This is a genomic window from Crystallibacter permensis (assembly GCF_025960875.1).
Classification (GTDB): Bacteria; Actinomycetota; Actinomycetes; order Actinomycetales; family Micrococcaceae; genus Crystallibacter; species Crystallibacter permensis.
Window position 1 is genome coordinate 1 of record NZ_JAODLR010000023.1, and the last position, 57,167, is coordinate 57,167.

At 64.3% G+C, this 57,167-nt stretch carries 53 protein-coding genes and 3 riboswitches (1 of these 56 running past the window's edge); of the genes, 22 read left to right on the forward strand and 31 right to left on the reverse strand.

What is annotated here, in order from left to right; translation table 11 throughout:
• Positions 1-162: 162 nt before the first annotated feature.
• From B0G38_RS19425 to B0G38_RS19470, 10 genes are all read right to left on the reverse strand, one after another.
• Positions 163-2,550, reverse strand: coding sequence for an FdhF/YdeP family oxidoreductase (locus B0G38_RS19425; protein ID WP_264670968.1), 2,388 nt, complete (start codon positions 2,548-2,550; stop codon positions 163-165).
• A 19-nt stretch (positions 2,551-2,569) separates the two neighbouring features.
• Positions 2,570-3,478, reverse strand: coding sequence for a formate dehydrogenase accessory sulfurtransferase FdhD (fdhD, locus tag B0G38_RS19430; protein WP_264670969.1), 909 nt, complete (start codon positions 3,476-3,478; stop codon positions 2,570-2,572).
• 33 nt (positions 3,479-3,511) lie between these two features.
• Complete coding sequence (locus B0G38_RS19435; RefSeq protein ID WP_264670970.1) at positions 3,512-4,672, reverse strand: molybdopterin molybdotransferase MoeA; 1,161 nt, start codon at positions 4,670-4,672, stop codon at positions 3,512-3,514.
• 17 nt (positions 4,673-4,689) lie between these two features.
• Entirely contained in the window at positions 4,690-5,043 is a 354-nt protein-coding gene (locus tag B0G38_RS19440; RefSeq protein WP_264670971.1) for a DUF6457 domain-containing protein, read from the reverse strand.
• Positions 5,044-5,119: 76 nt separating this feature from the next.
• The gene (mobA, locus tag B0G38_RS19445) at positions 5,120-5,782 is read right to left on the reverse strand and encodes a molybdenum cofactor guanylyltransferase (RefSeq protein ID WP_264670972.1); all 663 of its coding nucleotides are present in this window, start codon (positions 5,780-5,782) and stop codon (positions 5,120-5,122) included.
• Positions 5,782-6,282 (reverse strand): HNH endonuclease, encoded by a 501-nt coding sequence (locus B0G38_RS19450; protein ID WP_264670973.1) that lies wholly within the window; start codon positions 6,280-6,282, stop codon positions 5,782-5,784. Before B0G38_RS19450 ends, mobA begins: the two co-directional genes overlap by 1 nt.
• A gap of 439 nt (positions 6,283-6,721) precedes the next feature.
• Positions 6,722-7,504, reverse strand: coding sequence for a C40 family peptidase (locus tag B0G38_RS19455; protein WP_264670974.1), 783 nt, complete (start codon positions 7,502-7,504; stop codon positions 6,722-6,724).
• 5 nt (positions 7,505-7,509) lie between these two features.
• A riboswitch (cyclic di-AMP (ydaO/yuaA leader) is annotated at positions 7,510-7,678 on the reverse strand.
• Between the two features lie 410 nt (positions 7,679-8,088).
• The gene (locus tag B0G38_RS19460; RefSeq protein WP_264670974.1) at positions 8,089-8,871 is read right to left on the reverse strand and encodes a C40 family peptidase; all 783 of its coding nucleotides are present in this window, start codon (positions 8,869-8,871) and stop codon (positions 8,089-8,091) included.
• Positions 8,872-8,876: 5 nt separating this feature from the next.
• A riboswitch (cyclic di-AMP (ydaO/yuaA leader) is annotated at positions 8,877-9,045 on the reverse strand.
• A gap of 132 nt (positions 9,046-9,177) precedes the next feature.
• Positions 9,178-9,822 (reverse strand): M23 family metallopeptidase, encoded by a 645-nt coding sequence (locus tag B0G38_RS19465; protein ID WP_264670975.1) that lies wholly within the window; start codon positions 9,820-9,822, stop codon positions 9,178-9,180.
• Between the two features lie 157 nt (positions 9,823-9,979).
• Positions 9,980-10,192, reverse strand: a riboswitch (cyclic di-AMP (ydaO/yuaA leader).
• Between the two features lie 88 nt (positions 10,193-10,280).
• Complete coding sequence (locus tag B0G38_RS19470; protein ID WP_264670976.1) at positions 10,281-10,997, reverse strand: metal-dependent transcriptional regulator; 717 nt, start codon at positions 10,995-10,997, stop codon at positions 10,281-10,283.
• Positions 10,998-11,278: 281 nt separating this feature from the next.
• Here B0G38_RS19470 and serC point away from each other — a divergent pair, with 281 nt between their 5' ends.
• Entirely contained in the window at positions 11,279-12,412 is a 1,134-nt protein-coding gene (gene serC / locus B0G38_RS19475) for a phosphoserine transaminase (protein WP_264670977.1), read from the forward strand.
• 117 nt (positions 12,413-12,529) lie between these two features.
• Here the strand turns inward: serC and B0G38_RS19480 are convergent, their stop codons facing one another.
• From B0G38_RS19480 to B0G38_RS19490, 3 genes are read right to left on the reverse strand one after another with little or no spacing between them, the layout of a single operon-like run.
• Positions 12,530-13,789, reverse strand: coding sequence for an MFS transporter (locus tag B0G38_RS19480; RefSeq protein ID WP_169997120.1), 1,260 nt, complete (start codon positions 13,787-13,789; stop codon positions 12,530-12,532).
• 48 nt (positions 13,790-13,837) lie between these two features.
• Positions 13,838-14,473: a DUF3027 domain-containing protein gene (locus B0G38_RS19485; protein ID WP_264670978.1), complete on the reverse strand. Its 636-nt coding sequence runs from the start codon at positions 14,471-14,473 to the stop codon at positions 13,838-13,840.
• A gap of 50 nt (positions 14,474-14,523) precedes the next feature.
• Complete coding sequence (locus B0G38_RS19490) at positions 14,524-14,907, reverse strand: cold-shock protein (RefSeq protein WP_264670979.1); 384 nt, start codon at positions 14,905-14,907, stop codon at positions 14,524-14,526.
• 199 nt (positions 14,908-15,106) lie between these two features.
• On the opposite strand from B0G38_RS19490, the gene B0G38_RS19495 reads away from it, so the two are divergent.
• From B0G38_RS19495 to B0G38_RS19525, 7 genes are all read left to right on the forward strand, one after another.
• The gene (locus tag B0G38_RS19495) at positions 15,107-15,361 is read left to right on the forward strand and encodes a hypothetical protein (RefSeq protein ID WP_264670980.1); all 255 of its coding nucleotides are present in this window, start codon (positions 15,107-15,109) and stop codon (positions 15,359-15,361) included.
• A gap of 92 nt (positions 15,362-15,453) precedes the next feature.
• Positions 15,454-18,153, forward strand: a complete 2,700-nt coding sequence (locus tag B0G38_RS19500; RefSeq protein ID WP_264670981.1) for a helicase-associated domain-containing protein — start codon at positions 15,454-15,456, stop codon at positions 18,151-18,153.
• On the forward strand, positions 18,146-19,795 hold the full coding sequence (locus B0G38_RS19505) for a DNA repair helicase XPB (RefSeq protein WP_264670982.1): 1,650 nt from the start codon (positions 18,146-18,148) through the stop codon (positions 19,793-19,795). The genes B0G38_RS19500 and B0G38_RS19505 overlap by 8 nt, the downstream gene beginning before the upstream one ends.
• Before the next feature lie 62 nt (positions 19,796-19,857).
• On the forward strand, positions 19,858-20,691 hold the full coding sequence (locus B0G38_RS19510) for a class I SAM-dependent methyltransferase (protein WP_264670983.1): 834 nt from the start codon (positions 19,858-19,860) through the stop codon (positions 20,689-20,691).
• A gap of 140 nt (positions 20,692-20,831) precedes the next feature.
• Complete coding sequence (locus B0G38_RS19515; RefSeq protein ID WP_264671023.1) at positions 20,832-21,542, forward strand: response regulator transcription factor; 711 nt, start codon at positions 20,832-20,834, stop codon at positions 21,540-21,542.
• A 65-nt stretch (positions 21,543-21,607) separates the two neighbouring features.
• Positions 21,608-23,008: a sensor histidine kinase gene (locus B0G38_RS19520; RefSeq protein ID WP_264670984.1), complete on the forward strand. Its 1,401-nt coding sequence runs from the start codon at positions 21,608-21,610 to the stop codon at positions 23,006-23,008.
• Between the two features lie 182 nt (positions 23,009-23,190).
• Entirely contained in the window at positions 23,191-23,481 is a 291-nt protein-coding gene (locus B0G38_RS19525; RefSeq protein WP_074699746.1) for a WXG100 family type VII secretion target, read from the forward strand.
• 58 nt (positions 23,482-23,539) lie between these two features.
• On the opposite strand, the gene B0G38_RS19530 is transcribed toward B0G38_RS19525, so the two are convergent.
• On the reverse strand, positions 23,540-24,502 hold the full coding sequence (locus B0G38_RS19530; protein WP_264670985.1) for a ribonuclease HI family protein: 963 nt from the start codon (positions 24,500-24,502) through the stop codon (positions 23,540-23,542).
• 51 nt (positions 24,503-24,553) lie between these two features.
• Between B0G38_RS19530 and B0G38_RS19535 the strand changes: the two genes are divergently transcribed.
• Positions 24,554-25,441: a DUF4031 domain-containing protein gene (locus tag B0G38_RS19535; RefSeq protein WP_264670986.1), complete on the forward strand. Its 888-nt coding sequence runs from the start codon at positions 24,554-24,556 to the stop codon at positions 25,439-25,441.
• Positions 25,442-25,533: 92 nt separating this feature from the next.
• Here the strand turns inward: B0G38_RS19535 and groL are convergent, their stop codons facing one another.
• Positions 25,534-27,171 carry a chaperonin GroEL gene (groL, locus tag B0G38_RS19540; protein WP_264670987.1) on the reverse strand — a complete coding sequence of 546 codons (1,638 nt, stop codon included), beginning with the start codon at positions 27,169-27,171 and terminating at the stop codon, positions 25,534-25,536.
• Between the two features lie 395 nt (positions 27,172-27,566).
• Between groL and B0G38_RS19545 the strand changes: the two genes are divergently transcribed.
• Positions 27,567-28,157, forward strand: a complete 591-nt coding sequence (locus B0G38_RS19545) for a TM2 domain-containing protein (RefSeq protein WP_264670988.1) — start codon at positions 27,567-27,569, stop codon at positions 28,155-28,157.
• Positions 28,158-28,264: 107 nt separating this feature from the next.
• Here B0G38_RS19545 and B0G38_RS19550 read toward each other — a convergent pair whose 3' ends face one another.
• The 3 genes from B0G38_RS19550 to B0G38_RS19560 all read right to left on the reverse strand — a co-directional run bounded on the left by B0G38_RS19550 (position 28,265) and on the right by B0G38_RS19560 (position 29,710).
• Complete coding sequence (locus B0G38_RS19550) at positions 28,265-28,471, reverse strand: cold-shock protein (RefSeq protein WP_264670989.1); 207 nt, start codon at positions 28,469-28,471, stop codon at positions 28,265-28,267.
• 168 nt (positions 28,472-28,639) lie between these two features.
• Positions 28,640-29,338 carry a LytR C-terminal domain-containing protein gene (locus B0G38_RS19555; RefSeq protein WP_264670990.1) on the reverse strand — a complete coding sequence of 233 codons (699 nt, stop codon included), beginning with the start codon at positions 29,336-29,338 and terminating at the stop codon, positions 28,640-28,642.
• A 63-nt stretch (positions 29,339-29,401) separates the two neighbouring features.
• A complete protein-coding gene (locus B0G38_RS19560; protein WP_074699753.1) occupies positions 29,402-29,710 on the reverse strand; it encodes a DUF3263 domain-containing protein in 309 nt (102 codons plus the stop codon).
• Between the two features lie 158 nt (positions 29,711-29,868).
• Here B0G38_RS19560 and B0G38_RS19565 point away from each other — a divergent pair, with 158 nt between their 5' ends.
• Both B0G38_RS19565 and B0G38_RS19570 read left to right on the forward strand, forming a co-directional pair.
• Positions 29,869-30,627 carry a uracil-DNA glycosylase gene (locus B0G38_RS19565; RefSeq protein ID WP_264670991.1) on the forward strand — a complete coding sequence of 253 codons (759 nt, stop codon included), beginning with the start codon at positions 29,869-29,871 and terminating at the stop codon, positions 30,625-30,627.
• 93 nt (positions 30,628-30,720) lie between these two features.
• Positions 30,721-31,581 carry a siderophore-interacting protein gene (locus tag B0G38_RS19570; protein ID WP_264670992.1) on the forward strand — a complete coding sequence of 287 codons (861 nt, stop codon included), beginning with the start codon at positions 30,721-30,723 and terminating at the stop codon, positions 31,579-31,581.
• A gap of 34 nt (positions 31,582-31,615) precedes the next feature.
• On the opposite strand, the gene B0G38_RS19575 is transcribed toward B0G38_RS19570, so the two are convergent.
• Positions 31,616-33,337 carry a threonine/serine exporter family protein gene (locus tag B0G38_RS19575; RefSeq protein ID WP_413542096.1) on the reverse strand — a complete coding sequence of 574 codons (1,722 nt, stop codon included), beginning with the start codon at positions 33,335-33,337 and terminating at the stop codon, positions 31,616-31,618.
• Between the two features lie 139 nt (positions 33,338-33,476).
• The gene (locus tag B0G38_RS19580) at positions 33,477-34,016 is read right to left on the reverse strand and encodes a methyltransferase family protein (protein ID WP_264670993.1); all 540 of its coding nucleotides are present in this window, start codon (positions 34,014-34,016) and stop codon (positions 33,477-33,479) included.
• Positions 34,017-34,108: 92 nt separating this feature from the next.
• On the opposite strand from B0G38_RS19580, the gene B0G38_RS19585 reads away from it, so the two are divergent.
• Both B0G38_RS19585 and B0G38_RS19590 read left to right on the forward strand, forming a co-directional pair.
• Complete coding sequence (locus B0G38_RS19585) at positions 34,109-35,533, forward strand: lipase maturation factor family protein (protein WP_264670994.1); 1,425 nt, start codon at positions 34,109-34,111, stop codon at positions 35,531-35,533.
• An 85-nt stretch (positions 35,534-35,618) separates the two neighbouring features.
• Positions 35,619-36,659: an LLM class flavin-dependent oxidoreductase gene (locus tag B0G38_RS19590; protein WP_264670995.1), complete on the forward strand. Its 1,041-nt coding sequence runs from the start codon at positions 35,619-35,621 to the stop codon at positions 36,657-36,659.
• 148 nt (positions 36,660-36,807) lie between these two features.
• On the opposite strand, the gene B0G38_RS19595 is transcribed toward B0G38_RS19590, so the two are convergent.
• The 4 genes from B0G38_RS19595 to B0G38_RS19610 all read right to left on the reverse strand — a co-directional run bounded on the left by B0G38_RS19595 (position 36,808) and on the right by B0G38_RS19610 (position 41,538).
• Positions 36,808-38,139 (reverse strand): MFS transporter, encoded by a 1,332-nt coding sequence (locus B0G38_RS19595; RefSeq protein ID WP_264670996.1) that lies wholly within the window; start codon positions 38,137-38,139, stop codon positions 36,808-36,810.
• 256 nt (positions 38,140-38,395) lie between these two features.
• Positions 38,396-39,925: a tripartite tricarboxylate transporter permease gene (locus B0G38_RS19600; RefSeq protein WP_264670997.1), complete on the reverse strand. Its 1,530-nt coding sequence runs from the start codon at positions 39,923-39,925 to the stop codon at positions 38,396-38,398.
• Positions 39,922-40,503: a tripartite tricarboxylate transporter TctB family protein gene (locus tag B0G38_RS19605; RefSeq protein WP_264670998.1), complete on the reverse strand. Its 582-nt coding sequence runs from the start codon at positions 40,501-40,503 to the stop codon at positions 39,922-39,924. The genes B0G38_RS19600 and B0G38_RS19605 overlap by 4 nt, the downstream gene beginning before the upstream one ends.
• Positions 40,504-40,569: 66 nt before the next feature.
• Positions 40,570-41,538, reverse strand: coding sequence for a Bug family tripartite tricarboxylate transporter substrate binding protein (locus B0G38_RS19610; protein WP_264670999.1), 969 nt, complete (start codon positions 41,536-41,538; stop codon positions 40,570-40,572).
• Between the two features lie 279 nt (positions 41,539-41,817).
• Between B0G38_RS19610 and B0G38_RS19615 the strand changes: the two genes are divergently transcribed.
• Genes B0G38_RS19615 through B0G38_RS19625 form a run of 3 tightly spaced genes read left to right on the forward strand, consistent with a single transcriptional unit; the run spans position 41,818 to position 45,414 of the window.
• A complete protein-coding gene (locus B0G38_RS19615) occupies positions 41,818-42,690 on the forward strand; it encodes a shikimate dehydrogenase (protein WP_264671000.1) in 873 nt (290 codons plus the stop codon).
• 31 nt (positions 42,691-42,721) lie between these two features.
• Entirely contained in the window at positions 42,722-44,578 is a 1,857-nt protein-coding gene (locus B0G38_RS19620) for a bifunctional sugar phosphate isomerase/epimerase/4-hydroxyphenylpyruvate dioxygenase family protein (protein WP_264671001.1), read from the forward strand.
• Positions 44,579-44,613: 35 nt separating this feature from the next.
• On the forward strand, positions 44,614-45,414 hold the full coding sequence (locus tag B0G38_RS19625; RefSeq protein ID WP_264671002.1) for an IclR family transcriptional regulator domain-containing protein: 801 nt from the start codon (positions 44,614-44,616) through the stop codon (positions 45,412-45,414).
• 63 nt (positions 45,415-45,477) lie between these two features.
• Here the strand turns inward: B0G38_RS19625 and B0G38_RS19630 are convergent, their stop codons facing one another.
• The 3 genes from B0G38_RS19630 to B0G38_RS19640 are packed head-to-tail and all read right to left on the reverse strand — an operon-like array spanning position 45,478 to position 49,219.
• Positions 45,478-47,250, reverse strand: coding sequence for an FAD-dependent oxidoreductase (locus B0G38_RS19630; RefSeq protein WP_264671003.1), 1,773 nt, complete (start codon positions 47,248-47,250; stop codon positions 45,478-45,480).
• Entirely contained in the window at positions 47,250-48,119 is an 870-nt protein-coding gene (locus B0G38_RS19635; RefSeq protein ID WP_264671004.1) for a sugar phosphate isomerase/epimerase family protein, read from the reverse strand. The genes B0G38_RS19630 and B0G38_RS19635 overlap by 1 nt, the downstream gene beginning before the upstream one ends.
• On the reverse strand, positions 48,116-49,219 hold the full coding sequence (locus B0G38_RS19640; protein WP_264671005.1) for a Gfo/Idh/MocA family protein: 1,104 nt from the start codon (positions 49,217-49,219) through the stop codon (positions 48,116-48,118). The genes B0G38_RS19635 and B0G38_RS19640 overlap by 4 nt, the downstream gene beginning before the upstream one ends.
• Before the next feature lie 124 nt (positions 49,220-49,343).
• Here B0G38_RS19640 and B0G38_RS19645 point away from each other — a divergent pair, with 124 nt between their 5' ends.
• Both B0G38_RS19645 and shiA read left to right on the forward strand, forming a co-directional pair.
• Positions 49,344-50,429 carry a LacI family DNA-binding transcriptional regulator gene (locus B0G38_RS19645; RefSeq protein ID WP_264671006.1) on the forward strand — a complete coding sequence of 362 codons (1,086 nt, stop codon included), beginning with the start codon at positions 49,344-49,346 and terminating at the stop codon, positions 50,427-50,429.
• A gap of 187 nt (positions 50,430-50,616) precedes the next feature.
• Positions 50,617-51,984, forward strand: coding sequence for a shikimate transporter (gene shiA, locus B0G38_RS19650; protein ID WP_264671007.1), 1,368 nt, complete (start codon positions 50,617-50,619; stop codon positions 51,982-51,984).
• Between the two features lie 56 nt (positions 51,985-52,040).
• Here shiA and B0G38_RS19655 read toward each other — a convergent pair whose 3' ends face one another.
• Both B0G38_RS19655 and B0G38_RS19660 read right to left on the reverse strand, forming a co-directional pair.
• On the reverse strand, positions 52,041-53,060 hold the full coding sequence (locus tag B0G38_RS19655; RefSeq protein WP_264671008.1) for an LLM class flavin-dependent oxidoreductase: 1,020 nt from the start codon (positions 53,058-53,060) through the stop codon (positions 52,041-52,043).
• Between the two features lie 89 nt (positions 53,061-53,149).
• Positions 53,150-54,307 (reverse strand): S1C family serine protease, encoded by a 1,158-nt coding sequence (locus B0G38_RS19660; protein WP_264671009.1) that lies wholly within the window; start codon positions 54,305-54,307, stop codon positions 53,150-53,152.
• A 203-nt stretch (positions 54,308-54,510) separates the two neighbouring features.
• Between B0G38_RS19660 and B0G38_RS19665 the strand changes: the two genes are divergently transcribed.
• The 3 genes from B0G38_RS19665 to B0G38_RS19675 all read left to right on the forward strand — a co-directional run bounded on the left by B0G38_RS19665 (position 54,511) and on the right by B0G38_RS19675 (position 56,195).
• Positions 54,511-55,218 (forward strand): ion transporter, encoded by a 708-nt coding sequence (locus tag B0G38_RS19665; protein WP_264671010.1) that lies wholly within the window; start codon positions 54,511-54,513, stop codon positions 55,216-55,218.
• A gap of 77 nt (positions 55,219-55,295) precedes the next feature.
• Positions 55,296-55,796 carry a flavin reductase family protein gene (locus tag B0G38_RS19670; protein WP_264671011.1) on the forward strand — a complete coding sequence of 167 codons (501 nt, stop codon included), beginning with the start codon at positions 55,296-55,298 and terminating at the stop codon, positions 55,794-55,796.
• A gap of 69 nt (positions 55,797-55,865) precedes the next feature.
• Positions 55,866-56,195: a hypothetical protein gene (locus tag B0G38_RS19675; RefSeq protein ID WP_264671012.1), complete on the forward strand. Its 330-nt coding sequence runs from the start codon at positions 55,866-55,868 to the stop codon at positions 56,193-56,195.
• A 68-nt stretch (positions 56,196-56,263) separates the two neighbouring features.
• Here the strand turns inward: B0G38_RS19675 and B0G38_RS19680 are convergent, their stop codons facing one another.
• Complete coding sequence (locus tag B0G38_RS19680) at positions 56,264-56,407, reverse strand: hypothetical protein (RefSeq protein ID WP_205834628.1); 144 nt, start codon at positions 56,405-56,407, stop codon at positions 56,264-56,266.
• 93 nt (positions 56,408-56,500) lie between these two features.
• Positions 56,501-57,167, reverse strand: the 3' portion of a protein-coding gene (locus tag B0G38_RS19685) for a CAP domain-containing protein (RefSeq protein ID WP_264671013.1). 614 nt of this gene lie beyond the right edge of the window; only the last 667 of its 1,281 coding nucleotides appear in the window; the start codon falls outside the window, past its right edge; its stop codon occupies positions 56,501-56,503.

Consider the following 57,167-nt stretch of genomic DNA (forward strand, 5'->3'; position numbering starts at 1 on the left):
ACCACCAAACCCGGCGACACCGGCGCCGGACCACCCACCTTCACCGACCGGATCCTCGACGCCCTGCCCGAAAACTTCCGCAAACGCCTCAAACCCAAAAAACCACCACCACCGGAACCCGAAAAAGAACCACCATTCTGACCGTTGGTGAAGCGGCCCCGCTTAGCTCGGCATCATCTCGCTAACACTGTCCGTCTGCTCAGTCTGCCCAGCGTGATCTGACTGACCGGCAGCCGCAACAAGCTCGTTTTCGCTTTCCTTCACCGGGACGAACCGGACGGTGATCGCTTTGAACCCGGGAGTGTTGGATTCACGTGCTACCAACTCCCGATGGACCAGGACGTTTGCCTCGGGGAAGTAAGCAGCCGCGCAACCACGTGCCGTCGGATAGGAAACAAGCCGGAAGCTGTCCGCTCGGCGTTCCGTGCCTTGGAACGTGCTGATGACATCCACCAACTCGCGGTCCTCGAAACCCAACTCCTTCAGATCGTCAGGATGCACGAGGATGACCCGGCGGCCGTTGGAGATACCACGGTACCTGTCGTCCAAACCGTAGAACGTGGTGTTGTACTGATCGTGGCTGCGCATGGTCTGCAGGATCAGGTGCCCTTCCGGAGCCGACAGGTATTCCAACGGGCTCACGGTGAACCTGGCGCGGCCGATGTCCGTGGCGAAGGAGCGCGAATCCCGTGGCGGATTGGGCAGCACAAAACCGTTCTTGGTGCGGATTCGCTGGTTGAAGTCTTCAAAGCCCGGCAGCACACGCGAAATGTGGTCGCGGATGATGTCGTAGTCCTCTGCCATGGCCCGCCAGTCCACAACATGGTCGTCGCCTAGGACAGCCTGTGCCATGCGGGCGATGATTACCGGCTCTGCCAAGAGATGCTCCGAGACGGGGGTAAGGCGTCCACGCGTGGAGTGGACAACAGACATCGAGTCTTCCACGGACAGGAACTGCGGCCCCTTCGGGTGCTTATCATCCGTATCGGTCCGCCCCAAGGTGGGCAGGATAAGAGAGGTCTTGCCATGGACAACGTGCGACCGGTTGGGCTTGGTGGAAATATGGACGGTCAGCCCGGCCCGCTTCATGCCTGCCTCGAGCGCCGCGGTATCCGAGTTGGCTAGCGCGAAGTTTCCACCTAGGGACACGAAAACATCAACGTCGCCCAGCTCGAAGGCATGCAAGGCTTCCGTTGAGTCGAAGCCGTGTTCACGTGGCGACTCAATGCCGAATTCCTTGTCGAGAGCTTCGAGGAGCCATTCCTTGGGCTTCTCCCAGATACCCATGGTCCGGTCGCCCTGGACGTTGGAGTGCCCACGGACCGGGCAAGCGCCCGCTCCGGGCTTGCCGAAGTTGCCCTGCAGCAGGAGCAGGTTGATGATTTCCTTCAGCGTGTCCACCGAGTGAGGCTGCTGGGTCAGGCCCAGCGCCCAGCAGATGATGGTTGCCTTGGACTTGGCCAGCAGGTCGGCGATCTTGGCGATTTCCATCCGTGAAAGCCCCGTTGCCTTCTCGGTTTCATCCCAGTCGATCGATTTGCGTGCCTCGCGGTAGGCTTCAAACCCTTCGGTCTGCTGCTCGATGAAGGCCTTGTCCACGACTGAGCCGGGAACGCGCTCTTCCTCTTCCAGCAACAAATGGCCGAATGCTTGGAACAGTGCCAGGTCCCCGCCGACCTTGATCTGCAGGAATTCATCGGAAATCTGGCTGCCGCCCTGGACCAGCCCCTCAACGCTCTGCGGGTCCTTGAACTTCATCAGTCCGGCTTCGGGCAGCGGATTGACGGACACGACCTTTCCGCCGTTGTCCCTGCATTCCCTGAGCGCGGAGAGCATGCGCGGATGGTTGGTGCCCGGGTTTTGTCCGACGACGAAAATCAGCTCGGCCTCGTGCAGGTCTTCCAGCGAAACGGTGCCCTTACCGATACCGATCGTGGGGTTCATCGCCGAGCCTGAGGACTCATGGCACATGTTGGAGCAGTCAGGCAGGTTATTGGTGCCCAGTGACCGTGCAAACAGCTGGTACATGAACGCTGTCTCGTTGGCAGTACGTCCCGAGGTATAAAAAACGCACTGGTCCGGCGTCGTCGCCCGGACGTGTTCGCCAATGAGGGCGAATGCTTCAGCCCAGCTGATCGGCGAATAGTGAGTTTCGCCTTCCCGGATGACGACCGGCTGGGTAATCCGTCCCTGGTTGCCGAGCCAATACTCGGTCTTCTCCTCCAGGTCCTTAATGGAATGCTCGGCCCAGAACTCCGGGCCCACGGTCCGGAGGGTGTTTTCCTCGGCAATGGCCTTGGCACCGTTCTCACAGAATTCGGCTGGCTTGCGCTTGCCGGTGATCGATTCGGGCCAAGCGCAGCCTGGGCAGTCGAAGCCGCCATGCTGGTTGACCCGGAGCATCGAACGGACGGTTCGGCTTACGCCGGCTTGGGCCAGTCCTCGTTCCATGGAGACCATGACCGCTTTGACGCCGGCAGCGGCTGTCTTCGGATCCTGGACTTCCAGAGCGTCTTCATTTATGTCATTTATAGGTGCACGGCGAGCCATGACCCCAATGTATCCCGTATCACAGGGGGATCTCGACCTTGACTCCGATAATTCGTCCAGGATGAGCATAAATATTCACAGTGTTACCTCGGCTGAATCCTGCCAACGTCAGTCCCGACTCCTCCGCGAGTTCGACGGCGAGTGATGACGGCGCACTGACGGCGGCCAACACGGGGATTCCGGCGAGGTAGGCCTTCTGCACGAGCTCAAAGGAAGCACGGCCCGAAACCTGCAGGACAGTGTCGTTCAGCGGCAGCCGGCCTTCCCGCAACGCCCAGCCCACCACCTTATCGACGGCGTTGTGCCGGCCGACGTCTTCCCGCAGGCAGAGCAGCTCGCCATCGAAGCTGAATAGCCCGGCAGCGTGTACACCGCCCGTCCGGTCGAAAACCTGCTGGCGTTCACGCAGCTTATCGGGCAAGGAGAGCAGCGTCTCCAACGGCAAATGCCGGGACGCGCTGCCAGCCAGCCCGCCGTCGTCGTTCTCTGTGTCCTCATCCGCGCCGGCCGTATCTGCCCCCAGGATCGGAAAATGCGAGCTTTTGGTGACCGCGTCGATGGACGCCGTTCCGCAGATCCCGCACGAACTCGAGGTGTAGACGTGGCGCTCCAGCGAGATATCCGGAAGTGCGACGCCGGGAGCCAGCTGAGCCTCGATAACGTTATATGTCTGGCGGCCCTGTTCGTCTTCGCCGGCGCAGAAGCGCATGGCGCCAAGCTGCGCAGCCTCCCAAACCACGCCTTCCGAAACGAGGAAGCCGGCGACCAGATCGAAGTCATCCCCGGGGGTGCGCATGGTGATGCTGAAGGCTTTGCCGCCGAGCCTGATTTCCAGCGGCTCCTCCGCGGCCAGGGTATCCACCCGGCGGTTGGTTTGGCCGTCGAGGCTGAGTCTGAGCACCTTGCGGCGCTGGGTTACGCGTCCCATAATAATCTCCTTGCTGACTACTGCCAGCTTAATTCACCAAGGCAGCGGCAGGGTACGCAGTTCCTGCCCGACAGCGGCACCTTCCGGAGGAACCACGATGACACCGTCCGCATTGGCCAGCCCGCGCATCATGGCGGACCCGACGTGGCCAGCGGGCACAGCGCCCACCTCCCTCATCGCATACGGAATCAACCGGTCCCTGCCATCCAGCGGGGCGAACCGGGTTCCGGCCGCAACACGGCCCATGTCCGGCACCTGCCTTCCGGTCATGCCGGCGAGCAGGGGGCCGCCGAGGGTCAGCAGCGCCATCATGGCGGCGAGCGGATTTCCGGGCAGCCCTATCAGCGTCCTCCCGTCGGCGAGGCGGGCCATCAGGGCGGGATGGCCGGGGCGCATCCGGATGGAGGGTGCCAGGACCTCGGCCCGCAGTTCGGCCAAGACCCGGCGCAGGTGGTCCGCCCGTGAATGACCGGTTCCGCCGGTGGTGACCACAACGTCCCCGCCACACTCAAGGATTGCTCGGCGTGTGGCCTCAAAGTCGTCCGGCAACCGGCGGGAACTGGAAGCTTCACCCCCAAGGACATGGATGATCGCGGGAAGGGTCGGACCGAAAGTATCCCGGACCTGCCCGGGCGCGGGGACGCCGGACGTAACAACTTCGTCCCCGGTCAGCAAGAGCGCAGCCGACGGCCTCGGGTAAACCGGGAGCTGGTCATGGCCGCAGACTGCGGCAATGGCAATGTGCGCGGGGGTGAGCTTGGTTCCGGCCGCGATGATCCGCTCCCCCGCAGCAGCTTCTTCGCCGGCCGGGCGAATGTGCCGCCCGGGCGGGGGTTCGGTAGCCGGAATATCCCGGAGGCGGTGGAGCATGGTTTGCGCCGCAGCGCTTTCCGCTGCACCGTATTCGCTCCGGAGTACGGCTTCGGCACCGGCTGGTATCAGCCCACCGGTAACCACGGAGGCTGCCTCACCAGGCAAGAGCGCCGTGCCGGGCAGTACCAGCTCCCACGGAGGCGCACCAGCAACAGCCCATCCGTCCATGGCAGAGGAAGCATAATGCGGCACGGCAAACTCCGCCGCGACGTCCTGCGCCAACGTCAGCCCGGTGCAATGCGCCAAGTCAACGGACGCGGGGCGGGCGCGGTTGTCCTGCCCGGTTTTATAGGCCAGTTCCCGCGCCGCGTCCCAGCTCACGGAGGGCTCTTCGTGCCTCACGCCTGTCCGGACTCGCCAGTTCCGTTTCCGGCGCTTCCGTTTCCTGCCTCTCCGGTTGCTCCGGTTGCTTCGGGTGCTTCTTCGGTAGCGTGACGACGGGCAACTTCATCCGCCACACGGCTGGCGGCACGCATGGCCACGGCCGGCGCTGCCTGTCCGGTTGCGGCAGCCAGTCCCGCGGCATAGCCGACAATAAACGTGGTCACAGGCGCCGCCGGGCGGATCACGCTGTGGGCCGCGACTCCGGCCAGCCCCAGGACTGCCTCAAGGTCCACCGGGGTGTCCTCAATCTCCAGGGCTGCGAGCAGCTCTGCGACGAAAGGTTCAAGCATTTCTTCGGCTCCGGCCACCTGGTCCTCCGATGTTTCTTTCCGCCCTGCGCCACGCACAAAGCGGGTGCAGGAACAGCTCAATAATGAGTTCAGGCTACGGTGCCGGCGGTGCTATGCCAAAGCGTTGCGCGTCATCCCAGGTATCCACGTCGGCGGTCGCCGTCGACGCGAGCGGGAGCTGCAGTGATTTCAGCCCCTCGAATAACTTCCGTACCGGCATTCCGACCAGCCCGTCTGGGCGATATCCCGCCGCTGCTGCATCCAATGCCGCGCTGTTGACGCAAGACGCCAAGGGTTGGGTACGGCCATCGGCGTCCACCGGCAGCACCAGCTGAACAGTTGGATTCCGTTCAGCCGCGTCAAGAAGCTGCTGCGGCAGCGTGCCCAGCGCGGGCATGTCGCACGCGAAGATCAAGGTCAGGGGCGCTCTCAAGGCGGCGCCGCCGTCGTCGTCGTTGGCAAAGCCTTCGCGCAGTGCGTTGACTGCCGCGCCGATTCCTGCCGCCGGGCCGGAAAATGGAGGATCCTCACGCGTCAGGACCACTGTGGTTTCCGGCTCGGCGTCAATGAAGGCTTCCAGTTCCGCGCGAAGCTCATCGGGACCAACGACGGCGATGCGCCGGGCCGCTCGAACATTATCCAAGGTGCGGCGCAGCAGCGATTGGCCGTTGTAGCGGAGCAGGGCTTTGGGCTCGCCGCCCAGCCGCGATGAACGGCCGCCGGCCAGGATGACGGCGTCGAATCCGGACAGGCTCATCAAGCCGCCGGGTTGGAGTCGAGGAACTCGCCCCACGCCGGTGCCGGGCGCTCCAGTTCACGGATCCGCCAGTGGCTGCCGCGGGGAGCGCGCGGGGTAATGCGCAAATGCCATCCCATCTGCTTCAGTGTCCGGTCCCCCTTGGCGTTGTTGCAGCGCAGGCAGCAGGCAACGAGATTCTCCCAGCTGTCGATTCCCCCGCGCGAACGCGGTTTCACATGGTCAACGGTATTGGCCGTCTTCCCGCAGTACGCGCACTCGTAATTGTCCCGGCGCAGCACGCCCCGACGTGTCACCGTCATGTCCTGCGGGTAGGGAATCTTGATGTAGCGGTTTAGCAGGATGACCGATGGCCTGCCGAATATATCGTTGGGCCCGACGACGGGTTCGCCGTCCTCAGCGATGATGCTCGCCTTTCCGGTGAGCACAAGTAGCAGCGCCCGGCGGAAGGTCACTACCGCCAGCGGTTCGTATCCAGCGTTCAGAACGAGTGTGCGCATGCACGTTCCTGTCCGTCCGGCCACGCCCGGGACTGCGGGACCGACTGCATCCCGGCCATGGTGATTCGACACTGACAAGAGTTAGAGTAAGCGGAATCACGCCCGCGGCGCTAATTATTCGCCCTTCGAGATTGAGCAGGAGTGTAGGCAGCGTCGATGAAACGTTGCGTCCGGCCTTCGCCAGATGGCGACGCCGCCAACTAAGAGCGCGCGGTGTACCTACTCGTTAAACCACTTCAGGGTCGTCCTCGTCGGAGGACGACCCTGAAGGTAAAGACGCTAATCCAGATCTGATCCAGCTCCGCCATGGGCGGACCGGCGTTTGCAACTGGGGCCTCCGGGAGATGCCGGCAGGCCTCCGTACGGCGGAACGCCCGGGACGCGGTACTGCTCGGACCGTGGAAACGTGTTCGGGTAGCGCGCTGCCCTGTTGAAGCTCTTAGCCGTTGGGGCGGATGAAGACCGGGCCCGAACCGATGTAAGCATCGGCCAGCGCCGTCGTGTAACCGGTCCAGCCACCATGGATGGCCTGGCCGTTGCCCACGTAGATCGCGATGTGCGGCACACCGGCACCAGCATCGTCGTAATAGATCATGTCGCCCGGCTGCGGCGTCGAAACCTGGGTACCGTACGCCATGAACTGCGCCGGAGCCAGATCGCCCACGGAGATACCGGCCGAACGCAGCGCGTTCTCGACCATCGCGGTACAGTCCTGCGACACACCGATCTGGCCGTAAGCCGACGCCACCAACGCGGCACCAATACCGCTGGCAGCAACATCAGCCTTCGCCTCCGGCTTCGGGGCCTCCTCGGCCTTCTCAACCGGAGCGACAGCCTTCTCAGCGGCTTCCTCAACCACCGGAGCAACTTCCTCGGCCACAGCCTCAACCACGGGCTCCGGCTCTTCAACCACCGGAGCAGCCGTCGAGGTCACACCCGAACGCTCAAGATCCAGCTCAACAGCAGCAGAAGCCTGCACAGCCTCAACCTGCACCCGCGATGGAGCCGCAGCAGCAGCCTGGACCGAAGCTTCACGCTCAATATTGGTCGCCTGCGCCGGAACGCCGACAGAAAGAACCAGACCGGACGCGGCAGCAATCACAGCAGCCTGGCGGCCCACGGAACCGGCATTCGAAGAAACAGCCTTGGAAATACTCTCCAACGGGCTAGTACGGACGGGCGCAGCACGGTGGCGGCCCAAAGCAGCAGTGTTCTTAGACACGAGTGATTACCTCTCCCAATGCCTGCGAGGTGAGCTGTCGGGTTCGGATGGGAGTCATCCGGCCATGGAAGCCCCGGCCTCAGCCAAGAACAACCACGACTTAACCCCAAGGGCCTCCTAAGAAGCCCGGAAGTTGGTTCCCCCGCCTCTGCCATGCGAAATCGTTGCGAACGGACCCCGGGAAGTGGCAGAGCTAGGCAATCCACCCGGAGGTACCAAACCATGTTCCGATTTGGCACGAACAAGACGGTATAAGATTTCCAGGGCTAAGTCACATTCCGATCACGGGCAATTCGCCCTTAATCGGCCAGGCAGCGTCTGCCCAGCTCGTATCGTTTCATCAAGGCCCGGAAATTCACGGTTTTCTTTCACTGCAGCGTGATTTAATTCACATTTTCGCGCCGTTACCTGAACGTGACGGGAAGCGGGGGAAATACGGCCCCAATACAGCACGCGGCAGAAATTGCGGGCGCGGAAAACCGAGATAAATAATCAAACGGACAGGTCCGCACCCCCTTAAGGATGCGGACCTGTCCGTGTGTGGACATGCGGGCTGGATCAGCCGGGTATTTGCAAGTTGCGTCTTAGCCGTTGGGGCGGATGAAGACCGGGCCCGAACCGATGTAAGCATCGGCCAGCGCCGTCGTGTAACCGGTCCAGCCACCATGGATGGCCTGGCCGTTGCCCACGTAGATCGCGATGTGCGGCACACCGGCACCAGCATCGTCGTAATAGATCATGTCGCCCGGCTGCGGCGTCGAAACCTGGGTACCGTACGCCATGAACTGCGCCGGAGCCAGATCGCCCACGGAGATACCGGCCGAACGCAGCGCGTTCTCGACCATCGCGGTGCAGTCCTGCGACACACCGATCTGGCCGTAAGCCGACGCCACCAACGCGGCACCAATACCGCTGGCAGCAACATCAGCCTTCGCCTCCGGCTTCGGGGCCTCCTCGGCCTTCTCAACCGGAGCGACAGCCTTCTCAGCGGCTTCCTCAACCACCGGAGCAACTTCCTCGGCCACAGCCTCAACCACGGGCTCCGGCTCTTCAACCACCGGAGCAGCCGTCGAGGTCACACCCGAACGCTCAAGATCCAGCTCAACAGCAGCAGAAGCCTGCACAGCCTCAACCTGCACCCGCGATGGAGCCGCAGCAGCAGCCTGGACCGAAGCTTCACGCTCAATATTGGTCGCCTGCGCCGGAACGCCGACAGAAAGAACCAGACCGGACGCGGCAGCAATCACAGCAGCCTGGCGGCCCACGGAACCGGCATTCGAAGAAACAGCCTTGGAAATACTCTCCAACGGGCTAGTACGGACGGGCGCAGCACGGTGGCGGCCCAAAGCAGCAGTGTTCTTAGACACGAGTGATTACCTCTCCCAATGCCTGCGAGGTGAGCTGTCGGGTTCGGATGGGAGTCATCCGGCCATGGAAGCCCCGGCCTCAGCCAAGAACAACCACGACTTAACCCCAAGGGCCTCCTAAGAAGCCCGGAAGTTGGTTCCCCCGCCTCTGCCATGCGAAATCGTTGCGAACGGACCCCGGGAAGTGGCAGAGCTAGGCAATCCACCCGGAGGTACCAAACCATGTTCCGGTTTTCGGCACGGGTTCGACACTATAACGTTTCATCATCCAAGTCACATTCCGATCACGGAATGGTGTGCCTTTGGTTACAGCCAGCCCTTGGGGTCGACCATGTCGCCATTGACAACTACCTCAAAGTGGAGGTGACAGCCGGTGGAATTACCGGTCGTACCGCTTTGGGCCAACAGATCCCCACGGCTGACAGTGTCGCCGATCTTGGCGCTGATGCTTGTCAGGTGGTTGTAGGTGGTCTCCAGGCCGTTGCCGTGGTCCACTACTACGCGGTTGCCGTAGCCGCCGAACCAGCCGGCTTCCTTAACCGTGCCGCCGGCGGCCGAGTAGACCGGCGAGCCACAGGCTGCGCCGTAGTCCTGGCCGGTATGCATTTCACCCGCATATCCGGTCACGGGATTAACCCGCATACCGAACGGTGAGGTCATCTTCATGCTCTCCATGTCCATCGGCTGGGACAGGGTGCCCTCACTGCTGACGGCCTTGGCATCGCTGCCGGATGCCACCATGACCTGTTCGAGCTTAGTGTCCGGATCGAAATTGCTTGTCAGGCCGGCACGCTGGAAGTGCAGATCAACTTCCGCTGCCGCGGTTACGGGCGCTGCAGCCACGGCAGCGACCTCGGCCGCTGCAGTATCAACGGCCGGTTCGCCGGACGCTGAGGCACCTGCAGTGGTGGGCAGCAGGACAGTAAGTGCCATGCCGGATGCGGTTGCCACAATGGCGGCCTTGTGGCCTGCACCGCGGACCACTGCAGCAGCGGGCGATGGAGCAGCTTCGGCGCGTCGACGGCCGGTGCTTCCTGAACGCGGCCGCGACCTACCTGCCGGGGCGGCCGAACGACGCCGTCCCGTGGCTCTTTGTTCTGACAAAAGTCTTCCCTCTCCTATAAGCCTGCGAAGTTAGCTGTCGGATTCGAGTAAGAGATAACTCGGCCACAAGACGTGCGGCATCAGCGCAATAAGCAGCTGGTACCGACATCAAGCGTGGCTTCACCCCTAGGCAGCTGGGTGGGCTGCCGATGGTGGGTCCTCCGCCCCTGTCAATGCGGGTCCCTGATCCGCTGACAGGGTTCGGCTACGGATCAGGTGACGCCAATGCATCGGCGTCAAGCAACAACTATAAAGGGAAACCCTTCAGAGTGATAATTCGGTTATCCACCCTGTGGACAACCCGGTTAAGCGTTTCCAGCTGGGGCGGAATCGAACGCCACAAAGATGTGGCCAGCCACCTCCGGCGGCAGCTCGAGGGCGCCTTCGATGCCTGGGACACGTACTGAAATGTATTCGCCAACGGTCTCCAGCTGCAGCTTGGCCCCGGGTTTCAGGCCTCCCTCATCAAGCTGCAGAAGCAGCTCCGGCTCCACCTGGATCGGCTCGGCCAGCCGGACAATGGTCACGGTGTCCGACGGCTGGTACGTCCGCATCGCTTCTGTGAGGTTAACAACGCCGTTGATGAACTGCTCGGCCGGCTTTCCACCGAGGGCCTCGAGTCCCGGGATGGGATTCCCGTAAGGCGACACAGTAGGTTTGCCCAGCAGGTCATAGAGGCGCTGCTCCACACGCTCGCTCATCACATGCTCCCACCGGCACGCTTCGTCGTGGACATAAGCCCAGTCCAGGCCGATGACGTCCGCCAGGAGGCGTTCGGCCAGCCGGTGCTTGCGCATCACCTCGGTGGCGCGTCGCCGGCCATTCTCTGTAAGTTCCAGGTGCCGGTCGCCGGAGACAACAACCAGACCGTCACGCTCCATCCGTCCCACGGTCTGGGAAACGGTAGGTCCGGAATGGCGCAGGCGCTCCGCAATGCGGGCCCGCAGGGCAACGATGTTCTCTTCTTCCAGCTCGAGAATGGTCCGAAGGTACATCTCGGTTGTGTCGATGAGATCAGTCACTGGAATTCTTGCTCCTCAGCGCAGGTGGCGGGATAGATCCGAAAGCCGACGCACCGGCGTCGTGGTCCCCCAACAAGGTTATCTTGTTTGCCGCAGGGCCCGATAATTCCCGTGTTTGCACCAGACACACGACAGATTACGGAACGCGCAGCGTCCCACGTCCATTATGCGAAATATGCGCGTCTCAACTATCGGACAGCCGGATGCCTGCGACAGAATGTGTGGAGGTTCAATGGCGAACTGTCTAAAGATCACCGTAAGCCCGCCAGGAAGAAGCCCTTATGAGCGACAACCAGTCAATAAGCATTCCCGCAGACCTGCTCCCCCAGGACGGTCGCTTCGGTGCCGGACCGTCCAAGATCCGCTCCGAACAGATCGACGCCGTTGTGGCGGCCGGCCGGGATCTGCTGGGCACCTCCCACCGCCAGGCACCAGTCAAGAACCTTGTGGGCAGCGTGCGCGAGGGCCTTCGGACGTTCTTCCAGGCCCCCGAGGGCTACGAAGTCATCCTCGGCCTCGGCGGGGCCACTGCTTTCTGGGACGTCGCAACTTTCGGCCTGGTCGAGAACAAGGCCCAGCACCTCTCCTTCGGTGAATTCAGCTCCAAGTTTGCCGCGGCCACGAACAAAGCCCCCTTCCTGGCCGAATCCTCCATCATTACGGCCGAGACCGGTTCCCTGCACAGCCCGAAGGCGGAAGCCGGGGTCGATGTCTACGCCTGGGCGCAGAACGAAACCTCCACGGGCGTTGCCGCTCCGGTCAAGCGTGTGGCCGGAGCGGACGAAGGGTCTTTGGTCCTCGTCGACGCCACCTCCGCCGCGGGCGGGCTGCATGTTGACGTCTCCGAGAGCGACGTCTACTACTTCTCCCCGCAGAAAAACTTCGCATCCGACGGCGGTATCTGGTTGGGCATGTTCTCCCCTGCAGCGCTGGAGCGGGCCGAAAAGATCGGCGCCACCGACCGCTGGATCCCGGACTTCCTGGACCTGCAGACGGCGATCGATAACTCGCTGAAGAACCAGACCTACAACACGCCGGCCCTGACCACCCTGGTGACACTGAACAACCAGATCGAGTGGCTCAACAGCAACGGCGGCCTGAAGTTCGCCGCCAAGCGCACCGCCGATTCCGCCGGCCGCGTCTACAGCTGGGCCGAGGCATCCGCCGTCGCCACGCCCTATGTGGTTAATCCCGACCACCGTTCAAACGTCATTGCCACGGTGGACTTCGATGATTCGATCGACGCCGCCGCCGTCGCCAAGGTCCTGCGGGCCAACGGTGTGGTGGATGTTGAGCCGTACCGCAAGCTTGGCCGCAACCAACTGCGCATCGCCACCTTCGTCGCGATCGAGCCGGAAGACGTCAGCGCCCTGCTCAACTGCGTGGACTACGTGATCGAGCAGCTGAACGGCTGACTCCCCAACTGCACCAACGAGGCACCCTGGTTTTCCAGGGTGCCTCGTTGTTTGTGCGGTGCGGCATGCTCCGGGCCGGGTAGACTCTCCCACGGCCCGCGCCACGGCTCTGGCAGTCTACGGCCGTTGCTGCAGATAAGTGATGCGCAGCTTCCGTTTGGCAGTGCGGTCGTATTGGAAACGCATCTGCTTGGCGCGCCATGCCCAGATGAAGCCAACCAGCGCCGCGGCCAGCCCGGCAAGCGCGCCCACGCCCAGGCCCCACCGTGGTCCGAATGCGTCGGTCACGGCGCCGACAATGGGCGCACCGATCGGGGTTCCGCCCATGAAGATAGCCATATACAGGGCCATCACGCGTCCACGCATCACTTGGTCCGTATTGGTCTGCACGTAGGCGTTCGCACTGGTCATGATGGTCAGCGCCGAGACCCCGATGGGCACGAGAGCCAGGCCGAACAACCAGGTGTTGGGCGCCAGGGCTGCTGCTGTGCAGGAGACCGCGAAGGCTGCCGCGGCCCCGAAAATGAACCGCAGCCGGGGCCGGTCACGGCGTGCGGCGAGCAGCGATCCCATGACCGAGCCGATGGCCATGACGGACGACAGCAAGCCAAAATCGCCGGCGTGCCCGCCGAATTCGGTCCGGGCCATGGCCGCAATATAGATGGCGAAGTTCAGCCCGAAGGTTCCGATGATGAAGATCGCCGTCATGACAATCATCAGGTCCGGCCGGCGGCGCACATAGCGGAACCCCTCGCGGATTCTGCCCTTGCCCTTGCCTGCCTTGGGCAGCGGGCGCAATTCGCTGCCGCGGATCACCAGCAGAGCTGCGATCATCGCCCCGAACGTGGCCGCGTTGATGAGGAAAACCCAGCCAGGTCCGACGGCGACCGTGAGCACGCCCGAGACGGCCGGTCCCACCATGCGGGCCAGGTTGAAGGAAGTGCTGTTCAGCGCGACGGCGTTGGGCAGGAATTCATCGCGCACGAGCTCCGAGACAAAGGTCTGCCGGGCCGGGGCATCCACTGAGGACACCATGCCCAAGGCCAGGGCAAAGGCGTAGACGTGCCAGAGCTCCACCACGCCCGTGATCACCATGAGACCCAGCCCGAGGCCCAGCAGCGCCATGGAAACCTGGGTGATCATGAGCAGATGGCGCCGGTTGAAGCTGTCCGCGATCAGTCCCGACCACGGTGCCATGAGCAGCTGCGGGCCAAGCTGGAGCGCCATGACGATGCCCATGGCTGCAGCGTCCTGCTTGGTCAGGATGTCGTAAACCAGCCAGTCCTGAGCGGTCCGCTGCATCCAGGTGCCGATGTTGGAGACGATCGCCCCCACAAACCAGATGCGGTAGTTGAAGAACTGCAGCGAACGGAACATCTATACAGGCGCTCCTTTCTGCCGCAGATTCATGTGGGCGCGGGTGGGTTAGGCGGATGCCTCCGCGTTAGCCTCAGCTGGGCCGGCTTGCGAGGTAGGTTCCTCAGCCCAGGGAGCAGGGTCGGCCGCGGCCTGGTCAGCGGCCTCGACCATCGCCGGAGCGGCAGCTTCGTCTGGCTGCCCAGCTTCGGTAGCGCCATCGACGTCGTCCGCGGCTTCGTCCGAGGTCTGGCCCGCGCCGTCGTTGTTTTCGCCGTCGTTGTTTTCTTCTGCCCTGTTTTCGTCCGCGAGGCTCTCCGCTTCCGCGGCGGCCTCTTCCGGACGGACCCGCTCCGCCCACGGAACCCAGTCCGGTGACAGCAACGACTTCTCCGAGGGCAGCAGTCCGATTTCGCAGACCGTGATCTCTTTACTCCGCGGTGCGCGCGCCAGCGAGGCGAACCACTGCCAGCCGATGTAGCCGGGGAGTTTGGATTCGAACCGGTGGACTACCAGGCGCTCGGCCTCAGCCACCACGCCCACGTGGTCGCCGACCTGTTCTGCCGGAGCCATTTCAAGCACGCCCTGACGGGCACGGTCCACGGCAGCGGCCAGCAGTGCATCCAGTTTGGCTGGCCGCTTGGCAGCGGGCCGGCGTCGTGCCGGAGCAGTGCTTTCCGCGGCGGTGTCTACTGTCGGTTCCACTGCAGATTCCGTTTCTGTCTCAGCGCTGCTCATGTATGGACTCCGCCGGCTCAGACGTCCAGCTGATCCGCGACGTGGCGCAGCACGGCAGCGACCTTGGCCGAGTGTGCCTTGTCGGGATAGCGGCCCTTGCGAAGGCCGTTGGAGATGTCGTCGAGCAGCTTGATGAGGTCCTCGGTGATGATGGCCATGTCTTCCGCCGGCTTCCGGACGGCCTTCGCGACGGACGGCTTGGCATCGATGATGCGGGCAGAAAGGGCCTGCGCTCCCCGGCGTCCCTCGGCCACGCCGAACTCCATACGGGTGCCGGCCTTGACGTCGGTGACACCGGCCGGCAATGCGGAGGCGTGCAGGAAGACTTCCTGGCCCTCATCCGTGGCCAGGAATCCAAAACCTTTTTCCGTGTCAAACCATTTGACCTTGCCGATGGGCACTTCAGTTACCTCGTTCTACGATTCCATTGCAGGGTAATCGCCCGCTGCTGCGCTTTTCATGTCCCGTGCAGGTTCCGGTGCCAGCGATCTGTGCTGGCTGTACGGTAACCATAGACGGGGAAGTCTCTATCTAGATTAGCTTGTTCCGACAGTCGTCCCGGACTTTGCCGGCAACATGTCCGCTGTTAGCGTTATCTGCATGTCCGCCCCTGTTCCGTCGTCCAGTTCCGCGGCCCGCCCGGAGACGAGCAGGCTGCTGATCGCCCTGGTGAGTATTGCCGCTGTCCTATCCCTCGCGGGACTTGCCAGCCTGACCGTGATCCTGGTCAGCGCCCTCTTTGGGCACGAAGCCTGGCCCGGTTTCCTTGCCATCGCCTGGACGGGTTTCCCGGTGGCGTTCCTCTTGTTGGGTTTCCTGATCCTGCGCAGCATCCGGCGCCGGCGCAGCCTCTAACGCGAAGTTACATCGGTCCAACCCGCTCCGGTGCTGATACCGGCGCCTTCCCGCCGGCTTCGGGGCTTGCCGGGCGGGGTAACGTTAATCTGATGTCCTCCATCCGTGCGTTGGCCGATGATTTGGCTGCCCGCAGCGATAGCCAGCTGCGGGCGCTGCTGAGCGCCCGTCCGGATCTGTGCCTGCCTCCGGTTCCGGATTTTTCCGCCCTGGCCGCCAGGGCTTGCACCAGAATCAGTTTGCAGCGGGCACTGGAGAAACTTTCCCGGCCGGAATTGGACCTGCTCGAAACGATCGTCCTGACCACCGACATCGACGCCGGCACCGGCATCGACGCGGAGGCACTCCAACCGCTGCTCGTTCCTGCGCCGGACAACCTCGTGCAACAGCCGGGCGACACCACCGAGCAGGAGCCGGGCGACACCACCGTGCAGGAGTTGGACGCCTACCTCGCCAAGCTGCATACGCTGGGCCTCCTGGTACCCGTTCCGGCCGAAGCGGACCGACAGGCCGGGTTCCTCCCCGTCGCCAGCCTTCCGGATGTGCTCGGTCCTTATCCTGCCGGTTTGGGCCGTATCTATGCGAAACTCGCCGCCGCCAGCGCCGAGGCGGGCGAACGCATGGTCGCCGTCGTCGTCGCCCTCACGGCTGCCGGCTACCCGCTCGCCACCGCAGACGGGCTTGCGGAGTTGCCTCCGGCAGACAAGGCTTCCGCGGCTGCCCGCGCCTTGGAATCATGGCTCTCCGCGCCTGGCACCTGGGAGTCGCTCCTGGACGAGGCGCCGCCCAAGACCGGCGAGCTGCTGGAACGGTTCCGCCGCTCCCCGGTGGGGACGGTTCCGCAGGCGCTCCGGAACCTTGATGTGCACGACGCCGGGGCCTCGCCGGTGGAGTGGATGCTCGCCCGCGGTCTGCTGGTGCCGGTGGATGCAAGCCACGTTGAGCTGCCGCGCGCTGCCGGGATCGCGGCCCGCGGCGGTGCCGTGATCAACCCCTGGGCAACCTCGGCCCCCGGGTTCGCCCGGGCCGACGAGAAGGCCGCGGGGTCCGCGTGGTCCGCAGGGTCCCCAAGGTCCGCAACGGGGACAGCGCGGACGGTCCGGGCCAGCCTGCGCGACAATGCTGCCTATTCCGCCGTCGCCGAGACCTTGCGGCTGGTCTCCGAGCTCCTGGTGCTCACCGACGCGACGCCGGCGGCAACCCTGCGCGCCGGCGGTGTCGGCGTACGGGAAATCAAGCGGCTGGCAGACGAGCTGCGCATCGACACCGGCGAGGTGTGCTGGCTGCTCGAGCTCGCCGCGGCGGCCGGGCTGCTCACCCTGGACGTGGACACCAGCAAGTGGAAGACCAACGACGCCGGCGCTTACGCCGGGTTCGAACGCCACCATCAGTGGTTGCTGCTGGCCACGGCGTGGCTGGCGCTCGACCGTGCGCCCGCGCTCGTGGGGTCCCCCGCCCAGCCTGGCTCCCGGCCTGACGCGGCGAAGTCCGGCATTAATGCCCTCGCTGCGGAAGCATCGCGTCCCGATGCACCCGCCGTCCGCCATCGGTTGCTTGATGCCCTCGTCGAACTCTCCGTCCCACTTGGCGACGGCACATCAGTGGCGGCGCCGGCAGAGTCGCTGGTGACCGATTACCTCTGCTGGCACCAGCCGCGGCTCCGTCGCCGGTTCGAGCGTTTGGTGCCGGGCATGCTGGTTGAAGCCGCACGGCTGGGCCTGCTCGGCTCCGGCGCGTTGACCGAGCTGGGCGCCGCACTGGCGGCCGGCGAGCCGGAGGACGCCGCGGAGCTGCTGGAACGCCAGCTGCCGGAACCGCTGAGCCATTTCCTATTGCAAGCGGATCTGACGGCCGTAGCCCCGGGCTACCTGGAGCCGGCCGTGAACCGCGAACTGGCGCTGCTGTCCACCGCCGAGGGGCAGGGGCCGGCCGCGATCTACCGGTTCTCCGCGGATTCCGTCCGCCGGGCCTTGGATGCGGGGCAGGACGCCGAGGGCATCCTGCAGTTCCTGACCCGCCACTCGGCCACCGAGGTGCCGCAGCCCCTGCGCTACCTGGTCGAAGACACCGCCGCACGGCACGGTGCCGTCCGGGTGGGCACCATGTCCTCCTACCTGCGCGGCGACGACCCCGAGCTCCTGGACGCGTTGCTGGCGGATCCGCGGGCCGCGTTGCTGGGGCTGCGGAGGCTGGCGCCCACGGTGCTGGCGTCGAAGTCGAGCGCCCGCGAACTGCTGCACACCCTGCGCGGGCTCGGCTATTCCCCCGCACCCGACAAGGATAACGACGGCGTTGCCCTCGCCGCTGCGGTTGGCGCCGGCGGCGGAGGAAGCAGCCTGAATGGCGCTCACGGAGGCGGCGGAGAAGGCGCCGCGGGAAGTACCTCCAACTCCGGCGGGGTTGGCCGGGTAGCCGGCAGCGCGCCGTCGTCGTTCCCGGTCCGGACCAATCCCTGGGTGCTCACGGACGAAGACCTGCAGGCCCAGCTGGACCGGCTGCGCGGAGCGGGCACGCCGGCCAAGTCCGCCGCTGGCGCCGAGGCCGAGCCGCTGCTGGCCTTGGAGACCCTGCGCAAGGCGATCCGGCTCAAGCGCCCGGTTCGGATCGGGATTGTGGAACCCAACGGCGCCCAACGGCACGAGGTCCTGCAGCCGCTTTCCGTGGGCGGCGGCCGGCTGCGCGTTTTTGACGCCGAGCGCGACAGCGAACGGGTGGTCTCGATCCACCGGGTGATGGACATCGAGCTGGTCGATGAGACCGGCGGCAAGAAGAGGAGCACCACCGATGGCTGACGGACCACTGATCGTCCAGAGCGATAAGACCATCCTGCTGGAGGTGGACCATGAGCAGGCCACCGAGGCGCGCCATGCCATCGCCGCCTTCGCCGAACTGGAGCGCGCGCCGGAGCATATGCACAGCTACCGGATCACGCCGCTGGGTCTGTGGAATGCGCGCGCGGCCGGGCTGGATGCCGAACAGGTGCTGGACACGTTGCTGCAGTACTCGCGCTTCCCCGTGCCGCACGCGCTGCTGATCGATATCGAAGAGACCATGTCGCGGTACGGGCGGCTGCGGCTGGAAAAGGACCCGCAGCACGGGCTGGTGCTGCGCACCGATGACTATCCCGTGCTTGAGGAGGTCATGCACGCCAAGAAGATCCAGCCGCTGCTCGGTCCGCGGATCGACGGCGAGACCACCGTGGTGCATTCCTCGCAGCGCGGCCAGCTCAAGCAGCTGCTGCTTAAGCTCGGCTGGCCCGCCGAAGACCTCGCCGGCTACGTGGACGGCACGCCGCATCCGATCGCGCTGAAGGAGGACGGCTGGAAGCTCCGCCCCTACCAGCAGGTGGCTACGGAGAACTTCTGGGCGGGCGGTTCCGGCGTCGTCGTTCTTCCCTGCGGTGCGGGCAAAACGCTGGTGGGCGCCGCGGCGATGGCCACGAGCCAGACCACCACACTGATCCTGGTGACCAACACGGTCTCCGCACGGCAGTGGAAGGACGAGCTGCTCAAGCGGACCACGCTGACCGAAGACGAGATCGGCGAATACTCCGGCTCGCTCAAGGAGGTGCGGCCGGTAACCATCGCGACGTATCAGGTACTCACGTTGCGCCGCGGCGGGCTCTACCCGCATCTGGAGCTGGTGGACAACAACGACTGGGGCCTGATCATCTACGACGAGGTCCACCTGCTGCCGGCGCCGATCTTCCGCATGACCGCGGATCTGCAGGCCCGGCGGCGGCTCGGCCTCACGGCGACGCTGGTGCGCGAGGACGGCCGCGAGGGCGAGGTCTTCTCGCTGATCGGGCCCAAGCGCTACGACGCCCCGTGGAAGGACATCGAGGCACAGGGCTACATTGCGCCTGCGGACTGCGTGGAGGTCCGGGTGGATCTGCCGCGCGACGAGCGCGTGGCGTACGCAATGGCCGACGACGCCGACAAGTACCGTCTCTGCGCGACCTCCGATACCAAGACCGGTGTGGTGGAGCGGCTGGTGGCCCACCATAAGGGCGAGCAACTGCTGGTGATCGGGCAGTACATCGACCAGTTGGACGAGCTCGCCGAACGGCTGGACGCGCCGCTGATCAAGGGCGAGACCTCGGTGAAGCAGCGCCAGCGGCTCTTCGACGAGTTCCGCTCCGGATCCCTGCACACCCTGGTGGTTTCCAAGGTCGCCAACTTCTCGATCGATCTCCCCGAGGCCGCAGTGGCGATCCAGGTTTCCGGTTCCTTTGGCTCGCGGCAGGAGGAAGCCCAGCGGCTGGGACGGCTGCTGCGGCCCAAGTCGGACGGGCGGGCTGCGCGGTTCTACACTGTGGTGGCGCGGGACACGCTGGACCAGGACTTCGCCGCCAAACGCCAGCGGTTCCTCGCGGAACAGGGCTACGCCTACACCATCCTCGACGCAAAGGATGTGGGAAAGACGGGGAGCTAATCCGGCCCGGGGTGCCGGCCGGGCGTAGAATTTCAGCCATCCAAACCAGTGGGGAGCCCGCCGTGGACGCTGAACAAGTTGTCGCCGAGCATTACGGGAAGCCGGATCTGGAGGATGCCCTCCTCGCCGGGTTGGCCGCTGCCGGCCTCGATCCGGACCATTTCGAGCCGGATGATCTGGCCGCGGTTGACCAGTTCCATGTCGGCGGTGCCGAAGCTGCCGAGAACGTGGCCCGAGGTGCCGGCATCAGCAGCGGCATGCGGGTGCTGGACATCGGCTCCGGCATCGGCGGCCCGGCCCGCATGTTCGCGCATCGCTTCGGCGCCATGGTACAGGGCGTGGACATCACGCCGTCCTTTGTCACCACGGCGCAATCCCTGACCCGGCGCTGCGGCCTGACCGGCCAGGTCGGTTTCTCCAAGGCCAGCGGCCTGGACCTCCCCTTCAGCGACGGCGAATTCGACGTGGCAACCGTGATGCACGTCGGCATGAACGTCGAACACAAGGACGCCCTGTTCAGCGAAGTCCACCGCGTGCTCAGGCGCGGCGGGATCTTCGCCGTCTACGACATCATGGTCACCGGCGAGGGCGACCCCCAGTTTCCCCTGCCGTGGGCGGCGAGCGCCGAAACGTCCTTCCTCCGTTCGCCCCAGGACTATGTCCGGGAGCTGGAGGCAGCCGGATTCACCCTGACCGGCGAGCGCAACCGGCACGGCTTCGCGCTGGAGTTCCTGACCCGCGCACAGGCCCGGCTGGCCGAAAACGATCCTCGGCTGGCGGGCATGCAGCTGGTACTCGGGCCGGAAGGAGCCGTCAGGATGGGACACTTGGCCAAAGCGATCCGCGAAGGAACGCTGGCCCCGGTGGAAATCTACAGTCGCCGAGAGGAGGCCTGAGAACCAAATGCCCGTGGCTGCATCCGAGCAAAAGGAGGCCCCGCCGTCGTTATTCCTTGCGGCTGGGTAACGGCTGGCACTGGGTCAGCACCCAAGAAATGTACAGACAACTCCCAGAATCTGTGAGCATACTGAAAAGCGTGAAGAAAAAGGAACCTGAAGCAAAACTGCTAGTAGTTGACGACGAACCGAATATTCGGGAACTGCTTTCAACTTCCCTGCGCTTTGCCGGGTTCGAAGTTATTGCCGCGGCAAACGGCCGGGACGCCCTCGCTGCCGCGGAGGAACACAACCCTGACCTGGCGGTGCTGGACGTCATGCTGCCCGACATGGACGGGTTCACCGTGACCCGCCGGTTGCGCGCGGCCGGCCGCCACTTCCCGGTCGTCTTCCTCACGGCCCGTGACGACACCGACGACAAAGTCACCGGCCTGACCGTCGGCGGCGACGACTATGTCACCAAACCCTTCAGCCTCGACGAAGTGGTGGCGCGGATCCGCGCCGTGCTGCGCCGGACCCAGCCGCTGCTCGAAGACGACGCCGTCATCCAGGTTGACGACCTTGAACTCGACGACGACGCACACGAAGTCCGCCGGGGCGGGCTGGTCATCGATCTCTCCCCCACCGAGTTCAAGCTGCTGCGCTACCTGATGCTGAACCCGAACCGGGTGCTGTCCAAGGCGCAGATCCTGGATCACGTCTGGGAGTATGACTTCAACGGCGACGCGTCCATCGTGGAGTCCTATATCTCCTACCTGCGCCGGAAGATCGACGCCAATCCCGAGGCTCCGGCACTTATTCAAACCAAGCGTGGTGTGGGGTACCTGCTGCGCTCGTCGGAAAAGCGGTAGCCGTGATCCAACGGTGGAAGTCGGCCTCGCTTCGCACACAGTTGGTTGCAATCATCTGTGTGTTGATGGCCGCTACCATCGCCCTGACGTCGGCCCTGACGATCGCGCTGCTTCGAGACAACCTCGTCCAAAGGATGGATGATGACCTAAGCAGCAGCCGCGAAAATGTATCTATCTGGATGCTTCGCAGAGATCTCTCTGGTCCCAACAATCCGCTCACAAACTATTACGCGGCTCTTCTTGATTCGACTGGAAAGCCTTTACGTCAATCAACTCCTGCCAGCGAGGAATTTTACAAGCCAGACATAAAAAATCTTGAGCTCGACCAAGTTGCTGCATCGCCTGAGGCGTTTGATCTGGACGACGAAAGAGTCGAAGGAGCCACGTGGCGCGCCCGAGTATATAGCTTTGCAGAAGATTCTGGCTTCATTGTCATCGCGCTTCCATACGAAGACATAGACCAAACCATTGAAGATATTGCTGCGATCAGCCTCATCATCGGCTTAATTTCCACCGCAGCCGCGTCTACCATTGCCTGGGCCGCGATCACGAGGGCGTTCAAACCGCTCAGCAAAGTAGAAAAGACAGCAGCAGCAATCGCAGCTGGCGACCTATCACGACGGGTGAACGTAGAAAGTCCGGCTACAGAGATAGGCAGGCTTTCAAGTTCGCTCAATGCAATGCTTGCGCATATCGAATCGGCCTTCGCCGGCCGGGCGGCTTCCGAAAAGCGCATGCGGCAGTTCGTCGCCGACGCTTCCCACGAACTGCGCACACCGCTGGTGACCATCCGCGGGTTCTCCGAGCTCTACCGCCACGGCGCGCTGCAGACACAAGACGACGTCGGGGCGGCCATGGGCCGAATCGAGAGCGAAGCCACCAGGATGGGCCAGCTTGTGGAAGACCTGCTCACGCTCGCCCGTGTGGACGAACAGCGTCCGCTGGAGGCAAAGCCATTGGACCTGCTGCTGCTCGGCAACGATGCCGCTATGGACGCCCGTGCCAGCGCCCCGGACCGGGACATCAAAGTCATCGGGCTTGACGGCGCAGGGCCCCAGTCTGCACCCATCGTCGGGGACGAGGGCAGACTGCGGCAGGTCGTAGCCAACCTGATGACCAACGCACTCCGCTACACGCCTGAGGGATCGCCGATCGAAATAGCCGTCGGCGTTGAACCTGTCATCGACGACAAAAAGGACTCTGTGATCGAGGTCCGCGACCACGGTCCCGGCGTCTCGGAAGAAGAAGCGGCAAGGGTCTTTGAACGCTTTTACCGCGCAGATTCCTCACGCTACCGCGAGACCGGCGGAACCGGACTTGGCCTGGCCATCGTCGCGGCGCTGGTCGCCCAGCATGACGGCACTGTGCGACTGCTGGACACGGAAGGCGGCGGGGCGACCATGTCCATCCGAATCCCCTATGAGCCAGCGCCCGACGACGACCGCAGCGTCTTCGAATACAACTGATCCGGGGGCAGCGACAGTTGCCCCCGGGCCGGTGGAAGCCGAAATCGACACGAAGCTGCCGTCCTCCACTCCGGCCCTTCAACTCTGCGTTATCCACAATTGCTGGCCGGCCCCTCGCCTGCGCTCCGCACGCTCCCTAGCCTCGAAGTATCCGTTGGATCAACTACTTCGAAGGGAACATCATGGCTGTATTCCATGTGGACAGTGAGGCCTTGAACGCCAAGAGCATGGCGGTCCAGGGCACCATCGGCCGGCTGCAGGCCGAGGTAAACACCATGCAGTCAGGGCTGCGGGAGCTGGAATCGCTGTGGACAGGTTCGGCTTCCGCGAACTTCCAGCAGCTGATTACCGACTGGCGTGCAACGCAGCTGAAGGTTGAAGAGTCCCTGGCCAGCATCAACACGGCGCTGGCACAGGCATCACAGCAGTATGCTCAGGCCGAAGAGGCCAACGCACGCATGTTCATGGCGTGACCCAAGTACTGCAGTCGGGCCGGAATCCCCCAACTGGACCCCGCGCCGCCGCTGCCGCTTAGCTCTGTTCCGGCGTTCCCTGATGGAACCGCAGCCGCCACTGTTCCCCTTCGCGGAGCCACAGTGAGCTGCGCAGAGCCGAGCCGGTCCGCGAGCTGCTGCGGTATGTCAGCAGGACGCTGTCTTCGCCAAGCCGTTCAGAGGCGAAGACTTCCACGGTTGCTTCCGTCTCCGGATCTCCCTGGAGCGCACTGATCGTGTCGTCCCTGGTCCACATCCGGCCCGACTGCCCAATCTCGGTAAAGTCCGGGTGCAGGAGCACAGCAAGACGTCCGAAGTCAGCTCGTGTACCGGGGCTGAGGAGTTCCTGTTCCAGCCTGACCACCAGTTCCTCGACAGGTTCGTGTGTGTCCGGCGCGGAAAAGTCATCCAGCTCGGAGAACAGGTCGGGCTCCGGGCTCTCCGGACTTTCGGCCCGCTGAGGTATGTGGGGCTCCGGAACTCGGACGGCCGATTGGGTGACGGCGGGAGTGTCCGCCGCGGCTGCGGCCGCCCGGCCCTGGAAGCCGGGTCCGTGGGGTATGACCGATCCGCTTTGGAAAGCTGAGGCAACTGCCCGGGCACGGACATCGGCTGCTTCGTTCAGGTCATGTCCCGCGTGGCCCTTCACCCATTCGAATTTGTAACTGCGGCCCTTGATGACCTGGTCGATCTGCTTGAGGAGGTCCACGTTAAGCACGGCTTTACCGTCGGCCTTGCGCCAGCCTTTGCGCTTCCAGCCCGGCATCCATTTGGTGATGCAGTTGATGACGTACTGGCTGTCGCAGAGGATGTGCAGGGGCTCTTCCGGCAGGTGTTCGGTAGCACGGAACAGATCCAGCACCGCCATGAGCTCGCCCTGGTTGTTGGTTCCGTGCGGCCAGCCTCCCGCTGCCCAGGAATATTCGTCAATGTACCAGGCCCAGCCAGCAGGTCCTGGATTGCCGAGGGCAGAACCGTCGGCAGCAGCAGTAATCGTCATAGTCTCCATCTTTTCAGATCGGCAAGCTTCCAACGGACATAGGCTGGCAGGGTGGCAATTCTTATCGATCCCCCGCTCTGGCCAGCCCACGGCACGCATTTTTCACATCTGGTCTCGGACTCGTCGCTGGATCAGCTGCACGAGTTTGCGGCGGCCGCCCGGATTCCCCGCCGGGCCTTCGACCTGGACCATTACGATGTTCCGGCAGAGCGGCATGCAGAACTTGTCGCCCGAGGTGCCGTAGCCGTTTCCGGCGGCGAACTGGTACGACGGCTGATCGCCAGCGGACTGCGGGTGCCGGCGCGCCGCAGGCCCGGAAAACTGGAGCACGTCCTGCTGAAGCACTGGAACGCGTTGCTTCCCGCGCAGGAACGTCTGGGCTTGGAGCTCATTTCCCGATGGGGCGAGGACCACCGTCACTACCACGATCACATGCATCTGCTTGCGGTCATCGAGGCCCTGCGCACGCTTCAGGATCATGGTGAACGGCCGGGACCGGAGTCCCGGGCCGTCTGGCTGGCCGCGTGGTTCCACGACGCGGTCTACAACGGGGTGGCAGGCAAGGATGAAGAAGATTCCGCGGCACTGGCAAGCGAGAAGCTGGCCGACGCCGGCTGCAGACCTGAGGAGGTCGCTGAGACCGTCCGTCTAGTGCTGCTGACAGCGCACCATGCTCCCGTTGATGAAGACGCGTCAGGTGCCATGCTGTGTGATGCAGACCTATCGGTTCTCGGCAGCCCGCCGGAGGACTATCGCCGCTACCTCGCTGCAGTCCGGCAAGAGTATGCGCACGTCGGTGACGCTGATTTCGCAGCCGGCCGCGCCGCCGTCGTCCGCCGGTTGCTGGCCTTGGAGCCGTTGTATAAGACGGAAACCGCCCGCGAGCTCTGGCTGGCCCAGGCCCGGCAGAACCTGAGCGCCGAACTGGCCGAGACTTAACCGGGAAGGCACGGCTCCCGATCGGGAACCGTGCCTTCCTGTTGGAACTGGTCAGACGATGACCGGCCCGGAAGCGGCTTGCGCCGGACTTCCTAGAAGCCGCCCATACCGCCCATGCCGCCCATGTCGTCGCCGCCCGGCATAGCCGGAGCGTTCTTCTCGGGCTTGTCAGCGACAACAGCCTCGGTGGTGAGGAACAGGCCGGCGATGGAGGCCGCGTTCTGCAGAGCAGAGCGGGTCACCTTGACCGGATCGTTCACACCGGCAGCCAGCAGGTCTTCGTAGACACCGGTTGCAGCGTTCAGGCCGTGGCCCGAAGGCAGGCCGCGGACCTTGTCGGCAACAACGCCCGGCTCGAGGCCAGCGTTGAACGCGATCTGCTTCAGCGGAGCATCGATGGCAACCTTGACGATGTTGGCGCCGGTTGCTTCGTCGCCCTCGAGGTTGAGGTTGGCGAACGCCTTGGCGCCGGCCTGGATCAGGGCAACGCCGCCACCGGCGACGATTCCTTCTTCAACGGCAGCCTTCGCGTTGCGGACAGCGTCCTCGATGCGGTGCTTGCGTTCCTTGAGCTCAACTTCGGTTGCGGCACCGGCCTTGATGACTGCAACGCCGCCGGCCAGCTTGGCCAGACGTTCCTGCAGCTTCTCGCGGTCGTAGTCGGAATCGGAGTTGTCGATCTCGGCGCGGATCTGGGAAACGCGGCCTGCGATCTCCTCGGCGTCGCCGGCACCTTCAACGATGGTGGTCTCGTCCTTGGTGACAACCACCTTGCGGGCCTGGCCCAGCAGTTCGAGGGTTGCGTTCTCCAGCTTGAGGCCAACTTCCTCGGCGATGACCTGGCCACCGGTCAGGATGGCGATGTCAGCCAGCTGAGCCTTGCGGCGGTCACCGAAGCCCGGAGCCTTGACGGCGACGGACTTGAAGGTGCCACGGATCTTGTTGACAACCAGGGTGGCCAGAGCCTCGCCCTCGATGTCTTCGGCGATGATCAGCAGCGGCTTGCCGGACTGCATGACCTTCTCCAGAACTGCAACGAGGTCCTTCACGTTGGAGATCTTGGAGTTGACGATCAGGATGTACGGGTCTTCGAGGACCGTTTCCTGGCGCTCTGCGTCAGTGACGAAGTAGCCGGAGATGTAGCCCTTGTCGAAGCGCATACCTTCGGTGAGCTCGAGCTCGAGGCCAAAGGTGTTGGACTCCTCGACGGTGACAACGCCTTCCTTGCCGACCTTGTCGAGAGCTTCGGCGATCAGTTCACCGATCTGCGGGTCGCCTGCAGAGATCGAGGCGGTAGCAGCAATCTGCTCCTTGGTCTCGATTTCCTTGGCGGAAGCGATCAGCTCGGCGGTGACGGCGTCAACAGCCTTTTCGATACCGCGCTTGAGGCTCAGCGGATCGGCACCGGCGGCAACGTTGCGCAGGCCTTCCTTGACCAGAGCCTGGGCGAGCACGGTTGCGGTGGTGGTACCGTCACCGGCGACGTCGTCGGTCTTCTTGGCAACTTCCTTGACGAGCTCTGCGCCGATCTTCTCGTACGGATCGTCGAGCTCGATCTCCTTGGCGATGGAAACACCATCGTTGGTGATCGTGGGAGCGCCCCACTTCTTTTCGAGGACAACGTTGCGACCACGCGGGCCGAGCGTGACCTTAACTGCGTCAGCGAGGATGTTCAGTCCACGCTCGAGACCGCGGCGGGCCTCTTCGTCAAAGCTAATGATCTTTGCCATGGCGGCATACGTCCCTTCTGGACAGTAGACAGCGGGCGCAGCCTTGGATAAACCAGGACTGCTAACCACTGCGATGCCCGCGACGGACGGATAACGACGACGGCGATCTCTTTACGCCGCACCGCTACCCTCACCCCAGTGGTTTGGATTTTTTCACTCTCCCCCGTCGGCCGACTGCTTAGCAGTCAACCAGCGAGAGTGCTAACACAATAATTAGCACTCACCACGGTCGAGTGCAAGCTGCAGCCAGCATTAGTCGGGCCGCTTCACCCTCCGCTTAACACCCTGAGCACCACTGACCCCAAGATCAGGGTGGCCCCCGATAGTCCGGGCCCGTGCCGGGCCGTAGATTGTAGGTAGTCACGCAGCACCATCACATACCGAAGGAAAAGAACATGTCGGAAAATCCGGACGGCAAGCAGGACAAAGCCGGACAGGACCAGCCCGGACCATCCCGTGGGGAAAATCCCACCGAGCCGCTGCGGGGCGCGGGCCCCAATCCCACGCAGCCCCTGGGCAACATGCCCGGTGAGCCGGCGCCCGGAGGGAAGCCTCCCTACGGCCAAGCACCACAGGGCCAGCCTCAGTACGGGCAACCCCAGTACGGCAAGCCACAACAGGGTCAACCGCCTTACGGCCAACCGCCGCAGGGGCAGACCCCCTATGGGCAACCACCTCAGGGCCAGAATCCGTATGGACAGCCGCAGTACGGCCAGGCTCCCTATGGCCAGCCGGGCCAGCCATATTACGCCGGCTACCCGGAACAGAAGTCCCGCCTGATCGGCGGCTTGCTGGGCATTCTGCTCGGCGGCCTGGGCATCCACCGCTTCTATCTGGGCTACGTCGGCATCGGGATCCTGCAGATCGTGGTCACGATCGTCACCTTCGGCCTCGGTGCGGTCTGGGGCTTCGTTGAAGGCATCATGATCCTGGTCGGAGCCGAAATGTTCCGCCGCGACGCCAAGGGCATTCCGCTCAAGGAGTAGCAGCAGCTTCCCCGTCGAAGCGGCCGCCGGTTCTGTTTATAACTGCATACGACGGCGGCGTACGGCTGAATCAATAGCCGCACGCCGCCGTCGTACTTTGGCAAAGATCAGGAAGCGAACTTCACTTCCTCGGCCTGCGGCCCCTTTTGCCCTTCCCCGATTTCGAACTGCACGCGCTGGCCCTCCTCAAGGGAGCGGTAACCGTCCATCTGGATGGCGGACCAATGCACAAATACGTCAGCTTCGTTTTCATCGACGGTGATAAAGCCGTAGCCTTTTTCCGCGTTGAACCATTTGACGGTTCCCTGCGCCATATTGCTCTCCATATTTCTAGACCTGGCCCCGCCGCCTCTGTTTCCGGCGCCGGAGATGCGCTCACTCTACCCATGCCACAGCACGGGTGAGCGCCGGCAGAGAGAAAGTTATGGAGGTGTAATTTCGCCGCCGCGAAAGCAGTCCGGACGGGCCAAACAGGGCTATGATCAGCCGTTTTGCTGGAATCCAGGGCCCAGTACCACGGTGACATACTCGGAGACTGCTCCCGGCCCGGTCTCGCGCAGGTCGTTGATGCCCAGGAGTTCGCCCAGCGCCTGCGCATTGGCCCCCTGGCCGGGGTTGTAGAAGATCACGGAGTTGGCCATGGGCGTGCCCTGCCAGTTATCCACTACCCCGACGGCCCAGCCGTCGGACGTGACCGTCTGCGAGACCGCGCCGCCGAGCCCGGAGACGCCGACGCTGTTGAAGATCAGCACCGGATCAGCTTTATTCACGGCCGCGGCAGCCTCGGCGGCCTCATCGACGGGTTCCTCGGTCGGTTCCGCGGCGGGCTTCGTAGTGGGCTCGTCCAAGGGTTCTTCGGCCGCTTCGGTGGCTGTGCCGGCGGCGTCCACGGCGGGTTCGCTGACGTCCTCCGTGGGTTCGGCCGCTTCCTCGGATGCACTCGGGGATGCCGACTTCGCCGAGGGCGCTGCCGTGGCCTGCAATTCCGTGCTTGCGCCGCCCGCTCCGAGCAGCGGCAGGACGAAGAATGACAGGACGCCGACGGCGAGCGCCAGTACGGTGGCCAGGATGATCAGGCCGAGTCCGCTGGATTTCGACGCGGCCATGTGGGCCCGGTGGACGCCGTGGCGGTCTGAAGTTTCGGGCACCTGGTCAAACTCGTCCCGGGAATACTTGGTCATCGCTAAGAGTGCGTCCTTAGTTGTATCGAAAATATCTGCGCGGTCGAACCGTTGGACCCGAGGCTAGGCGTCCGTGCCCAGCCGGCGGGCCGTCCGTGCGCGCTGGCGGGACGTCCGCAGCCTGCGCAGCCGCTTGACCAGCATCGGATCATGGGCCAGCGCCTCTTCGGTATCGATCAGGCCATTGAGGATCTGATAGTAGTGCGTGGCGGACATGTCGAAGAGCTCGCGGATGGCCTGTTCCTTGGCACCCGCGTACTTCCACCACTGCCGTTCCAGCGCCAGCATTTTCTGGTCGCGTTCGCTCAGCGGGCTCGATGAATCCAGCTCGGCGTCAAGGGAAAACGCACTGGCATCGACGGAACCAGCCAAGACACACCATCACTTCCGTTTGTTTGCAGGGGAAACTGTCCTCCACCATGGTAACGAATCACCGGCCTGTCATTTGCGCACGCCGCGGCGGCCGCGCATGGCGGCCCGGGATGGACCGCGACTCGCCCGCCCGGGCTGCGATCAGCGACCATAGGAAGATGACTGACGACGACGGCGCACTGTTTGAGCTTCCGGCCACCGCGTCAGCAGTGGACACCCGGGAGCCTTTTCCATTCTCCGCACCGGCCGGATTGGACGAGGTCATGCACCCCGAGTGGGCCGAAGTCCTGGCGCCAGTGACGGAAACCGTGCATGCACTGGCCGCCTACCTTGAGCAGCGGCGTGCCGCGGGCGGTGAGATCCTGCCGGCGCCGGCCAATATTCTGCGGGCCTTCCAGCAACCGCTCTCGGCCATCAAGGTCCTTGTGGTCGGGCAGGACCCTTACCCCACGCCCGGGCATTCGATCGGCCTCTGCTTCGCGGTGGAACGGCATGTCCGGCCGTTGCCCCGCAGCCTGGCCAACATCTACAAGGAACTGAACTCGGACCTGAACATTCCGCCGGTTCCGCACGGGGATCTGTCTTCCTGGGCGGATCAGGGAGTGCTGCTGCTTAACCGGGTCCTCACGGTAGAGGCCGGCAAGACCGGAGCGCACCGCCGCAAGGGCTGGGAAGAGTTGACCGAGCTGGCGGTCAAGTCGCTCGTGGCGCGGGGCGGTCCGCTGGTGGTGGTCCTGTGGGGCAGGGATGCCCAGAACCTGTCAACCTTGCTGGACGCGGTCCCGCGGATCGAATCCGCGCACCCCAGTCCGTTGTCAGCCTCACGCGGATTCTTCGGCTCCCGCCCCTTCAGCCGGATCAACGAACTGCTGGTGGCGCAAGGGGCCGACCCGGTGGACTGGCGGTTGCCCCTGTAATAGTGGTTGGGAACAAAACCGGTGGTGGGTTAGGTTGTCCTTAGTAGTACCCCATCCGCCTTCCCCACGCCTTGCGTATTCAGGAGCCGTTTCATGTCTGCCCAGCCCGCAGCCCGCCCCGCCCGTCCCCGGAAACCCCAGACGAACCTCCAGGTGCTGCGGACCGAACGCCTCTCCGAGCACATGGTCCGGGTTTTCGCCGGTGGTGAGGGGTTCGGGAAGTTCGCGGCCAAGGACGCCACCGACCAGTACGTGAAGATCTTCTTCCTCGACCCGGAACTGGAGGTTGAGCTCCCGGTAGACGTCGCCGAGCTGAAAGAGACCCTGCCGGCGGACAAGCTGCCGGTCACCCGCACCTACACGGTCCGCAGCGTGGACCAGTCCGCTCGGGAAATCGCCATCGACTTTGTTGTGCATGGCGACGAGGGACTGGCGGGCCCGTGGGCGCTCAAGGCCCAGCCCGGAGACTGGCTTATGTTCACCGGCCCGGGCGGAGCCTACTCCCCCAACCCCGACGCCGATTGGTACCTGCTGGCCGGGGACGATTCCGCGCTGCCGGCCATCGGCGCGGCCATCGAAGCGCTGCCGGCACACGCCACGGGGCATGCCCTGATCGAGGTGGATTCCGCAGCCGACATCCAGGACCTCAACGCCCCCGCAGGCCTCCAGTTCCATTGGCTCTTCCGCCAGGGCCAGGTCCCGGGCACCACCACGCTGCTGCGGGATGCGGTGGCAGGGCTTGATTGGCCAGCCGGTGAAGTGGACGCGTTTGTCCACGGCGAGCGCGGGGCCATCAAATCGCTGCGCGACGTACTGTTCAAGGACCACGGGCTGCACCGTAAGCAGGTTTCCATCTCCGGCTACTGGGCCTACGGCCGGGCTGAGGATGCGTTCCAAGCGGAAAAGCGGACCGAGGTCGGGCAGATCTTTCCGGAGAACTACCCGGCCACCTAGACAACGCGGCCAGCGTGCGGCTTAGCCGCACCGGTTAGCGGCGGCGGTTCCTGCGGCGGCCCTCGTTGGAGCCCATGTCCCGGGTGAAGGGCTGCGCCAAGTTGTCGCCGAGGACCGTGCCGCCGGAAATCGCCAGGATCACCGTCAGCGCACCGAAGAGGTTAAGCACGCCAACAAAGGGGTCGTCCACATTGACGGTCAGGTCGTAGGTGGCGCGGAAGATCGACAGTCCGGGCAGCAGGAACAAGATGGCGGGCACCGCCACAACCAGCTGCGGCGAGCCCATCCGCAATCCAACAATGCGGCCCAGGAAACCGATAAGGACGGCGGCCAGTGCCGGCCCTATCCGTTCGCCGATCCCGGCCATCACGACAAGGTCGTAGAGCAGCAGTGCCACGAGACCAACCAAGGCCGTCGGCACCAGCATGCTGAGCTTGGTTTGCTCGGTGATGCAGATGGCCATGGTGGCAATCATGAGCAGCAGCGCCCGCACCACATAGGGGTATTCGCCCTCCCCGTCGACAAAGACCTCGGGCAACCTGACGCCCACCAGCTCGCCGCCCACCAGGCCCACGGCCACACCGGAGGCGATGGCGGCAAAGGTGAGGAAAGCGGACAGGAAACGGCCGGCCGCTGTGACGGGGAAGCCGTTGATCGCGTCCTGGGTCGCGGAGACGAGGCGGCCTGTTGGCAAGAGGTAAAGAATTCCGCCCGCGATCACCAGCGACGGGCTCAAGGGAACCTGCAGCTGCCAGAACAACAGGGCAACCGCGGTGGCAAGACAGGACCCGATCGCGGTGACAAAGAAGTCCGGCACCCGCCATTTGCCCAGCTTGCGGCCCAGCAGACCCATCAGGACGGTTGACAGCATCGCCACCAGCGACGCGAAGATCCCGCCGCCGAGGAACGCCACGATGGAACCGGCGAAAACGCCGCCGGCGCCGATGGCCATCCACTTGGCAAACGGCTTGGGCCGCGCGGCGATCTCCTGCAGCCGCTCCTTGGCCTCGGTCCGCCCCACGCCACCGTTGACGATGTCCGTGACCAGCTGGTGGACCAGGGACAAACCCGCGTAGTTGTTCGTCCAGGACCGCACCACGCGCATCAGGGTCAGCGGGACCGTATCTGCCTTGGCATAGTTGATCAGCACGGACTGGTTGGTAATATCGACGTCGATCTCGCGCAGGCCAAAGGCTGCCGTCACGGCGATGATGCTCGTTTCCACTTCCAGGGCGCCGGCGCCGTAGCGGAACATGGTCTCGGCCAGATCCAGCGCAAAGTCCAGGGTGAGCCGGGCGGAGGTATCCACACCGGCGGCCTGGATCATGGGGTTGGCGTACGGGCTCCCCGCGAGCCGTTCAACGATGCTCATCGGGGCGGTGGGCGGCGCCTCGCCCTGCACCAGTTTGCGCAGCATCCGGCGGGCAGCGGCGTTGGTACGCTGCTGGCCCTTGGGCATCGGCAGCGGGGCGGTGCCGTACGGAACCGGCTTGGCCTCCTTGGCTACCGGTTTCTTCGGGATCGCCGGCTTGGCCTTGGGCTTGGTTCCCGGTCGCTTGGGCGGTGCGTTCTTGCCGGCCGGCTGCTTCGCCGTCGGCGGTGTCCCCGCCCCCGGTTCCGGGCGCTCTGCGGTCTCCCCGCCAGCCCCGTTTTCCGGCGTTTCGGCGGGCTTACGGGGTATTTTGATGATGGGCAGGCTGCCGACCCGCGGCGACATCGGAGTACCTGGATCCTGCTGGCCGTCCTTGTCCTGCACTGCCCCTCCGTTCCTGTGTTTTCGGGCTGAATTTTTGGCCGGTTTTATCCTCCCACACGGCCGTTGCCCCAAGCCGTGAAAGCGTCGAGAAACGCATCACATGCGGCGGCCGCTGCGCTGCCCGCCACGGGGAGGATGGCTAGCTTTCGAAGCCGCTTCTTTCCTCGGCACGCCACGGCGTCAGCCGCGGGAACCAACCTGGCACGTTGCGCTTGTAGCGGCGGTATTCATCGCCGAACTGCCGCTCCAAGGCCGGCTCCTCATACAGCCTGACAAAAAGCCCCACGGGAACGGACATCACGGCGCAGTAACCGAGAAGTTTGGGCCGGCCCAGCATCAGTGCCTCGCCGAGGATCATCGACAGCAACGCCACATAAATCGGGTTGCGCACGTAACGGAACGGCCCTGTGACCACCAGGTACTTCGTCGGCGCGATGGGCGCGGGCGTACCCAGGCCCTCCCGCGCAAACCGCACAAAGGATTCAATAACGACGGCGGCGCCTCCGGCGGTGAGCACGGCACCGGCGGCTCTGGCCGGCAGCCCGCCGGGCACCGGGGTCCGGGCCTGCCAGCGGGTGAGCAGCCAGGGCACAAGTCCGGCGGCTACCGCCGGAGCCACCGCGAAGGCCGCGGTTCCGAGGACGGCCCGCCTGTGTTCTGCCTGCGCCGCATCCCTCATGCCTTCATTGTGTCCCGGGGACACGGGGGATGTAACCCCTCCGCCCGGCTGAGCCTTGACAGTGTTGCCGGCGGTCCTAACGTTGGAAGTACATGAACTGGTTGAACGCCGAAGGTTTCGAGGTCGCGCGGCAGGTGCTGCAGCGCGGGATTGCCGCCGTCTACGTGATCGCGTTCCTCTCCGCCGTCGCGCAGTTCCGTGCCCTGCTCGGCGAGCACGGACTGTTGCCGGTGCCCCGGTATCTGGCCCGCTCGGCCGCCCGCGGTCCCACACTCTTCAGTTGGCGCTATTCGGACAAGCTGCTGCTCGTGGTCGCATGGACCGGCGCCGTCGTGGCCGCAACCCTGGTGGTTGGCTTGCCGCAGCTGGGGCCGCCGTGGCTTCCGATGCTTGTTTTCCTGCTGCTGTGGGGCCTCTACATGTCCATCGTGAATGTGGGCCAGACGTTCTACGGCTTCGGCTGGGAGACGCTCCTGCTCGAAGCCGGCTTCCTGGCCGCGTTCCTGGGCTCCAACGAGATTGCCCCGCCGGTTACGGTGCTCTGGCTTTTCCTGTGGCTCACGTTCCGGCTGGAGTTCGGTGCGGGCATGATCAAGATCCGCGGGGACCGGGTCTGGCGGGACCTGACCGCCCTGTACTACCACCACGAGACGCAGCCGATGCCCAACCCGGCCAGCAGGTACTTCCACCATCTGCCCAAGCCGCTGCACAAGGTGGAAGTCGTCGGGAACCATTTCGCCCAGCTGGTGGTCCCGTTCTTCCTGTTCTTCCCGCAGCCCGTGGGCAGTATTGCCGCAGCCATCATTATCATCACCCAGTTGTGGTTGGTGGTTTCGGGCAACTTCGCGTGGCTGAACTGGCTGACCATCCTGGCCGCGGCCGCTGCGCTCAGCGACGACGCCCTCGCCGCGGTCCTCCCCGGCAGCCCGGATCTCACGCCCGACTACGCCCCGACGCCGATCTGGTTCGCCGTCGTCGTCCTGGCCATGACCGCACTGATGGTCTATCTCAGCTTCCGGCCGGCACGCAATCTGGTCTCCAAGCGGCAGCTGATGAACACCAGCTTCAACCGCTGGCACCTGGCCAATGCCTACGGCGCCTTCGGCAGCATTACCCGCGAGCGCTACGAAATCATCGTGGAAGGCTCGGCGGACGGCGTCAGCTGGCAGGAATACGAATTCAAGGGCAAGCCCGGGGACCCCGGACGCATGCCGCGGCAGTTTGCGCCCTACCATCTGAGGCTGGATTGGCTGATGTGGTTCCTGGCCCTCGGCGCACCCGGCGACAGTTGGTTCATTCCCTTCCTGCGTCGGCTGCTGGCCGCGGACCGGGCGACCCTGAAACTGCTGAGGATCGATCCGTTCGACGGCGAACAGCCCCGGCAGGTCCGGGCGCTGGTCTACCATTACCGCTACTCCACCCGGCAGGAAAAGAAGGCCACCGGGCTGTGGTGGATCCGGCGGCCGGTCGGCATGTTCGTGGCACCGCTGAAGAACCCCGCGGCCCGGTCGGATTAAACCCGGGCGGAATAAGATCCCTTACCCCGCGGTTGGCAAGAATGATGCAAACGCATTGATCAATCTTCAGGAAGGCGCCCGCAGCGTGGCACGGAAAATCGAACTGGGTCTGGACACTTTCGGGGACGTTACTTACGACGCCGACGGCAGGCCTCTCCCGCAGGACCAAGTGATCCGGAACGTCGTCGCGGAGGCGGTGTTGGCGGACGAGGTCGGACTGGACTTCATCGGCATCGGCGAGCACCACCGCGAGGACTTCGCCATCTCCGCACCGGATGTGGTCCTGGCAGCCATCGCCGGCCAGACCAGGAACATCCGGCTGGGCTCGGCCGTCACTGTACTCTCCTCGGATGATCCGGTGCGTGTCTTCCAGCGCTTCTCCACGCTCGACGCCGTCTCCAACGGACGCGCCGAGGTGATCCTCGGCCGCGGCTCCTTCACCGAGTCCTTCCCGCTGTTCGGTCTGGATCTGGCCGACTACGACATCCTGTTCGACGAAAAGCTCCAGCTCTTCACCGAGCTCCGCAAGGAAAAACCCATTACCTGGGCAGGGCAGACACGGGGTCCGCTGGACAACAAGACGGTCTACCCGCCGACGGCCTTGGGCTCGCTCCCCACCTGGATTGCCGTGGGCGGCACGCCGCAGTCCGTGGTCCGGGCGGCACACTACGGCTTGCCCCTCATGCTCGCCATTATCGGCGGCGCCCCGATGAATTTCGCGCCCTTCGTGGAGCTCTACCACAAGGCCCTGGACCAGTTCGGCCAGCCCCGGCTGCCCATCGGCGCCCACTCCCCCGGCTACATCGCCGCGACGGACGAGCAGGCCAAGGAAGAGATGTGGCCGCACTACGTGGACATGCAGGAACGCATCGGCCGCGAGCGCGGCTGGAGCCGCATGACCCGCGGACAGTTCGAGGCTGAGGCCGGCCCGGACGGCGCCTTGTTTGTCGGCTCGCCCGAAACCGTGGCCACCAAGATCGTCAAGGTAGCCAAGGGGCTGGGGCTGGACCGCTGGGACATGAAGTACAGCCTGGGCACGCTCCCGCACGAGAAGCTGATGCGCAGCATCGAGCTCTACGGCAAGGAAGTGGCCCCCTCCGTCCGCGAGCAGCTCGCCGCGGACTAGGCCAAAGAACTAGTCCAACCCAGCCAAGGCCAACCAACTAAGGCCAAACCAAACAACGACGCCGGCGGGAGACTTTTTAAAAAAGTCTCCCGCCGGCGTCGTTCGCTGGATTTGCCGACTGGTCGGAGCTGGACGGAGCTGGATGGAGTTAGACGGTGACCGGCTTGCGCTTGCCGAGCTCTTCCGTCGGAACCTTGTAGGTTTCCTTGGCGGTCAGCGCGGAGACCGCTGCGATGGCGCAGATGACCGCGGTGAAGATGCTGGTGGCAACCCAGCCGCCTTCCTGGATCCCGCCGATGGCCGCGACGATGGACGGGGCAAACCCGGCCATCAGGAAGCCCAGCTGGGTGCCGATGGCCAGCCCGGAGAAGCGGACCCTGGCGCTGAACATTTCGGCGTAGAACGAAGGCCAGACGGCGTTGGCCGCGGCATAGGCGCAGGAGAAGACCACAACGGACAGGGCGAACTGCAGCAGCGTGTTGTCGGACTCCATCGAGAGCAGATAGAACGGCATGAAGACCGCGCTGCCTACCGCGCCGTAGATAAAGACCGGTTTGCGGCCGATCCGGTCCGCCAGCTTGCCGAAGAGCGGCTGGGTGAACAGGGCGCCCACGTTGCCGGCGACCACCAGCCACAGGGTGATGCCTTCATCGACGCTGCCCACTTCTGCACCGTACTTGATGGCCAGCGTGCCGTAAACGGTGGAGACGGCGGCGATGAACGCGCAGCAGATCACGCGCAGGACGTCGCGCCAGTGGTTCTTCAGCAGCACGGCCACCGGGAGCTTCGCGATTTCGTTGTTGGCCTTCGCGGCCTCGAAGGTGGGGGTTTCGTGCAGCGAACGGCGGATGAAGTAGGTAACGATGACGACAATCGCGCTGAGCCAGAACGGGATGCGCCAGCCGATGCCGTACTTGATCTCGTCGGGCAGGGCCACCACGGGGATGAAGACGAGGGCCGCGAGGATCTGGCCGCCCTGGGTACCGGTCAGGGTCCAGGATGTGAAGAAGGACCGGCGGTTGTCGGGGGCATGCTCAAGCGTCAGCGAGCTGGCACCGGCCTGCTCGCCGGCGGCGGACAGCCCCTGCATCAGGCGGCAAAGGACCAGGATGGCCGGAGCCCACCAGCCGATGGTCTGGAAGTCCGGGATGCAGCCGATGATGAATGTGGAGGCACCCATCAGCACCAGCGTGAACATCAGGACCTTCTGGCGGCCGATCCTATCGCCGAAGTGCCCCACGAAGACGGCGCCGACCGGGCGGGCGATGTAAGCGAAGCCGAAGGTCGCCAGCGACATGATGCCGGCATTCGCGCTTTCATCCGGGAAGAACACCTGCGGGAAGATCAGGGCCGCGGCGGAGCCGAAGATAAAGAAGTCGTAGTATTCAACGGCGCTGCCCATGAAGCTGGCGATAGCTGCCCGCTTCGGTGTTTTGCCGTGATGGGCGAAGGCCTCATCCTCTTGGTGAACGGCGGTCATGGAGTGCTCCTTGCAACTGCTGCGGGATCTGGCGGGCCGGGGAAACGTCCGGAGGCGGATGGCCCGCCTTGCTGGCTTGTGCGCATCTCGCACACTTGTGCACAAATCGAACGGTCGTTAAAAGGTAGCCCACCTCACAGGCGATGCGCAAGACACCGCGCAAAATGCCCCGCCCAGCGGGCGGGGCATTTCAGGTACCGGCCGCACTCCGGGAGCCATGGCGGAACCCGAAGTGCAGTGTAGGGGATGGCTGCAGCTAGGGCATCAGTGTGGGGACGTCCTTACCTTCGTTGGCCAGCCTGCGGCGCTTGACCAGTCCGCGCAGTGGCGGCAGGATCAGTGCGGCGGCCGCGATGAGCAGCAGCACGACGGCGATGGGGCTGGTGAAAATCGAGGCCCAGCCGTCCGTAATCAGCGCGCGGCGAAGATTGGACTCCGCCAAGGGCCCTAGGATCAGGCCGAGCACCGCAGGTCCGGCGGGGAAGCCGAAGCGGAGCATGAACAGCCCGATCAGCCCGAAGATGAGCATCATGAAGACGTCGAAGACGCTGTTGTTGATGGAGTAGGTGCCCACCATGCAGAAGATCAGGATGATCACCCAGAGGAAGTGGTTGGGCAGCTCCAGCAGCTTCACCACGCCACGCATGCGCAGCAGGCTCAAACCCAGTGTCAGGATGGTGGCGATGAGCAGGATGGCGACTAGGGAGGCAATCAGGTCCGGGTGGCTGCTGAACAGGCCCGGCCCGGGCTGGATCCCCCAGATCATCATGGACCCGATCATCACGGCCATAACCGAATCGCCCGGCACGCCCAGAGCCATGGTGGTAGTCACGCTGCCGCCTAGGGTCGCGGTGCTGGCCGTATCGCCAGCTGTAAGGCCCTCGAGTGATCCCTTACCGAATTCATGCTTGTGTTTAGACGCCTTCTTGGCGTTGTCCCAGGCAATGATGCCGGCAATGTCGCCACCGACGGCCGGCACCAGGCCTACCACCGAACCGGTAACGGCACCGATGCCCATCGGCTTCGAGAGGCGCCTCATCAGCTTCATGCCCGGCATCCACTGGCCCATCTGGGTGATTGGCGGCACGTGGTGAGCCTTGCGATGGGTCAGGATCTGGTTGATCACCTCTGCCACACCGAAGAATCCGATGATGACCGGAATGAACGGGATGCCCCCGTTCAGCTCCAGGATGCCCAGCGTAAAGCGCTGGTCGCCGGTAATCGGATCCCTGCCGACGGTGGCCAGGAACAGCCCGAAGGCACCGGCGGCCAGCCCCTTGACGATGCGGCCGGAGGAAACTCCCACCATCATGGTCAGGCCGAAAACCACTAGAGCGAACATCTCCGGCGGGCCAAACTGCATCGCGAACGCGGACAGCGGGACAGCCGCAACGGCCAGGATCGCGATGCCGAACAGCATCCCTATGGCAGAACCGAAAGCGGACGTGGTCAGCGCCAGCCCAGCCTTGCCCTGCTGTGCCAATGGGTAGCCGTCGAAAGTGGTCGAGATTGAAGCCGGCGTCCCCGGTGTGTTGATCAGGATGGCCGGCACCCGGTCGCCGAACTGCGCAGCCACATAGATGGTCAGCAGCATGGCCAGACCCTGAGTGGGTTCCATCGTCAGCGTGAATCCGCTGGCCAGCGCCACCGCCATGGTGGCCGTCACGCCGGGGAAGGCACCGACGAGCATGCCGATCAGAATGCCGATACCGATGTAGATAAGAGTGTCCGGGGCCAGGACTGCGGCTATGCCGTCCGTGACGGGGGAAGCAACGATGTTGATCATAGTGGGACTCGCAATGCGACGACGAAGAGAAAATGGAGGATGGCTGCGACGACGGCGGGGAACGCCAGCAGGGGCTTCCACCCGCGGGCACCGTACAGGGCAGCCAGCGCGGCAACGGCGACGAACGTGATCAGCCAGAACTGCAGCACGTTCCAGAGCAGCAGGTATCCAACCAGAATCACGGCGGTGCCGGCAAGACGCCCGATGCCCCACCCGCTGAGGGGATCAGGGATGTCGGACGGGCGGACCCCGCGCAGCACGTTGACGAAGACGAGCAGCAGACCGAAACCGATCAACCCGTAGGCGACCATCTCTGGCCAAAAGGTCGGGCCCAGCTCCGCAGCAACACCGGAGTCAATGTTCTGCGCCAGCAGCAGCACCGAGAGGCCGACCGTGACGCACAAGGCAACCGGCACCAGCTCGCGCAGTCGATAGGGGCGGTCTGTGACCAGCGGTTCGATCTGCGGGTGCAGGTGGGCGCTGGCATGGTCCAGGTCCGGGTCCATTGCGGCGTCCGGATGTCCGGCCGCCGCGGGGAGGTGAGCAGGCTGTGTGGGCCCGCGGTCAGATGTATTCATCATGAGTTCCTTTGCTGATGCTGTGCCTGCCGGATATACAATCCGGCAGGCACAGGCAACGGCGGCCTACTTGCCCTGAGCCAGCTCGATCCACGGGCCGTAGCGCTCGGCTTCTTCCTTGATGAACGTGGACATCTCTTCGGAGTCCTTATAGGTCGGGACCAGATTCGAATCCTCGATCACCTTCTGGTACGCGGGATCCGCGACTGCGGCTTCCATTGCGGCGGACAGCTTCTGGACCACATCGTCTGGCGTGCCCGCAGGGGCCATAATGCCGACCCAGGAAGCGTTCTGCAGGTCGATACCCTCTTCCTTTGCGGTCGGGACATCCGGGTTGTTCGCGTCCCGCTCCTCCGTGAGCATGGCCAGATAGCGCAGCTTGCCGCCGTCGACCTGGACCTTCTGGGTGCCGATCGCGTCGATGGAGAAGTCGACGTCGCCCGCTGCAGCAGCAGCCACGGCGGGGGCGGACCCATCGAACGGGACGGACGTCAGCTCAATGCCGGCCAGCTCCTGGAAGCCCTGCGCCGGCGAGTCCCACACCGAGCCAACGCCAGGGCTGGAGAAGGTGACCTTGCCCGGGTTCGCCTTCGCGTCGTCGATCAGATCCTGCAGGGTCTTGTAGGGGCTGTCCACAGGGACGGCAATGGCCCCGGGACCAGCCAGGCCCTGACCAATCGGTGCATAGTTTGCGGGATCAATGTCGTAGTTCTGAAACTGCAGCGTGGCGACCTCGACCCCCATAAGGGAGAGGTTGTAGCCGTCCGGCTTCTGGTCCTTGAGCCAGTTATAGGCGACGGAGCCGTTCGCACCGGGCCTGTTTTCCACGATGACTTGAACGCCGAGCTCATCCTCGAGCAGCGGTGCAATTGTCCGGGCGGTCAAGTCACCGGAGCCGCCTGCCTGCCACGGGACGGTCAGCCGGATGTCATTGGCAGGGAACTCCCCGCTGGCATCCGTGCTGCCTGAGGCGCACCCTGCCAGCGCCAGCAGCGACGCCGCCCCGACGGCAAGGGAAAGAACTTTAGATTTCATAGCGGTGCTACTCCTTAGATATCGCCTTAATAAGCCGGGGCGGACGTACCTTCTCCGGCGGGTGCTGCCCGCGCCTTCCTGGAGGGCTGCAGGCCGGCGACCTGCGCATGGGGACCTCCAGCCCCACAAATCCCCGAATGTGCGTAAAGTGCACGCTTGTGCACATTCCGAACAATGCTCATAATGTAACTCAGGACACACTTCAAGCGCAATAGCCTTTTGGGAGCATGTGCGATATGCGTACAATTGTGCAGAGACCGAACGACGGAAGGTATTCACATGAGCACGGTGTCAGAGTCATATCTAGTTGGCCTGATTGGCGAAGGGATCACGGTGTCGCTGACGCCGTACATGCACGAGCGAGAGGCGGACCACCACCAGATCCGCTACCTGTACCGCCCCATCGACCTGACCACCATTGGCCGTGCGGGTGAAGACGTCGGCGAGCTGCTGCGCCAGGGCCGCGAGTTGGGCTACAACGCCTTCAACATCACGCACCCGTGCAAACAGCTGGTGATGGAACATCTGGATGAGATTTCCGACGACTCCCGGCGCCTCGGCGCGGTCAATACCGTCCTGATCCGGGATAGCAAGTTCATCGGCCACAACACGGATTTTTCCGGCTTCAGCATGGGCCTGGACAACGGGCTGCCGGATGCGGAACTCGGTTCGGTCGTGCAATTGGGCACCGGCGGCGCAGGTTCCGCCGTCGCATACGCCCTGCTGAAGAAGGGCGCGCGGAAACTGACACTGCTGGATCTTGACCCGCGGCGCGCCGCGGAACGTGCCGCCGCACTGGCAGCGCTCTTCCCCCAGCAGCAGGTCGCCGCCGCGCCGATGGAAGACCTGCCTGCTGTCCTCGCCGGCGCCGACGGACTCCTCAACGCCACGCCGGTGGGCATGCACAACCACCCGGGTCTGCCGCTGGACACCGATCTGCTCGAGCCGCGACACTGGGTTGCCGACGTCATTTACCGCCCCGTGGAAACCGAACTGATCAAGGCCGCCGCGGCCAAGGGCTGCCGCGTGCTCGATGGCGGTCACATGGCCGTCGGCCAGGCCGTCGACGCCTTCCGCTACGTCACCGGGCTGGAGCCGGATCCGGCCCGCATGCGCGGACACTTCCTCGAACTCCTGGCCCAAGGCCTCTAGCATTTCTTCATTGCCTCCGAAAGGTCCCCTGTTGCGCACCTCCATTGCCACCGTTTGCCTGAGCGGAACGCTCGAAGAAAAGATGCACGCCTGCGCCAACGCGGGCTTCGACGGCATCGAAATCTTCGAACAGGACCTGCTGGTCTCCCCGCACAGCCCCGAAGAAATCCGGGGACTGGCGAACCAGCTCGGCCTCAGCCTGGACCTGTACCAGCCGTTCCGGGATTTCGAGGGCGTGCCCGAAGAACTGCTGGCGGAGAACCTCTACCGCGCCGAGGCGAAGTTCCGGCTGATGCAGACCCTCGGGATGGACCTGATGCTGCTCTGCAGCAACGTCGGCACCGCCACGATCGACGACGACGACCTCGCCGCGGCCCAGCTCCGCCGGCTCGGCGACCTCGCCGCCCGCTACGGCATCCGCATCGCCTACGAGGCACTGGCCTGGGGCACGTTCGTCAACGACTTCGAACACGCCATGCGGATCGTGGATCTGGCGGACCACCCGAACATCGGCACCTGCCTGGACAGCTTCCACATCCTCTCCCGGGGCTGGAATCCGGCCGGAATCGAGAAGATCCCGGCGGAGAAGATCTTTTTCGTCCAGCTGGCCGATGCGCCGCAGCTGAGCATGGACATCCTGTCCTGGAGCCGGCACTACCGGGTCTTCCCGGGCGAGGGAGCCTGGGAACTGGACAAGTTCATGGGCCACCTGGTCCGCAGCGGCTACAACGGGCCGGTGTCGCTGGAGATCTTCAACGACGTCTTCCGCCAGGCAGACGAGGAACGCACCGCCGTCGATGCCATGCGTTCACTGATCTGGCTCGAGGAACGCACCTCGGTCCATCTGCTCGAAACCGACGGACCGGACGCCCGCTTCCCGATGCAACTGGCCACACTGCCGCAGGTGGCCGAACCTACCGGCTTCAATTTCGCCGAGGTCAAAGCGGAGAACACCGAGCACGTCCAGCAGGTGCTCTCGCAGCTCGGCTTCACGTTCCGGGGCCGGCACCGCACCAAGCCGGTGCAGCTGTGGACCCAGGGACAGGCCCGCATCATCATCAACGAACAGCAGGCCCGCGGGCTCGAGCCGACCATCGCGGCCCTGGCCTTCGACGTCGAAGACCCGCTGGTCGCCGCCTCCCGTGCCCTCCAGCTCAAGGCCACCGCCGTCCCGCGCCAGAGCCAGGCCAATGAAGCGGTGCTCCAAGCGATCAAGGCACCGGACTCCACGGAGATCTTCCTCTGCGAAGCGACTCCGGATGGAACGGCAGCCTGGACGGACGAATTCGCTACCGACGGCGCCGCCCGGTCCGGCCAGAACTTGATCACGCATATCGACCACGTCAACCTCGCCCAGCCTTGGCAGCACTTTGACGAAAGTGTCCTCTTCTACGAAAGCACGTTGTCGCTGGCCCCGCGGCCGTCCACCGAGGTTCCCAGCCCGGTGGGCCTGGTGCGCAGCCAGGTCATGCGCACCGAGGACGGCAAGGTCCGCCTCGCCCTGAACATCGCCCCGCTGGTGATGGAACAGCCCGGCCCCTCGGCAGAGTCGGCCTACCCGCAGCACATCGCCTTCGCCTGCACCGACCTGATCGCTCTGGCCCGCAACGCGGTGGCCAACGGGCTGGAGTTCCTGAAAATCCCTGCGAACTACTACGCGGACCTGCAGGCCCGGTTCCGGCTTGCCCCGGACCTGCTGGCCACACTGCAGGAACTGAACCTGCTCTACGACCGGGACGACCAGGGCGAGTTCCTGCACTTCTACACCGCCACCGTAGGAAGTGTCTTCTTCGAAGTAGTCGAACGCCGCAACAGCTACGACGGGTATGGCGCGCCGAACGCCCCGGTCCGCCTTTCCGCGCAATACCTGCTGAGCAAACACGGTTAGAATCACTGGGATTGCCCGCAAGGAAAGTTAGGACCATGGAACAGCTCGATGAAGCCGTCAACGAGGAGGCCCCTGCCTACTGGGTCAAGTCGGCGGAGAAGACCCTCGCAGTCCTGTTGGCATTCAGCGCCGACGAACCGCGCCTGTCCATTACCCGGGCCGCAGCGAAGGCGGACCTCAGCCGCGCCGCTGCCCGGCGGTTCCTGCTGACGCTGACCGACCTGGGCTACCTGCGCAATGACGGCAGTGTCTTCGAGCTGACCCCTCGCGCGCTGGATATCGGCGCCACCTTCCTCTCCAGCCTGACCCTGCCCCAAATCGCCGAACCGCATCTGAAGCAGCTGGCCGTGGATTTGGACGAGACGGCGTCGCTGTGCATCCTGGACGGCACTGACGTGGTCTACATTTCCCGCGTCCTGGCACCGCGGATGCTCAGCGTTTCGGTCAACATCGGAACCCGTTTCCCCGCCTGGGCCACCTCCATGGGTCGCGTGCTCGTCGCCGGACTGCCGCCGGCCAGCCGCGAAGCGTTCTTCGACGGCATCGAGATCACCAAGTACACCCAGCACACCGTCGGCAGCATCGCCGAGTTGCGCGCAGAGGTCGAGCGGGCAGCCGAGCGTGGCTGGTCCCTGGTCTCGAGGGAGCTCGACGACGGACTGCGCGGACTCGCGGTCCCGGTGCGCCGCGGCGGCGACTTGATCGCCGCGCTCAACGTCTCGCTGCAGACCCACCGCGGTTCCGAGAAAGAAATCGCCCGGACCGTCCTGCCTCGGTTGTCCGACGCCGCAGACCGCATCGCCGACGACTTCGGCGGACGTGGCGCAAGACAGTAGTCCCTGGCCGACAGACCATCGGTGGCGGCCACCAGCAGGATGGTTGATCACCGTGTTCCATGCTCATGCCGGTGAGTCCGTCTGCATGCTTCCGTCGTCTTCGTAGCTGGTGGCGCCGGCCAGATCCCGCCCGGCTATGTAGCCGAACGCCAATGCCGGTCCGAGGTTGATTCCCCCAGCCGGATAATGGCCGCCCATCACGCTGGCTTGGTCATTGCCGGCGACATACAGACCTTCTATAGGATCGCCGTCGCTATTCAATACCCGGGCGCGGCCGTCCGCCTCCAGCCCGGCGAAAGTGCCGAAACTGCCCGGCACCACACGGACTGCGTAGAAGGGGGCCCTCTCAATCGGGGCCAGCGAGGGATTTGGCTTGACCTTCTGGTCGCCGCCGTAGCGGTTGAATTCGGTCCCGCCGCGGTCAAAGTCCGGGTCAACACCCTTGCGGGCGTTCTCATTGAACCGCTCAACCGTTTCCCTCAGTGCCACTGGGTCGATCCCGCACTTGGCGGCGAGATCTTCCAGGGTGCGGCCCTTCATCAAGTATCCCGATCGCAGGTACGGAAACAGCGGTACCGGCAGCGGCTTCGCCATACCCAGCGGGTACTTGCGCACGAAGACCGAATCGGCGATCTGCCAGGACTGCACCTCCTCCCCCTCGGGGGTGGACCCGATCAGGGCTGAGACGTAGTCGTAGTAGCCATTGGCCTCGTTCACGAACCGCCCGCCGTCGGCACGCACGCCGATGCTGCCAGGCTTCGCGCGGTCCATAATATGGGGGAACGTTCCTACCCGGCCGCTGCGGTAGGGCACCAGCGAAACCGGGCACCAGGCCGCCGGGGACTGGACGTTCGTCTTGAAGTGTCCGCCGACGGACTGGCCTAGGCTGATGCCGTCTCCGTTAGCCTCCTTGGGCACCAGGGTCCAATGCGCTGCACCCGTCGGCGTCTTCGGGAACAGTTCCTTCCGGCGCTGAACATCGTTGGGGAACCCGCCTGCCGCCAGCACAACGCCCCGGGCCGCCTTGATGCGCATCTCTCCCTCCGGCGAGCTCACGACGGCGCCCGTCACCTTTCCGCTGTTGTCCGTAAGCAGGCTCCGGGCGGGGGTAGAGACGCGGATGTCCACGCCGAGATCGTCTGCAGACTTCATCAGCCGGCCGGTCAGCGCGGTTCCGTTGACCAACTGCATGTTCCGGCGGTGGACCAGCAAGTCCCATAAATACGGAGTGAACCGGCGGGCCGCATGGAACAGGCCCGCGATGCTGCCCTGGGAGGCGGAGAGGAACTTGGTCAGATCGGGTCCCGCCATGATGCCCATGCCGAGGAAGGACGTCTCGTAAAGCTGGTGTCGCATCTTGGCCCGCAACTCGGGCTTGAGACTGCGGGCGTTTAAGGGCTTGGGGCCGACCGAGCGGTGGCCGGTGCCGGCACCGGGGGTATTGCCGTAGATGTCCCTGATTTTGGTCCCGGGGACGAACTGCAGGGAAGTCTGGTTCTGGAAGAATCCCACCATGTGCGGCACGGCCTCGAGGAAGGCATCGACCTTATCCGCCTGGTAATTATCCCCCAACCTGTGGCGCAAATAGGTACGGAACTCTTCCGTGTCCTCGTTCACTCCGTCGGCCTTGGCCAGCGGGTTGCCAGGGGTCCAGGCCCACCCTCCGGACCAGGAAGTGGCCCCGCCGCAGACGGTCGCCTTTTCCACGACGATGACCTTCAGCCCATGGTGGGCGGCGGTAACGGCGGCGGAAAGGCCTCCGGCCCCGGAGCCGATGACCAGAACGTCACAATCCAGTGCAGGGCGTTCAGAGGAGGGGGTATCGGTATTACTCATCAGTCTTCCTTGGTCTGTGAAGCGGCAGGTACCGGTGCGCGGCTAGGTCGGGGCACGCCGTCGAGGTTGGACAGGGTGGTGCGGGCGGCCTCCAGTGCAGCGGCGGCACGTTCGCGTGGTGGCACGGGAACGTTTGTAACTACCGGCGCTTCGATGCAGATGGGCAGTTCTTCAGGTAGATAACGCAGCGGGGCCAGGATATTTAGCCCGCCCTGGCCGGGCAGCAACCGGCCGACGCGGGCCTGGTACAGCAGTTCCTCGGTTGTCTCCGGGCGTTCGGCGACAGCATCGCAGAGCTGCAGGTAGCGGAACCACTCCGGCGGCAGCGCGGCGATATCTTCTGCGGAGCTGGCCGAACGGTCGAAGTGGATGGAGTCGATTAGCAGGCCCGAGTTCGGATGGCCGGCCTGGTGCAGCAGGTCGGCAGCGTCTGCCAGATCCTTGACTTCGGTCCACGGCATGAATTCTATGTTCGGCGTCAGCCCGTAGCTCTGGGCGAGTTCGGCCAGAGCGGCGAAATTATCCGCGAGGCGGCTGCGGTCGCCGTCGTTGCCGGCAACAAGCACTTGGCTGGCGCCGAGAAACGCCCCGGTTTCCAGAAACGGCTCGTAGTCGGCGGTCACGCTTGTTTCCGGCTTGAGCCGCAGGATTTCAATATCCCAGACCTTCATGCCCGTCTCATCTAGCCGTTTCCGGGTCTCCAGCACCATGCGGGTACGGCCGATAGTTGGATAGAGGCGTTCCTCGGGGGTCGCGGGAATCAGCCGGAGTCCAACCAAGTCGTAACCGGTTTCGGCCGCGCAGCTGACCATCTCGGGCGGAGTCAGCTCCAGTACGGTCAACGCGGACAGGGCGAGAGGATGTTTCATGGTGCGGCGCTTCCTGCCGTGGTGAATACGAGCTGAGGTTGGACGGCGGTACCTCTGGCTGCGGCTTGCTGGGACGCTTCAATCACGGCCAGCGTGCGGGCCGCATCGTCAACAGTGATCAGCGGAGCCACCTCGCCGCGCACGACGGCGGCGAAGTGCCTGAGCTGGTTGGTATAGGAATCCCCGCTGTCCCGGCTCAGGTAGTGCAGGCTCAGCTCATGGTTCCAGTCCGCGCGGCCCGACTGAACCAGTTCGCTCGAATACGAATGGCATGCCAGCTGTGGGAAACCCAGAGCGCCTGCGGTGCCGGCAATGGAGTAGCAGAAGGAGTCCCGGTTGTAGGGGAAGGTCGCGTCGTCTTTGGTGGCTTGGTCCCATGACCACGGCGATACTGCCGCATCGGAGGCGATAAGGGAACCAACGGCGCCGTTTTCGAAGCGCAGGACGAATCCGGCGGTGTCTTCGACGGCGAAGCCGCGGGCGGTGTTGCTGACCGTGGCCTGGACCGAGATTATCTCGCCGCAGAGAAAGCGCAGCAGGTCCAGGTCATGCACGGCGTTGATCAGCATGATGCCTGCCCCCTTTTCGCGTCGCCACGCGGTATCGAAGTAAGTGTCCGCTTTGCGAGTCAGCCACATGCCGTTGACTGCGACGATCTTGCCAAGCTCGCCGTTGGCGATGGCGGCGCGGGCAGCAGTCACGGCCGGATGGTGCCGGCGGTGATGGCCGACAAGCACTGGCGTGGCACTGTTGCGTTGCGCACCGATCAGCAACTGCACTTCTTCCAGCGACGTAGCCAGCGGCTTTTCCAGCAGCGACGGGATACCGGCGTTCAAGGCATCGATCGCAGTCGACACATGGGCGGCATTGGGGTTGGCGATGATGACGGCGTCCACCATGCCCGAGGCCAGCAGTTCTCGATGGTCGCTGAAGTAGGAGGCGCCGGTGGCTCCGGCCAGGGTCCAGCTGAGCGGATCCGCGACTGCGGTCAGTTCCACGCCCTCCTGGCGGGAAATGAACACGGCATGTTGGCTGCCCATGAAGCCAGCTCCGATGATGCCGATTCTGATTGTGTGCACGGATTTCTGCGGCGAAACCATAGCCATGCTCCTCAAGACGATGTGCATCAACGGTTGCACGGCATGGAAACGATCGGCAAGAAAATTGCCAGATCGTGCCAAAATGATAGCTGGACCAGACTTTGCCTTCCCGAGGAGTCCTGCCATGACCCACGCTTCACGGCCCCGCACCCCGGCACCCAAAGCCGCTAATGCCACAAACCTGCGCCCCACCGCCCGGACGGCACTTGCAGCACCAACGGCCTTGCCCAAGCCTGTACGGCTTTACGACATCGCCAAGGAAGCCGGTGTAGCGGCATCGACGGTCTCGAGAGCCTTCGCCAATCCCCAGCGGGTAAACTTCCAGACGCTGGAACATATCCATGCCGTCGCTGCAAGACTCGGCTACCGGCCGAACACCCTGACAGAGCCAGCCGGCGGCCCTGAGCGCAAGACACTGGACCTACTGGTGCAGGATATTGCCAACCCCTTCTATGCGGGTCTGGTTAAAGGTGCGGTCCATCAGGCACGGACAGCGGGCTATACCGCCATCCTCAGCGACGCCGAGGAGTCCGCCGACATGGAGCGCACCCACATCAAGCGGCTGATGGACAGTGTCGCTGGCTTCATCATTGCCGCACGCTGGAGTTCCGACGCCGAACTGCTGGAACTGAATCGCAAAAGGCCCGTGGTGCTCTTCAACCGGGAAGCGGACGGGCTGAGCAGTGTCACCACGGACCACATGGACGGCAGTCGGCAACTGATTGAACATCTCGTCTCATTAGGCCACCGGCGGGTGGTTTACCTGGCAGGTCCTCGCCTGGCCTGGTCCGACACTCAGCGGTGGCAGGGGTTGTCCCGCTCGGCGGTGGCAGCCGGAATCGAACTAGTCAGGGCGGGCCCGTTCATGCCCACCGTCACACAAGGAGCCGCCGCGGCCGACGTCGCACTCGCTATCAAGCCAACTGCCATAGTCGCCTTCAACGACCAGCTCGCGATCGGCGTCCTTAAGCGCCTGCGGCAGCGTGAAGTTCCGGTCCCGCAAGAGGTGAGCGTCGTCGGTTATGACGACGCCTTCGGCTCGGACTTCTGCCAACCACCCTTGACCTGCCTTTCAGCTCCTGTTGACCAGGCCGGACGGGCGGCGGTCGACATGCTTCTTGACGCAATCAATGGCCAGCCTCAGCCCCGGCGGCTCAGTCTGGCTACGCCTTTACAGGTCCGGGATTCCACCGGCCCGGCCGCACGGTAGGTACCTTGCGGAACGCAGCACAGACCAGGTTCAGCGCCCACTTGCCTGCGGCTGATTATTTCCTGACCAATCGGTCACGTGTTGACCCGCACGCCATGGGGTGACTATCATCACTTAGCAGTTCATAAAGCGCACAGCTGTTCACAATGCGCACAGGTGACTCCATCCCTAGTGAAAGTACGAGCCTATGACCAAGATTCAGAACCCCGAGGTGCAGGCCCGGCGCGCGGCCATCAGCAGCTTCGCCGGTGCCGTCATCGAGTGGTATGACTTCCTGCTCTACGGCCTCGTCGCCGCCACAGTCTTCAACACCCAGTTCTTTCCGAACGTCTCGCCCGCCATTGGCGTGCTGGCCGCGTTCGCCACTTTCGGCGTCGGCTTCCTCTTCCGCCCGCTGGGCGGCCTGGTCTTCGGTCATTACGGCGACCGGATCGGCCGCAAACGTACCTTGGTGATCACCATGACAATCATGGGTTTCGCCACGGCTGCCATCGGGTTGATCCCTAACTTCGAGACGATCGGCTGGCTGGCTCCGCTGGCACTGGTACTGCTGCGCGCCGTGCAGGGCTTCGCCGTCGGCGGTGAATGGGGCGGCGCCGCCCTGATGGCAGTGGAAAGCGCGCCGAAGGGCAAGAAGGCGCTCTACTCCAGCGGCGTCCAGATCGGCTTTTCCGTGGGCCTGATGCTCGCGACCGCTTTTGTCACCATCATGGGCAACGTTGCCGGCGACGAGTTCGTCGAGTGGGGCTGGCGCGTACCCTTCATTTCCAGCATCGTGCTGGTCGGCGTCGGTCTGATCATCCGGAGCAAGGTCGTGGAAACGTTCGAAGCTCCCGCAGAAGAAGTGCGTGCGGAAGGCAAGCACAAGCTGCCAATCGTCAACGCGATCAAAGAGAACCCCAAGGCCTTCTTCCAGATCATTGGCCTGCGCCTGATCGAGCTGTTCACCATGTACATCGTGACGACCTTTGCGCTGAGCTACTCGGTGAACACGCTGGGCATGGACAACAGCTTCATGCTCAACATCGGCCTGATCGTGGGCGCGATCGGTATGATCAGCATTCCCACCTTCGCGTATCTGTCCGATAGGTTCGGGCGCCGGAAGATCTACTTGGCCGCGAGCCTGATCGGTGTCCTGAGCTCCGTGCCGTTCTTCATCTTCCTGGAGGCCGGCTCCCTGGTCGGCGTCATTGTCTTCTCCATTCTGCTGGTCAACGTTGCCCACGACATGGCCGTCAGCGTCCAGCAGCCGCTGATCACCCAGATGTTCGGCGCGGAGCACCGCAACAGCGGGGCAGGCGTGGGCTACCAGGTGGCCAGTGCAATCGCCGGCGGATTCACCCCGTTCATCGCCGCAGCGCTGGTCGGCTTCGGCGGCGGCAGTTGGTACCTGGTGGCCGCCTACCTTGCCGCCGGCTGCCTCATCTCCGGCTTGGTGGCTTACTTCATGAAGTCTTCCGGCATGGAAGACGCGCCGGACGCGGCAGATGAACCGGCAGCACTGGCCATCCCGGACGATGCGTCGGAACTGGCGGGCCGCGTCTCCCAGTCCTGATCCTTGCCACTGTCCTGCCGGATCGCTCCCGTTCACTGGAACGGGAGCGGTCCGGTTTAAGCGGGACTTCGGCTGTGCAGCCCCATCAGCTCCGCCAGTCTGGCGTCCGAGTCGGCGAGCGCGGCCGGATCGAAGGTGTTCCCGGTAACCATGAACTCGTTGGCGCCGGTGGCGTCGAGCAAGCGGGCGAGCTGCTCCGCGGCTTCCTCCTGAGTGCCGTAGATGGACGAGGCAAGGCTTTCGTCGATCAGCTTCTGCTGCCGCCCTGTCAGCTGGCGCTGGAGGACACTTTCCGCCGGTTCCAGCGGCGGAAACTCACCGCGGGTGCGGGACTGGGCCAGCGCCCAGGCCTCAGGCAGGAGGAGTTCGCGCGCCCGGGCAGCAGTCCCCGCCACGGCGACATTGGCCGAAACGATGACATAAGGTTCCGGATACCACCGCGAGGGGCGGAAGTTCCGACGGTAGCGGGTCAAGGCAGCCGGCATGCCCGTCCGCCCGGTGTAGGCGGGGCCACCAACAACGACGGCGAGCCCCGCCTTGGCTGCGATGTCGGCACCTTTGCCCGTGGCCAGTACGAAAGGCGGCGTAGCACCGCCGTCGTACGGTCGGGAGGTGATGGTGGCTTCCCCGGTCAGGAAACCGAGTAACTCGGCCAGATCCGCCTCGAAGCGGTCCGCGCCGTCCTTGTCCTGCCGCAGCGCCTGCCGGACAGCCGGCGTGAATCCGACGGATCGCCCCACGCCGAGATCAATCCGGCCGGGAAAGAGCGCCTGCAGCGTCGCGACCTGTTCGGCGACCACCAGCGGCTGGTGGTTGGGCAGCATCACGCCGCCGGAGCCGACGCGGATCCGCTCCGTTTGAGCGGCAATAACCCCCATCAGGACGGTAGGTGCCGAACCGGCAATCCCCGGGACACCATGGTGTTCGGCCACCCAGAACCGGTGGTAGCCCAGCTCCTCTGCCCGGCGCGCGCGGTTCGCCGTCGTCCTCAAGGCCTCTGCCTCGGTTCCTCCGGAGCGGGAGTTGGCACGGTCGAGAATGGAGACGGGGATCTTGGTTAGGGGCACACCAGTCATAACGGCCGGCAGCCTGTTCTATTCCGGCTGCTCTGCGTTGCCGCATTCTGCTGCTGCATCACCCTCATTCAGCCTGCTGTGACTCCGCCTCATTCAGCGGAGGGGCGGTCCGCGAGCGTGACGGTGAGCTGGCTGGCTTCATTGCCCCGGCTGATCTCTACTTCCACCTTGTCCCCCGGTGCATGGCCGCGCAATGCCGCAAGCAGGTCCTCGGGCGTCTGGATCTCTTCGCCGCCCAGCCCCACAACCACGTCGCCAGGCTCCAGCCCGGCCTCCGCGGCCGGACCACCATCCACGACGGACAGCACCAGGGCGCCCTGCGTATCCGGCAGGCCAAGCTGCTCCGCGATCTGGGGCGTGATGGCCGCCGGTCCCAGCCCCATGAAGGCATGTTCGGCGCTGCCGTCTTCGCTCAGTTGTTCGGCAACCTCCATGGCAATTGCCGCCGGAATGGCGAAGCCCAGCGCTACGGCCCCCGCCTGCGGCGGGATGTAGGCCTCACTGATGCCGATGACTTTGCCCTCGCTGTTGACCACGGCTCCGCCCGAGTTGCCCGGGCTGATCGGGGCATCGGTCTGGATCAGGTCCACCAGCGACTGGCTGTTGGAAGCCGAGCCGGGAATTTCCCGGTGCAGCCCTGAAATGATCCCCGCCGTCGCCGTGTTGGCGAAGCCGAGCGGACTGCCGATCACCACTGCCAGCTCCCCGACCCGGGGCAGTGACGGCTCGAATTCCGCAGCGGGCAGCCCGGTCCGCTCCACCTGGACCAGGGCCAGATCCGTCACGGGGTCGTCCGCCACCACGGTGCCGGCCTCGCGCTTGCCATCGGCAAAACCGACCTCAACTTCATCCACCCCGCGGACCACGTGTTCGTTCGTCAGAATCAGCCCGTCCGCACTGTAAATGACGCCGCTGCCCAGACCACCCCTCCCGGTAAAAATAGTGACCACGGAAGGCTCCACACTGGCAACGATATCCGGTATGGAAACGCCTTCGCTGCTGCCCTGTTCGAGCGCCTGCCCTGCTGCCGGGGATGAAGCTGCACCCTCCGTCTGCGTGCCCGGCTCCTGATCCGTTGCCGTACAACCGGCCAGAAGCACGACGGCGGCAACCGCGGCTGCTGTGCAGGTCCGCCTTCGCTTGCGACTGCGGCTGCGGCCGCGTTGCGTGGCGCTGCCGGGCCCGCTGCCGCCGCTGGATGCAGGCACGACGGCGCGTAGTGGCTTTGTCTGGAAATGAAGCCGCATCAATGTCTCCTTCGCACTGTCACCAGCCAACGCCGTCGTCGTGGTGGCGTCAAGGCCCAGGCGGAGAATGGGCAAAACCTGCCCGTACCTTGGCCCGACCACGATTTCAGCGGCTGGCCGAGGCCCCGTCCAGTCGCTAGCGTTGGCAGGGAATGACTCGGTAGATGACCTGTCGTTCACAGCACGGACGAGCTGGAGGGTACATGGCGCAGCCACGCGACGATCTGGAAACAGCGGCACGCCTGGACCGCGCCGAGGTGTTGGCTGCCCGGCTCGACCGGCCGATGGGCGTCCTGGGTCTGCTGTTTGTGTTCGTCGTCCTCGGCCAGATGCTGGCCACCCGGCCCGGGCTGCTGACGTTCCTGTCGGTTCTTGGCTGGCTGTTCTGGGGCATCTTCGTCGCGGAATTCCTGCTGCGCGCCTACATAGCCAGGTTCCACCGCCGGTTCTGGAAGCGCAACTGGTGGCAGATCATTTTCCTGTTGGTGCCCTTCCTGCGCTTTTTCCGTGCATTGCAGGCGCTCCGGGTGTTCCGGACGGCACGTCTGGCCAGATTCGGCAGTGTCCTCTCCGCCGGTATCCGCGGCGGGCGTTCAGCCGGCAGGCTGCTTTCGGGCCGGATCGGTTGGCTCGCAGCAGTCACGGCCATGGTCATTATGGTCGCCAGCCAACTGCTCTATGTATCCGGCTCCTATCAGCGGTACGGCGATGCCTTGCATGAAGCCGCCATGTCGACCATTACCGGCAGTGAACTGACTGCTGCGGGCGGCTTCGTGCGGCTGCTGGAAGTGCTGCTGGCGGTCTATTCCGTCGCAGTTTTCGCGACCTTGGCAGGCGCCGTCGGCGCGTTCTTCCTCCGTGGCAGCGGCCCTGGAGAGCCCGTGCTGCCTCGCGGCGAGGACGGCTCCTAGACCGGAACACCCGCCCGTAGGATGGAAACTAGACGGCCGGACACCGGTATTTGGCATGATGAGCGGCGGGAGAAAGTATGAGCACTGATGTGGACACGGATGCCTTTGTCTCAGGGCTCGATTATCCGATGTATATCGTCACGGCGGCTTCGACCGAAGGCGGCGATACGTCGCTGTCCGGTTGCCTGGTCGGATTTGCCACCCAGTGCAGCATCAGCCCCGTCAGGTTCATGGTGTGCATTTCAAAGCAGAACCGCACCTACCGTGTGGCCCGGAACGCCAACGTGCTCGGCGTTCATGTTCCAGGTTCCGGCCAACGGGAGCTCGCTGCCCTGTTCGGAGAAAATACCGGCGACGAGGTGGACAAGTTCGGCTCCTGCAATTGGCGGGAGGGAGCAGGCGGCGTTCCCGTCCTGACCGACTGTCCCCGCCGAATGATCGCGGACGTCCTGGACCGGTTTGATCTGGGCGACCATGTGGGCTTCCTGCTGGCCCCTTCCCAGATAGAGGCTGATCCGGGAACAGAGCCCTTGCAGTTCTCCCAGGTGCTGGATCTGGACGCCGGGCATTCGGCCTGAGCTTCCCTGATACCGGACGCGCCGACGCAGAGACCAAATACTGTCAGTAGCGGGACGTAAATTGGGAGCATGAGCACGAACAACACACCCAGCACCGGATCACTGCAACGCGGCAGCGCAACCATAGCCGCCCAGCATCCTCAGCGGGGCCGGCGTTACAGCATCGAAGAGCTTGAAGCCCTGGCGCATGAGGGGAACGCCTGGGCCATGGGCAAAGTAGACGAATGGGAACAGCGGTTCGCCAACGACTATGCCGGAGACCTCTCGGACACGTGTCCGGATGAAGATTGCGAGCACTTCGGAGAATCGGTCAACGTCCTCTATGGCGAGCGCGGCACGGTCCTTGAGGTGGACCACGGCACCTGGAGCCATTACCCGGCGATAGCCAAGGCTTCCTGACCAGACGGACACCAGGTCCCGCGGGAGCGGGGCCTTAGGCCGGCGGCCCAGTGCCGCGGCCACTGCAGTCAGGGTGTTGCGTCGCCCGTTCCCTCCGAAGCCGGGGGCAACGTGTCCTCCAGGTCCTCGTCGATCTCGGACCCGGGTTCAATGACGACGCCGTCTTCGCGCTGGTCAATCTCGGGATCCAGTTCCGGTTTATCTTCGCTCACAATCCGCCTCCTTGACCCCCTCCGCCCACTATAAGCCGGACCCGCTGATCTTCAGGGCGAAACCGTGAAACCCTGAACAGATCAAACCCTCTGCTAGCTCCCCAGCATGAGTGTGTCCCAGCCGCCTTGGCCGATGGTGCTGCGCCGGTTGACCTGGTTCGGCGAGACCGGGTAATGATGCAGGTTCCCGTACCTATCCCGCGCCAGAATGCCCGGCCTGCTATTCCCCAGATGATTGTTCATGGAAGACAGATGGTGCATGGTGTTCCAGCCGGACGCGCCGATGATCCTGCGGTATTCGGAAACGAACCGTGCGTTGCCGTGGGTGCGGTACAGCTTCAGCTGGCCTTGCGGGGTCTTGGCGACCAGGTCCATCCTGCCGTCGTAGTCGAAGTCCAGCGCGAATATTTCCAGGTTCGCCCAGCCCGAGGCGCCGATCTGCAAGCGGGAGCCGTGCCGTTCACCGTAAGGATTGTTGTAGTAATAGAGCCTGCCGTTCGACTCGTTCTTGGCAACCATTCCCGGGTATACGTCCCCCTGTTTCCAATCGGTCACCGTAATGTCGTAGTTGGCCCAGCCGGAGCTGCCCACGGTACGGGCCGCTGCCAGACCTCCTCGCGCCAGCCCGTAATGCACGGTCAGTTTCCCTGAGCTCCATCTGGCTATAACGTCCTGAATACCGTCAGCGTTCCAGTCGGCAACTTCAACTTCAAGCACGCCCTTGAACCCGGAGGCGATGTAGCTGCGCTTCCACAGGTCG

Coding starts and splice junctions, on each gene's coding strand:
- B0G38_RS19585 (WP_264670994.1), top strand. CDS start 34,109: ATGAACTGGTTGAACGCCGAAGGTTTCGAGGTCGCGCGGCAGGTGCTG.
- B0G38_RS19615 (WP_264671000.1), top strand. CDS start 41,818: ATGAGCACGGTGTCAGAGTCATATCTAGTTGGCCTGATTGGCGAAGGG.
- B0G38_RS19600 (WP_264670997.1), bottom strand. CDS start 39,925: ATGATCAACATCGTTGCTTCCCCCGTCACGGACGGCATAGCCGCAGTC.
- mobA (WP_264670972.1), bottom strand. CDS start 5,782: ATGAGCCTGTCCGGATTCGACGCCGTCATCCTGGCCGGCGGCCGTTCA.
- B0G38_RS19495 (WP_264670980.1), top strand. CDS start 15,107: ATGTCCGCCCCTGTTCCGTCGTCCAGTTCCGCGGCCCGCCCGGAGACG.
- B0G38_RS19660 (WP_264671009.1), bottom strand. CDS start 54,307: ATGCGGCTTCATTTCCAGACAAAGCCACTACGCGCCGTCGTGCCTGCA.
- B0G38_RS19565 (WP_264670991.1), top strand. CDS start 29,869: ATGACTGACGACGACGGCGCACTGTTTGAGCTTCCGGCCACCGCGTCA.
- fdhD (WP_264670969.1), bottom strand. CDS start 3,478: ATGGGACGCGTAACCCAGCGCCGCAAGGTGCTCAGACTCAGCCTCGAC.
- serC (WP_264670977.1), top strand. CDS start 11,279: ATGAGCGACAACCAGTCAATAAGCATTCCCGCAGACCTGCTCCCCCAG.
- B0G38_RS19595 (WP_264670996.1), bottom strand. CDS start 38,139: ATGACCGCCGTTCACCAAGAGGATGAGGCCTTCGCCCATCACGGCAAA.
- B0G38_RS19450 (WP_264670973.1), bottom strand. CDS start 6,282: ATGCGCACACTCGTTCTGAACGCTGGATACGAACCGCTGGCGGTAGTG.
- B0G38_RS19630 (WP_264671003.1), bottom strand. CDS start 47,250: ATGAGTAATACCGATACCCCCTCCTCTGAACGCCCTGCACTGGATTGT.
- B0G38_RS19525 (WP_074699746.1), top strand. CDS start 23,191: ATGGCTGTATTCCATGTGGACAGTGAGGCCTTGAACGCCAAGAGCATG.
- B0G38_RS19425 (WP_264670968.1), bottom strand. CDS start 2,550: ATGGCTCGCCGTGCACCTATAAATGACATAAATGAAGACGCTCTGGAA.
- B0G38_RS19625 (WP_264671002.1), top strand. CDS start 44,614: ATGGAACAGCTCGATGAAGCCGTCAACGAGGAGGCCCCTGCCTACTGG.
- B0G38_RS19580 (WP_264670993.1), bottom strand. CDS start 34,016: ATGAGGGATGCGGCGCAGGCAGAACACAGGCGGGCCGTCCTCGGAACC.
- groL (WP_264670987.1), bottom strand. CDS start 27,171: ATGGCAAAGATCATTAGCTTTGACGAAGAGGCCCGCCGCGGTCTCGAG.
- B0G38_RS19520 (WP_264670984.1), top strand. CDS start 21,608: ATGGCCGCTACCATCGCCCTGACGTCGGCCCTGACGATCGCGCTGCTT.
- B0G38_RS19605 (WP_264670998.1), bottom strand. CDS start 40,503: ATGAATACATCTGACCGCGGGCCCACACAGCCTGCTCACCTCCCCGCG.
- B0G38_RS19645 (WP_264671006.1), top strand. CDS start 49,344: ATGACCCACGCTTCACGGCCCCGCACCCCGGCACCCAAAGCCGCTAAT.
- B0G38_RS19670 (WP_264671011.1), top strand. CDS start 55,296: ATGAGCACTGATGTGGACACGGATGCCTTTGTCTCAGGGCTCGATTAT.
- B0G38_RS19675 (WP_264671012.1), top strand. CDS start 55,866: ATGAGCACGAACAACACACCCAGCACCGGATCACTGCAACGCGGCAGC.
- shiA (WP_264671007.1), top strand. CDS start 50,617: ATGACCAAGATTCAGAACCCCGAGGTGCAGGCCCGGCGCGCGGCCATC.
- B0G38_RS19530 (WP_264670985.1), bottom strand. CDS start 24,502: ATGACGATTACTGCTGCTGCCGACGGTTCTGCCCTCGGCAATCCAGGA.
- B0G38_RS19555 (WP_264670990.1), bottom strand. CDS start 29,338: ATGACCAAGTATTCCCGGGACGAGTTTGACCAGGTGCCCGAAACTTCA.
- B0G38_RS19640 (WP_264671005.1), bottom strand. CDS start 49,219: ATGGTTTCGCCGCAGAAATCCGTGCACACAATCAGAATCGGCATCATC.
- B0G38_RS19500 (WP_264670981.1), top strand. CDS start 15,454: ATGTCCTCCATCCGTGCGTTGGCCGATGATTTGGCTGCCCGCAGCGAT.
- B0G38_RS19570 (WP_264670992.1), top strand. CDS start 30,721: ATGTCTGCCCAGCCCGCAGCCCGCCCCGCCCGTCCCCGGAAACCCCAG.
- B0G38_RS19545 (WP_264670988.1), top strand. CDS start 27,567: ATGTCGGAAAATCCGGACGGCAAGCAGGACAAAGCCGGACAGGACCAG.
- B0G38_RS19635 (WP_264671004.1), bottom strand. CDS start 48,119: ATGAAACATCCTCTCGCCCTGTCCGCGTTGACCGTACTGGAGCTGACT.
- B0G38_RS19610 (WP_264670999.1), bottom strand. CDS start 41,538: ATGAAATCTAAAGTTCTTTCCCTTGCCGTCGGGGCGGCGTCGCTGCTG.
- B0G38_RS19655 (WP_264671008.1), bottom strand. CDS start 53,060: ATGACTGGTGTGCCCCTAACCAAGATCCCCGTCTCCATTCTCGACCGT.
- B0G38_RS19480 (WP_169997120.1), bottom strand. CDS start 13,789: ATGTTCCGTTCGCTGCAGTTCTTCAACTACCGCATCTGGTTTGTGGGG.
- B0G38_RS19505 (WP_264670982.1), top strand. CDS start 18,146: ATGGCTGACGGACCACTGATCGTCCAGAGCGATAAGACCATCCTGCTG.
- B0G38_RS19665 (WP_264671010.1), top strand. CDS start 54,511: ATGGCGCAGCCACGCGACGATCTGGAAACAGCGGCACGCCTGGACCGC.
- B0G38_RS19550 (WP_264670989.1), bottom strand. CDS start 28,471: ATGGCGCAGGGAACCGTCAAATGGTTCAACGCGGAAAAAGGCTACGGC.